Source organism: Caballeronia sp. SEWSISQ10-4 2 (assembly GCF_030464885.1).
Lineage (GTDB): Bacteria > Pseudomonadota > Gammaproteobacteria > Burkholderiales > Burkholderiaceae > Caballeronia.
In genome coordinates this window covers 56705-114108 of sequence record NZ_JALPRJ010000008.1, presented here as the reverse complement: position 1 = coordinate 114108, position 57404 = coordinate 56705, and the positions used below count along the sequence as shown (strand labels likewise).

Below are 57404 nucleotides of genomic sequence, written 5' to 3'. Positions count from 1 at the left end.
TGAACGCGGCTACCACTTCAGGCCGCGTTTCGATGTACGGCCCACCGATCAGATCGATGCAATAAGGCACGGCGGCAAAAATTCCCGGCACCCTGGGCTTGCCGTCAGCATCGCGTAATCCTTCCAGCGTTTCCCGGATCGATTTCGGCTGACCGGGCAAATTCACGATCAGCGCAGCATGATCTGCCGTCTCGCGAATCACCGCCACTTGCCGCGACAGAATCGCCGTCGGCACGAAGTTCAGGCTGATCTGGCGCATCTGCTCGCCGAAACCGGGCATCGGCTTCGTGGCGACGGCAAGCGTGGCTTCAGGCGTCACGTCGCGACGCGACGGGCCCGTGCCGCCCGTGCTCAGGATCAGGTCACAGCCGGTTTCATCGACGAGTTCGATCAGCGTGGCCGAGATGGTCGCGGCGTCGTCCTGGATCAGCCGGGTTTCCGCGCGCCAGGGCGAACTCAGCGCGCCCGTGAGCCATTCCTGCAGCGAGGGAATACCTTTGTCCTCGTATACGCCCTGTGAGGCCCGGTCGCTGATCGATACCAACCCGATCACCAATTCGTCCGGATGATTACGCTTTGTAGCCATCGTCGTTATCTCGTTCCGGGAATTCGACGCCATCGTCTTCTGCTTCGCCTTCGTTCAGGCTCTCGTCTTGCTCGTCTTCCACGCCCGCCGCGGTCTTGATCCACTGGAATAGCTCGCGGAAATAGCGCGGCGGTTTGGCCTGCTCTCGTTCCTTGCGGGCGTTGCGGATCAGCGTGCGGCCTTCCTGCGGGTCCACACCGGGGTGCTGGCGGATGAAGTCGGTGAGGGCGGCGTCGTCGGCGAGCAGCTTTTCGCGGGTGCGTTCGATCCAGTGCAGCTTGGCCGTTTCAGCCCGGTTTACACCGCGATATGAATCCAGCGCGGTACGCAGCGCTGCCGTTTCCTCGTCGGTCAGCGAGCGCATGACGCGCCCGACATACTGCAGTTGCCGGCGCTTGCCTTCGTGGTCGGTGATCCGGCGGGCGTCGCGTACGGCGTCGTCGAGCTTTTCGGGCATCGGCATGCGTTTGAGCGCGTCTTTCGGCAGCTCGATCAGCGTTACGCCCAGCACTTGGAGCGCGAGCATGTCGCGTTTGAGCTGGGATTTGCTGGGGCGGTCGTAGCCGTGCTCGCTGCCGTCCTGTTCGGAGGCCTCGGCCGGGTTGATGGGTTGCGTGCGGGTTTTACGGTTCATCCCGGTATTGTAGCGGAGGGGCTTTCGTTCGCACTCGGGGTTTTGGGTTTGGGGCGGCTGGCGCGGGGGGCTGGGTCGATGCCGGGTTGCTGCTTTCAGCCTTAAGTGGTCTGCGTGAGTGAGCTGATTTTTTTATCACTATTAGCCACGCACAGTGGCTAATAGTGATAAAGAGAACAGCCAGAATAGACCGGCCACGGACGCACAAACCACCAACTCGGCATCGACCCAGCGCCACGATTGCAAGAACCTCAAACCAAACCCCGAGTGCGAACGAACTTGCTATGATCGTGCGATGTACGAAACGGTCATAAAGCTGCATCCCTGCGCACGGCAGGCGCTAACGCGCTCCGTCAGCACGACCGACAACGTGAACACGCTCGACACGTCGAGCACCCACAGGCAGACATAAAATGGCAGCAGATATGGACGTGAGGCAACGCTTTTTTCCGCACACCCAGGACGAGCTGAAGGAAATCGCGTCCGATATCCTGCGGCACGCGAAGGAGCTCGGTGCGACCGACGCGGCCACCGAGATCTCCGAAGGCGACGGCCTATCGGTGAGCGTGCGGCGCGGTGAAGTCGAGACCATCGAACACAATCGCGACAAGATGGTGGGCGTGACGGTGTTTATCGGCAATAAGCGCGGTAATGCGAGCACCTCGGACTTCACGCGCGCGGCGCTAAAAGATACGGTCGCCGCCGCCTACAACATCGCGCGTTTCACAGCCGAAGACAGCGCTGCCGGCCTGGCCGAAGCGGAGCTGCTGGAAATGGCGCCGCAGGATCTCGATCTCTATCACCCGTGGGACATCGACGCCGAAGAAGCGGCCGATCTCGCCCGCCGCGCGGAAGATGCCGCCTTCGCCGTCGATAAACGCATTCAGAACTCGGAAGGCGCGAGCGTCTCGGCGCAGCACTCGCAGTTCGTGCTGGCCACGTCGCGCGGGTTCATGGGCGGTTATCCGTTCTCGCGCCATTACGTGGCGTGTGCGCCCATCGCGGGTTCGGGGCGCGACATGCAGCGCGACGACTGGTACACATCGAAGCGCAACGCCGCCGATCTCGCCGAGCCGGAAGCGATCGGCCGGTACGCAGCGCATCGCGCGCTGGCACGCATGGGCGCGCGCGGGCTCGATACCCGCAAATGCCGCGTGATGTTCGAAGCGCCGCTGGCGGCCGGCATCCTGGGTGCGTTCGTGCAGGCGGTGAGCGGCGGCGCACTATATAGAAAGACGACGTTTCTCGTCGATAGCCTCGGCAAGCCGGTGTTCGCGCCGCACATCCAGGTGCTGGAGGACCCGCATGTGAAGGGCGGCATGGGCAGCGCGCCATTCGACGAGGAAGGCGTGCGTACGCAACGCCGCAACGTGGTGGAAGACGGCGTGGTGCAAGGCTATTTCCTGTCGACGTATTCGGCTCGCAAGCTCGGTATGAAAACGACGGGCAACGCAGGCGGTTCGCACAACCTGTCGCTGCGCAGTTCGCTGACGAAACCGGGCGATAACTTCGAGGAAATGCTCAAGAAGCTGGGCACGGGGTTGCTGCTGACCGAGCTGATGGGGCAGGGCGTGAACTACGTCACCGGCGACTATTCGCGGGGCGCATCGGGATTCTGGGTAGAGAACGGCAAGATCCAGTATCCGGTTGAAGAGATCACCGTTGCCAGCACCTTGCAGGAGATGTTCCGGCACATCGAGGCCATCGGCGCAGATACGGTCGTGCGCGGCAACAAGGAAATTGGCTCTGTGCTGATCGAGAAGATGACGATCGCGGGCCAGTAAAAGAATCCGCGAAAGAGGAAAAGAAAGCCCGGGACGGTTAGCGCCGTCCCGGGCTTTTTTCCTTACTGGCAAAGCGTGAAGCGTGTTCGACTATGCCGCACGCCGCTCATAGACCACGAACGAATAGTCGAAATCATTCGGCGCCCCCGCGCGATGCGTTTCCCGCGAAACCTCTTTCCAGACGGCTGCATCGGGTGCATCGATGGAGATATCGCCTTCGAAATCGGCATCGATCTCGGTGAGGATCAGCTTTCGCGCCAGCGGCCATCCTTCGCGGAACAACTCAGCGCCGCCGATCAGGAATATTTCGCTCGCGCCGTCGCGCGCGGCGAGTTCCAACGCGTCGGCGAGCCCGGTCACCGTATCGCAGCCATCGAAGCGGCGCTGGGCGTCGCGCGTGAGCACGATGTTGCGCCGTCCCGGCAACACCCGTCCGATGGACTCGTGCGTCTTGCGTCCCATCACGATGGGCGCGCCCATCGTCGTGCGTTTGAAGAACGCGAGGTCCTCGGGCAGGCGCCAGGGCAATTGGTTGTTGCGCCCGATCACGCCGTTGCGCGCGCGGGCGACGATCAGGGTCAGCGTCGTCATGGTGTGGATATCCGGATCCGGCATTAAGATAAATCAAGCCGCAGATTCTACCCGACGCCCGACGCCACCCCTCTTCTTACGCCACGTCTGCTCCGCTCGCCGCCGTCGCGCCCCGCAACCCGTGCGCGACCATCAGCCGATACAGCGTGACCCGCGAAATTCCCAACTCCGCAGCCGCTTCGCTAAGCCTGTGCCGATGCCGCAGCAAAGTCAGCTCGATTGCGCGCTTCTCGGCGGCGTCGCGGGCCGCGGCCAATGTGGTCGACTCGATGCCGGTGCAGTGGCCGAGCCCGAGGTCATCGGCGGTGATGAGCTTGTTCTCCGCCATCACGATCGCGCGCCGCACGCGGTTGATCATCTCGCGCACGTTGCCGGTCCAGGCGTAGCTGTACATCGCCTCTATCGCCGACGGTGCGAAGCCGCGGATCTTGCGCCTGCCGTCGCTCTTGAACTTGTGCAGCACGTGCAGCGCGAGAATCTCGATGTCCTTGCCGCGCGCGCGCAGCGGCGGTTCGTCCACGCGCAGCACGCATAGCCGATGAAACAAATCGGTGCGAAAACGGCCGCTGGCCATGGCTGCATCGAGATCGATGTGGGTCGCGGAAATGATGCGCACGTCGACGGCGACCGGGTCATGTCCACCCAGCCGGTCGATCTTGCGCTCCTGCAGGAAACGCAGCAGATGCACCTGGCTGTCGATCGGAAGATCACCGATTTCATCGAGGAACAGGGTGCCGCCGTCGGCCTCTTCCACCCGGCCGATCTTGCGCTGGTGTGCGCCCGTGAACGCACCGCGCTCGTAGCCGAACAATTCCGACTGAATCAGGTCATTGCCGATCGCGCCGCAATTGATCGCGACGAACGGCCCCTTGCGACGCGGCGAGCGTTCGTGGATGGCCACGGCGGTCAACTCCTTGCCCGTGCCGGATTCTCCGGTGATGAACACGTTCGCGTCGGTGTTCGCGACTTTGCGGATGGTGCGAAAGAGTTGCTGCATGGCTTCGCAGGTGCCGACCATCTGCTCGTCGCCGAATACGGTCGGCGTGTCGGCCAGGTCGATGTCGCCGAGGCTCACCATGCCGTACGCGTGGTCGACGAGATAACCGATGGTCGCATGCGCGACCGGGCCTTTCACGAAGTCGAAGCAGTAATGCCGGATCATGTGGCAGACGACAGGGTCGGCGAGACACGTGTCGTCGGTGAGGGCGATCCAGCCAGCTTGCTGATGGCGCAGCGCGGGTTCCAGCGCGGCCAGTTCGCGCGCTGAGAATCCCACCATATCGACGATACCGGCTACGGGTGTATCGGTTTTCAGCACACTGGCTTGCGTGGCGAGCGTACCCGCCGATACCTTCCAGCCGCGGTCCTTCAGATATGAGACCAGTGTCTGGTTCGGCGCCTGAGCGATATACAGCAGGTTACGAACGGCCGGCGCCGCGTGGAGTGCCGCAGTAATCGGAAGACTGGGAACACCCGAAAGACCGGAAGTGCCGGTGCTTAACTCGGCCATCGAGGCCATCGACGGTATTGCGGGTATTGCGGGCATTGAAGCAAGCGTGTTTTTGCCGGACACGGTTGCGGAGACAGGGGCGGATTCGTGCACGAGCGATCTCCTCTTTTTCTAACGGGCGCGAGACGGTGTCGTGACGGGCACGGCGGTGCGATGCGCTGTCGATCATGTGGCCGTCGAGCGGGACAAGATTTGTCCGAAGTGGACCCCAGGTTTTACGCAGCGACGCACGTTGGCAGCGTGCGCACGGGAAAACGCGTAAAGCCCGCGGGTTCATTCCTCGCGGTATTGCGCGGCTTGCCGGCGGTGACCGGCTTCGCTCCTCGCTGCGCAATACGATTAGTGTCCTACCGTCCGGCGTGTTGTTCAAATCCTGATACGTGCGTGTTGCGTGACTGCATCGAGTGTCCGGCTGTCGCTCCTCAGACGATCTGCCTCGCACTATTTTGCAAATTTCCAGCTACTGCGTTCGCTGCGTACCCACGTTCGCAACATCACCCGGTGTGGCGCGCGTGGCCGTGTCAGGAACGGGCGCAGGCACCGGTGGCGCGATCTCGTCCCAAAGCGTGACGCTGTTCGTATGCGTGGTGCACGGTGACGCTTCCTTGGTCGCCGTGACTTTTTCAAGGGTGGTGTCGGCGTGCATCGTCAGTGGCGCCGACGCAATGGGCTGGATCGACGCAGGCTCGCCCTGTTCCATTACAGGATTAACAATAATGCGCCCGTTCGATGCGGCTTCGCCAGCATCGGAGCCTCCAATAGTTTTTCCCATAACGATGGCTGGCGGTTTTGGCCGGGCCGCAAATGTTTCATATTCGGACACGAGTGGCTGGACGGCGGGTTGGATCAGACGATCCTCGTCCGCGATATTCTGTGCGCAAACGTTAGCGGCTGAGCTGCTCAGTACAAACCACATGGTACTAATGGCGGCAAACTTATGTCTTGTCGCATTATTTTCCCATTCGATGACGCAGCCGGTGCTTTCCATGGCGGTCTCCCTGATTCGTCCTCATTGAGCGAAACATATGCCATCACGCGGATACCGTTGATGTTATTGGGCGAGCGGCAAGCTGGCTGAAAAGCCGAATGAGAAAAAAGACGAAAACGTTTCACAGTTGAAACGAGAGACGGTTAACGGCTATTTTTATCGGAAATTGCGTAAATGCTATTGTCTTGTTTAAACTATTTGCAAACTGCTTATTAAAAAGCTGTGACGCCATTGAAACGTACAGTGGCAGCGCTTCAGGACGGGGAAGGAAGACATTGTTGCGGATATTTGTTTTCGAAGTATTCGCTTTATAGTAGTCTCTCAAAAACAGCATCAGAAACAAAACAGGTTCGCATAGAACCGCGCGACAGCACTCGTCGCTTCCGGGGTTTCACCGTTTGCAGTTTTCCGAATGACCGTTCGCTTGGGGATGCGAGTCTTCGACGTCTGCAGCGTGGTTGAGGGCAATTACCGGCGCGACCTTTTCAACGACCGTTGACGAAAGGATCAGAACAATGGAAGTCGCTCGGCGGCAACTAATCTACGTGACTCGTGACCCGAGCGCGCCTTTGTGTGCTCGGTTTGAGGAGAGGGGCTGGCACATAGAGGTGGTATCGAACGCGAAGGACGCACGTCGCTGGCTTCGCAGTGACCTGGCAACCGGCGGCTTGCTGGATCTGTCGAGCAGTTTTGAAGCACATGAACTTGTAGCGCTCGAAGCGTCGCTCACGCTGACCAATGTCGGCTGGGTGGCTGCAACCGTGACGGGCCAGCTTGAAGACGCAGCTGTGCGTCGGCTGATTCGCGACTACTGCTTCGACTACGTCACCTTGCCCACATCGAATGATCGCGTGGTCGACGCCGTCGGCCATGCCTATGGAATGGTGGCGCTTCACGAGAACGCATCGAACGATGCACGCGACGGCCGCGCCGAAGGCGAGATGGTCGGTTCGTGCGACGCCATGCTTGCGTTGTTCCGCTCTATTCGCAAGGTCGCCATGACCGACGCACCGGTGTTCATCTCGGGCGAGTCCGGTACCGGCAAGGAACTTACCGCAGTCGCCATTCACGAACGCTCGGCACGGCGCGATCAGCCGTTCGTCGCCATCAATTGCGGTGCGATTCCCGCTCACCTGTTGCAATCGGAACTGTTCGGGTATGAGCGCGGTGCGTTTACCGGTGCGAATCAACGCAAGATCGGCCGCGTGGAAGCGGCTAACGGCGGTACGCTGTTCCTCGATGAAATCGGCGACTTGCCGCTCGAAAGCCAGGCAAGCCTGTTGCGGTTCCTGCAGGAGCGCAAGGTCGAGCGGCTCGGCGGGCATGGCTCCACGCCGGTGGACGTGCGCATCATTTCCGCCACGCACGTGGACATGCAGACGGCTATGATCGAAGGGCGGTTTCGTGCCGACCTGTATCACCGGTTGTGCGTGCTGCAAATCGACGAACCGCCGCTGCGGGCGCGTGGTAAGGACATCGAGTTGCTCGCGAAGCACATGCTCGACCGCTTCAAAAAGGACGCGAGCCGGCGTCTGCGCGGTTTTGCGCCCGATGCGATCGCCGCAATTCACAACTATGGCTGGCCGGGCAATGTACGCGAGTTGATCAACCGCGTGCGTCGCGCCATCGTGATGTCGGAAGGGCGGCAGATCAGCGCGCGCGACCTCGAACTCGGCGAGTACGTGGAAGTGGCGCCAGTGTCGCTGGCGCAGGCGCGAGAGGCCGCGGAACGGCAGGCTATCGAACTCGCTTTGCTGCGCCATCGTGGGCGTCTGGGCGACGCCGCGCAGGAACTCGGCATTTCGCGGGTGACGCTGTACCGGTTGCTGAGCGCGCATGGCATGCGGCACATTGAAGTCGATGCACCGACGGAGCACGTGACGCGCGGCTAAGGCCGAACCAGCCGCGTAAGCGCGTGAATAAGCGTGCTTACGCGCCGCATAAGCGGCGTGCATCTACGCAGCCGCGCTGCATGTTGTTCGCTTAATTTCTCCCTACCCGGCGTTCGCCCGAACGGCCGCGGATCGCATGCACGGTCTCCCCTCATAACCACCTTGCACTCCGGCGCTTGGTAAAATCGTGGTTTGGTTTTATCAGGTTGCGCGAAAGACCTCGGCCTTCAGGCCGGAGATGGAGAGCGCGCCAGATGATTGCCTGAGTGGCTTAGGAATACTTATACTGTATGTATGAACAGTGTTCCCGCTAAACCAACCCGAACCCTGCGCTTGCGCCTGAAGGCTGTAAATGCGGCGTCTGGCGCGTGCGTATCCGCCGCTGCGGGCCGGGCCAAATGGCCGGCCAATCTTCTGCCAAAATAGCGATACGCCACTTCTTTACGAACGACCTTTCCCATGATCCAGTATCAAGAACTGCTCAAAGACATTCTCGAACGCGGCGCTCGCAAAATGGACCGGACCGGCACGGGGACGATCAGCACGTTCGGCCGTCAATTGCGATTCGATCTGGCCGCGGGTTTTCCGATCGTGACGACCAAACGCATCCACATGAAGAGCGTGGTGTACGAACTGCTGTGGTTCCTGAACGGCGATACGAACATCAAGTATCTGAACGAGAACGGCGTGACCATCTGGGACGAATGGGCCGATGAAAACGGCAACCTCGGTCCGGTGTACGGGCATCAATGGCGCTTCTGGCCAAAGAGCGACGGTACGGTGGTCGATCAGGTGAGCGCGCTCGTGCATCAGATCAAGACGCGCCCGAATTCACGGCGGCTGATGCTGACCGCATTGAACCTGGCGGATTTCCCCGACGAATCCATGTCGCCGGTCGATAACGCCCGTGCCGGCAAAATGGCGCTTGCGCCGTGCCATTGCCTCGCACAGTTCTATGTGAACGACGGCAAGCTGAGTTGCCTGCTGTATTGCCGCAGCCAGGACGTGTTTCTCGGCACGCCGTTCAACATCGCGAGTTACGCGTTGTTGACGCACATGCTGGCGCAGCAATGCGATCTGGATGTGGGTGAACTTGTCTGGACCGGTGGCGACTGCCACATCTATCTGAACCATCTGGAGCAGGTGGACCTGCAATTGAGCCGCGCGCCTCATCCTTTGCCGGTGCTCAAGCTGGCAAGAAAACCCGAGTCCATCTTCGATTACCAGTACGACGACTTCGTGATCGAAGGGTATCAATACCATCCGGGCATCAAGGCGCCCATCGCGGTTTAAAAGGGCTTTGCATGTCCCGGCTCCGATTGTCCGGAGCCGGGAGATGTACCCTTTAAAACATCAAGGCGTAACGATGTTGAACATCGGGTAGCGGGATCTGCTCCGTTATTTCGGTCGCGGATTCGCGCAAGAAATATTTCCACGACCGTCAGGCATCAGCGAGAACGGCAGCGAAGTGCTGCTCACCGGCCGGCGTGACCCGCAGGACGCGCCGTTTGGACGTTGTCTCAAGCCAGCGATGTTCCGTGCAGGCATCGAGGAACGCCGCGCCCAGCGCACCGCCAAGATGCGGGCGGCGTTCGCTCCAGTCGATGCACGTGCACGCGAAGCGCCGCCGCCGCGCTTTTTGTGCCGCGAGATCGATGCCGAGCCGGGCGAATTCATTCAATCCTTGCGGCGTTGCATCCAGTGCCGTGGGGCCGGGCCGCTGCGATCCGGACGGCGCGCCCGCTGCAACCTCCAGCCATTTTGACTTCAACATCCGGTCGAACAGCCGCACAGCGAGTTCGCCGGCCAGATGGTCGTAGCAGGTCCGGGCGTAACGCATATCGAGCGGTACGGCCGAGGCCCGCCGCGGCGCCTGCCGGTGCGCTTCCGCCGGCTCGCGCAACGGCGCACTGGCCTGCGCCAGATTTGCGAGCGCTTCGATTGCCATCGCGATGTCCGGTGTTGCGATGCGGTAATAGCGATGCCGCCCGCTGATCTCGAGCGCGAGCAAACCGCTTTCGACAAGCCGGGAGAAATGGCCGCTCGCCGCCGATGGCGAGATTCCGGCAATCATCGTCAGTTCGCCGGCGGGCCGGGCGCATCCGTCCATGAGCGACCAGAGCATCGCGGCGCGGCCCGGGTCGGCGAGCAGTGAGCCGATTCGCGACAAACCGGGAAACGGACGGGCGTCGTCGTGGTTGAGCGTCATGAAAGCCTCCTTGAGTAAGCTCCACTTTAGCCGCTTGTTGCACGCGATGTTTCATCGGAGCGTGAAGTATCGATGCAGCGCCGATCCCTTGATGCGAGCGCAGGAAGCCGCGCGCTAGAATGGTGATTCTCCTGAAGGGGCGGTCGTATCAAGGATGCATATGTTGAAAATCATGGTGTTCACGCTGCTTGTGGTGGTGTGCGCGGGCTGCGCGGGCACATCAGGGTCATCGTCGTCTGCCGGCGGGTCGAGCAGCATCACCATGTATGGCGTGATCGACCAGGGCGTGTCCGTGCGCAAGTAAGCCAAGCGAAGCTGCGGGCAGCTTTTTGTGCCTCGTTTTTGTGCCTCGTATAATTCGGCAACTCCAATTGCCGGGTTCGCCCCATTTCGCCATGACCACTTCAGCCGCGCCGAACGCAGCGCCTGCTCTCCCGTCCACCGCCGGCGCCCTCAAGCCCGATCGGTCCGAAACCACCTTTCGCTTTCTCGCCGAGCCGACTTCGGTCAACTTCGGCGGCAAGGTCCACGGCGGGGCGTTGATGAAGTGGATCGACGAAACCGCGTATGCGTGCGCGGCCGTGTGGTCCGGCCGGTACTGCGTGACGGTGAGCGTGGGCAATATCCGGTTTCGGCGGCCGATCATGGTGGGTTATCTGGTGGAATTGCGCGCGCGCGTGGTAGCGACGGGGCGCACGAGCATGCATTTGCATATATCGGTGCATGCGGGGGACCCGAAGAGCGGAGAGCTGCAGCAGACAACGGATTGCCTGATGGTGTTTGTCGCTGTCGATGAACAGGGCAAGCCCGTGCCGGTGCCGTCGTTTGTGCCTGTGACCGACGAGCAGAAACGGCTCGCGAAATACGTGATGGACGTGAAGGACGCGCTTGACGCTATTGTGGAATTGAAACCGGAAGAAGTGGCGGCAGGGACGGTGTAAGGAAGGGACCGCCGGTGCAATGCGCCGGAGGAGCCTGTTGCACCGGTGAGTCGCAAAAATCAGTACGAGTCAGTACGATTTAGCGGTCGCCCGCAGGGCGGCTGACGTTGTTTCTGCCGCGTGCCATAAAAGATCCTCTTGCACTCTGGGGAGGAAGCCCCGGGCCTTCAGAGGCCGGGGAGCCGTCACAAATTCAAATACTGCGAACTGGGTTTCGGCCAGGGTCTGACCTCGCTGATTCTTGCGGCAACGCATCCGCAAGGTAAGCAGCCGCAGCGGTTGAGGACGCACGAATGACATCAACCGCTGCGTTCAATACGCCTGCCTTACTTCTTCCCGACCATCTCTTCGGGCTTCACCCATTCATCGAATTGCGCGTCGGTCACGTAACCGAGCGCGAGCGCGGCTGCTTTGAGCGTCGTGCCTTCCTTGTGCGCCTTCTTAGCAATCTTCGCGGCCTTGTCATAACCGATGTGCGGATTCAGCGCCGTCACGAGCATCAGCGATTCATTCAGCAAACTGTCGATGCGCGACGCGTTCGGCTCGATCCCGACCGCGCAGTTATCGTTGAAACTTTGCGTGCCATCGGCGAGTAGACGAACCGATTGCAGCACGTTGTGCGCGATCATCGGGCGGAACACGTTAAGCTCGAAATTGCCGCTCGCCCCGCCGATATTCACCGCAACGTCATTGCCAAACACCTGGCAGCACAGCATGGTGACGGCTTCGGATTGGGTCGGATTGACCTTGCCCGGCATGATCGAACTGCCCGGTTCGTTCTCGGGAATCGACAACTCTCCCAACCCGCAACGCGGCCCGCTCGCGAGCCAGCGGATGTCGTTGGCGATCTTCATCAAGCTCGCCGCGATGGTTTTCAACGCGCCGTGCGCGAACACGAGCGCGTCAGCGGCGGCCATCACTTCGAACTTGTTCGGCGCGGTTTCGAAGGGCAAGCCGGTGAGCTTGCCGATCACGCCGGCGACCTTCACCGCAAACTCGGGATGCGCATTCAGACCGGTGCCGACCGCCGTGCCGCCCAGTGCCAGCTGATAGAGATGCGGCAAGGTCGACTCGACGTGCCGGATGCCCTGGTCCAGTTGCGCGACATAACCCGAGAACTCTTGTCCGAGCGTGAGCGGCGTCGCGTCCTGCAAATGCGTGCGGCCGATTTTCACGATCGAATCGAACGCCTTTGATTTTTGATGAAGCGTCTCGCGCAAGGTCTTCAAAGAAGGCACGAGATGCTTGACGATCGCGACTGCGGCGGCAATATGCATGGCGGTCGGGAACACGTCGTTCGACGATTGCCCGCGATTCACGTCGTCGTTCGGATGCACCTTGCGCGCTTCGCCGCGCTCGCCGCCCATCAGCTCGCTTGCCCGGTTCGCGATCACCTCGTTGAGGTTCATGTTGGTCTGCGTGCCGGAACCCGTTTGCCACACGGCGAGCGGGAATTCATCGGGATGAATGCCTGCCAGGATCTCGTCGGCGGCGGCGATGATCCCCTGCGCTTTATCGGCATCGAGCACTTTGAGTTCGGTGTTTACTTCAGCCGATGCCCGCTTCACGATCGCGAGCGCATTGATCAGTTCCGGCGACTGCTTCTCGCTTGAAATCTTGAAGTTCTGCAAGGAGCGCTGCGTTTGCGCGCCCCAGAGTTTTGAATTCGGCACGGCGATTTCGCCGAAAGTGTCCTTCTCGAGTCTTACGTCGTCCGTCATGGCTTCATGCTCCTTCGCGTTGCTTCAGGTTCGGGTTTGAATTCGATTTGCCTGCACATTCAGAATCTAAAAACTCAAAGCTGTGAGTCGACGGGCAGCAGCGTGAATAAACCCGTCAGCACGTTGCGATACAGACCCGCTTGCGGATCGAAATTATAGGTATGCACCACGCCCTCGTCCTCGGTGGTCCAGATGAGCGGGGACATCGGCGAGCCGGTGTTCTTCAGGCCCGCAAGCACTGCAGGCGAAGCAAGTTCCACACGGTACGCTTTCGCCGGTGCGACGCCGGCATCGAACAGTTGCGCCGCTTCGTTCGCGATTTGCTTGCTGTAGATCACGAGCGCGAGTTCAGTATTGAGCGATGCCGAGCGCGGGTCCAGATTCATCGATCCAATCACGAGGATACTGCGATCGATCACATAAGCCTTGGCATGCAGGCTTGCGCGCGATTGCGAGCCGAACAGCCCGGCGCGTGCGCGGCCATCGCCCTGGGCCTGCACGGGCTTGAACTCGTATAACTCTACGCCGGCCGTAAGCATCGGTACGCGATACGGCGCATAACCCGCCTGCACCGCGACGGCGTCGGTGGCCGCCAGCGAATTGGTCAGCACTTTCACTTTCACGCCGCGCCCGGTCAATGCGCCAAGCGCCTTCACGCCTGCATCGTGCGGCACGAAATACGGCGAGATGATGAGGACATCGCTGCGCGCCTGGTTCGCCAGTTCGATCAGGCGCTGCATGGGCGGGCTTTTGTAATCCTTGTCGGGATGTTCGATCTTCACCGGCGAATCGGCTTCGAAATCCGTGCGCGCCCAAGTCAGGCCAAGTCCGTCCTGCGCGATTTGCTGGGCAATCGGCGTGGCGTTGAGCGGCTTGGCGTTCAGTGGATCGGCTTGGGTCTTCCAATGCTGGCGCAGATCGGCGCGGGTCTTGTCGAGATCGGCGGGATCGAATTCTTGGCGGTTCAGCGCGTGCAACGGATACGCAATCGAGCTGTTCCAGTAGTCGTCGAAACTTGCCGATATCTCTTGCGTCACCGGGCCGGCCACGAATGCATCAAGATCGCGGAACTGAAGGGTTGCGCTCGCGCTGAAGTATTCATCGCCGAGATTACGGCCGCCCACGATCGCGATCTGGTTGTCCGCGATCATCGCCTTGTTGTGCATCCGGCGGGTGAAATGATCGACGTTCGTGAACAGGTTGCGTGTGCGTTCGCCGAAACTCCGCGACGCGCTGCCGAACGGATTGAACACGCGGATATCGATGTTGTCATGCGAATTCAGCACGGCCATGATCTGGTCGATGTCCTTGAAGTTCAGGTCGTCGACGAGCATGCGCACCTTCACTCCGCGATCCGCCGCGTAAAGCGCGGCGCCGAGCAGCAGCTTGCCCGTGTTGTCCTCGTTCGCGATGTAGTACTGCATGTCGAGCGTCTTCGTCGCCGCGCGGGCGAGCGCAATGCGCGCCTGCAACGCCTCGGTGCCGGTGGGAAGCAGCCGCACGCCGGACTCGCCGGGATGCGCGGCTTCCTTCGGCGCGAGGGCGGTGCGTAGCGGCGTAGCGGCGGTAGCGGCGGTAGCGGGTAGCGCGTGCGTGGCGGGGCGGTCGAACGCGGTCGCGGGAGGGCGCGCAGCGCAGGCGCTGAGCGCCAGCGCCGTGAGCGCGGCCACAGCGAACGCGAGGCCACGCGAAAGCGGTGGTGTGCGTTGGATGCGCGCTGCAATGATTGACTGGTTTGAAACTTGCGCGGCTTGGGTTATCGATAACTGCCTGCTGCTTTCCGACACGTCCATTCCTCTTGTTTGCCCGAGCGATTTTTCTAACTTGCCAGCGGTTGTTGCGCTCGTTGTTGCTGCGTGCGGCACCGGATCTCGCGGGAGTGCGCCGAGGATCATGCCCGGTCATTTTATGGGAAATCGGGTACGGACACGGCGGACGGGTCGATTGGCGAAAAAGCGGATTGGGCGTGGGTTCTGCAAGGCGTGCATCGGTGCTGGCGTGCTTTGTCGCGGCCAGCGTCGATCTGTCCAACGCGCGATTCGCCATCGCAAGGAAACGTGCACACGAAAAAAAGCCCGCTTCGACGAAGCGGGCCCAATACCCCTGTTACTGGATGAGTCTCAAGGAGACGGCTTAATCATATCTTCACGCCGCTGCGGTTCCAACCAACGATGTCTGCTTATCTTATGCCGTGGCAGGCGCTTCAGGCCGTGTTCCGCGACGCCTGCCCGGATTTCCCTTGCTCAAGCATGCCATGCCTGACCAAACGCCGGCTCATGCGATCGAAGCGAATGGTCATCAACACGGCGACGCTCGCCAGTCCCGCAGCCAGCCCCCACCACAAACCCTTCGTGCCGCCGCCGAAGTGAAACGCCAGCATGTAGCCCGTCGGAAAGCCGATGCCCCAGTAACCGAGGGCTGCCGCGAGCATGGGCACACGCGTGTCCTTGAGCCCGCGCAGCACGCCAGATGCGACCGTCTGCATGCCATCGACGATCTGGAACACGGCCGCCACGCCGAGCAGCGACGCGGCCAGCGCGACAGTCTGCGCGTTCTTCGGGTCGTCGAGACGAAGATACAGCCCGACGATCGCGTGCGGCGCCAGCACCAGTACGCACCCCGACAACGCCATGAACGCCACGCCCAGAGCGATCGCTACGAACCCGGCATGGCGTGCGGCCAGCGGCTGCCCCGCGCCGATCCAGTAGCCGACGCGCACGTTCGCCGCCTGGCCGATGGCCAGCGGCACCATGAACGCCACCGACGCCACGTTCAGCGCGATCTGGTGCGCCGCGAGCGGCGCTTCGCCGAGCGTGCCGATAGTCATGCCGGTGGCGAGAAACAGCGTGGATTCGACACCATATGTGATCGCGACCGGCCAGCCGATCCCGAACAATTCGCCCATCAGCGGCAGGCGCGGCCGCGACGCGACGACAAAATGCCGGTACCGCGGCCGCAAATGCAGGAACGCGATCAGCACGAGCGCCGTCGCCCAGACGGTAATCGTGGTGGCGACCGCCGAGCCGAGAAAACCGAGTTCGGGCAAGCCGTAGGCGCCGTGAATCAGGCCGTAGTTGAGAAACGCGTTCACGAACACACCGCCGATCGATACCCACAGCAGCCGCTTCGCCGCACCGATAGCCGGCAGGAACGCGCGCATCATGCCGATCCCGATCAAGCTGCCCGGCGCGCCCCAACGCAACACCTCGCAATACTCGCCGACGTTTCTGGCCAGCATGGCGGGCTCGTGGAACGCGAGCAGGATCGGCTCCGCGAAGCTCAGCAGCGCAAACGCGGGGATCGCGAGCAGCAGGGCCAGTACCAGCCCGGTCCAGTAGATGTTCGGCACGAGGTGATCGGCATTCGCGCCGCGCGCATGCGAGACCGATACGCTCACCGACGTCAGCACGCCCTGCAGCAGCACCACGACGACAAAAAACAGGTTTGCGCCCAGGCCGCCGGCTGCGAGGGAATCGGGGCCGAGTGAGCCGAGCAGGATGGTATCGGTGACGCCCATCGCCATTTGCGACAGCTGCGAGATGGCGAGCGGCGCGGCGAGCCTAGCGGTATCGACGGCGTGACGGGAAAGGGTGGGCGGCGCGTTTGCGCGATTTGATCTTGTTGGCATGACGGGTTATCTGAATGCTTGCTGCACGGCAAAACAGTGCAAAAACGGCAACGGGCGATGCAGCAAACCGTTACCGGTCCTGCATCGCCCGTTCGTTCCGGCCGCGCTTCAGCCTATTGGACTAAAACACGCCAGCTTGAAAGCTGACTCTGAAAAATTAGCTTGAAACGTCAACCAGCTGAAAGCGGCGAAAGGGAACGAAAGCTATCTAGCTTATTGCCTGATCGCGATTATGTCGATCACGAAGCGGTATTTCGCGTGGTTCCGGTTTCGCCCATGCGGATCATTTCGGCTTTTGAACCTTGATCATCGTGTCGTCGATGAGAACCGTCTGGCCCGCGCGGATCTTGCACGTTTTGCGTAGCTCGATTTTGCCGTCGACCTTCACCTCGCCCTCAGCGACGCGTGCTTTCGCCGAGCCGCCGCTGTCGGCGAGGCCCATCAGCTTGAGCAGGTTGTGCAGTTCGACGTAATCGCCCGTGAGCGTGAATTCGAGTCGCGGCATGTGAGCGGTCTTCGCAAGGTTGGGGGCGGAAAGGGCGCCCATGATAAACCAGCCGGGCACGCCACGTGCGTCTACAGCCAGACGCCCGGATGCCGGCTCGTTCGGCAGTTTGCAATTTGTCAGGAAGTGAAACCGTCGGTAACAATGACAGGTTTTGGCGAACTCGAACGTCCGGAGCCGGGTCAGTAATAGTGATCGGCGCGTTTATGCCTGTTTGTGCCGGTCATTAGAAGTGTAGACGGGTATTTGCGGCGCGCTGTGCTCAGAGCGGTGTTCAGGACACAACACACATCGCTTGGCGCCGCGGTCGTTTGCGATGGATTGCATTCGACCACCCGGAATAAAAACTGCCAGAGAGGAACTGAACATGTCGCAAGCCAAGAAAATGCTGTTGAGTACTGCTTTTGTCGCGATGGGTTTGTCCGCGTCCGCGTTTGCGCAGACCGCACAACCCGCCGCCGATGCCAGCGGCCAGATTTCCGCACAAGCCGCACAAGCCGCACCGGCAGCGCAGGCTGCGCCGGCACCGCAGAATCTCGTCGCACCGGCGTCGACCGATCCGCTGGTCCAGAAGCGCAATGCCAGCGCGCAGGCGAGCGCTGAATACAAGGCGTCGAAGAAGGCCTCGAAGCAGGAGTTGAAGGCGACGACCAAGGAAGCGAAGGCGCAATACAAGGAGCAAGTGCGCAACGCCAAGATCAACAAGAAGGCTGACAACCAGACCGCCAACGACGATCTGAAGGCCGCCGAGCCAATTACGCCGAAGGACACGGGCCTGCAGCACTAAGCCCTACAAACGCGAAGGAAGCGGACTGATTTGCGGTTGACTCCGCTGCGGTGAAACGACGAAGGCCCGGCGCGCGCAAGCGCGCCGGGCCTTCGTCTTTATGGGGCCAAAAGCCTGCTGCATCAGGCGCTTGCATGGTGGAGTTGTATGGATATACAGTGTGCGTCACCCGTTTTTAAAGCCCATGCGACGTGCTTACGCTTAACTCCGTCACCGACGACGCCGACAAGGATCTCGCGCCCCAGCCCGGGCGTGAAGAAATCGCGTCGTACCTGACCAAACTGAATGACGCGCAGCGCGAAGCGGTCGAGTACGGCACGCACGCATCGAACGTTGGTGAGCCTGCCGGCGCGCTGCTCGTGATCGCGGGGGCGGGATCGGGCAAGACCAATACGCTTGCGCACCGCGTTGCGCATTTACTGGTGAAGGGCGCGGACCCGCACAGAATCCTGTTGCTGACATTTTCGCGTCGAGCGGCCAGCGAGATGACCCGCCGCGTCACGCGCATCGCTGTGAACGCGCTCGGCAACCGCAGCGTGATTGCGCAGGGCCTGACGTGGTCGGGCACGTTCCACAGCGTGGGCGCGCGCTTGTTGCGCGATTATGCGGATCTCATGGGTTTATCGCCGTCGTTCACCATCAACGACCGCGAGGATTCCGCCGATCTCATGAACCTCGTGCGGCACGAACTCGGGTTATCGGCGAAAGAGAAGCGCTTTCCGGCCAAGTCCACGTGTTTCGCCATCTACTCGCGCGTGGTCAACACCGGCGTATCGTTAGCCACCGTGCTCGACCAGGCGTTTCCGTGGTGCCGCGAATGGGAGGACGACCTGCGCCGGCTGTTCGCCGCGTACGTCAACGCAAAGCAGCAACAAAGCGTGCTCGACTATGACGACTTGCTGCTCTACTGGTCGCATCTCGCCGCCGAGCCGTCGATCGCCGCGGATTTATCGAGCCGTTTCGACCACGTGCTTGTCGATGAATACCAGGACACGAACAAGTTGCAAGCGTCCATCCTGCTTTCGATGAAACCCGACGGCCGCGGCCTGACGGTAGTCGGCGACGACGCCCAGTCCATCTATTCGTTTCGCGGCGCGACGGTGCGCAATATCCTCGACTTCCCGAACCACTTCAATCCGCCCGCGAAATGCGTGACGCTCGAGCGCAATTACCGTTCGACGCAGCCGATTCTCGCGGCATCGAATGCGGTAATCGGCTTGGCGGCCGAGCGTTATACGAAGAACTTGTGGACCGACAAGGCATCGGCGCAAAGACCGCGCATTGTCTCGGTCGCCGACGAAGCCGATCAAGCGCGCTACATCGTCGAGCAGGTGCTGGAGGCGCGTGAAGGCGGCATGACGCTCAAGCAGCAAGCGGTGCTGTTTCGCGCCGCGCATCATAGCGCCGCGCTCGAAATCGAACTCACGCGGCGCAACATCCCGTTCGTGAAGTTCGGCGGGCTGAAATTCCTCGATTCTGTTCACGTCAAGGACGTGCTGGCGGTATTGCGCTGGGGCGAAAATCCGCGCGATCGTGTGGCCGGGTTTCGCGTCATGCAGTTGCTGCCGGGGGTTGGGCCGGCAATCGCCGGACGTGTGCTCGATCAGGTGGCCGAGCGCAGCGATACGCCCGCCGCGTTAGCTGCCTTTGCCGCGCCGTTGCGCGCGAGCGAAGACTGGCCGGCGCTCGTCGCCATGATGTCGAAGGTGTGCTCGCGCGAAAGCGGCTGGCCCGCTGAATTCGAGATGATCCGGCGCTGGTACGAACCGCATCTAGAGCGCAATCACGAAGACGCGTCGATCCGGCATGGCGACGTGCTGCAGATGGAAAGCATTGCGTCCACGTATCCCACGCGCGAGCGTTTTCTCACCGAACTGACGCTCGATCCACCCGATGCCACCAGCGACGAATCGGGTGTGCCGTTGATCGATGAGGATTATCTGATTCTCTCCACCATCCATTCAGCCAAGGGTCAGGAGTGGAAGAACGTGTTCGTGCTGAATGGCGTGGATGGCTGCATTCCGTCGGATATGGGCACGGGCAGCGACGAGGAAATCGATGAAGAACGGCGGCTTTTGTATGTCGCCATGACGCGTGCAAAAGAGGATTTGCACATTGTCACGCCGCAGCGTTTCTATGTGCACAACCAGACGCACATGGGCGACCGGCATGTCTGGGCGGCGCGCACGCGTTTCATTCCGGCGCATCTGATGCCGCAGTTCGAAGCGTGCGCGTGGCCGCCGGTGCCTGAGCCCAGCGCGCCGACGGCAGCAGGGCTGGCCGCGGCGGCGAAGGCGAAAGTCGATATCGCCGCGCGGCTCAAGAAGATGTGGGAGTGAAGGGCGCCTGGGGTTGCCCGGTGACGGATCGCATCAACGGAATCGCTCAACGCTCCACACGCGACGGCTTCGGCATTTTGCGCTCCGGCATGAAGATGGCGCGCAGCCAGTTGCCGAAGCGGGTGAAACCGTCATACGGCTCTTCAATAAATATCTCCGGCTTGAGCATGCGTAGTTGCTCGAGCACTTGCTGCGCTTCCTGCTTCGCAATCGAGCCGTGAAACATGCCAAGGCGCAACAGGCAGCGCAGTTCACCGAGCTTCTCGCGCGACGTCGATCCCACGCTGTGTTCGGTCGCGATCTTCGTTTCGTACACGCGTTGACGCAGTGAGTCGGCAAGACGCCATGCGGGCGTCTGCATTTTCATCTCAAGTTCCTGGATGTCTGACGCTGCCGCCTTGATCTGGGAGGCGAGCGCATCGATCAGCGCCGGATCGCCGTTGGATTCGGCCACGATAACCGTTGCCCACGCACGCGATGCCTTCACGAGATCGTCCGGTTTCCAGTCCGAGCGCACTGCAAAGCCGAAACCATGTTCCGCGGCCTGACGCATCATCATTTCGACGACGTCCGGAAACTCCTTGTCGAGCGCACGTTTTGCCCACGCGTACTGACCGTTTTGCAGCATCCGCTGGACGGCTTGTTCGGTGAGCGGCGTGGGGTTGTCGAGAAGTTTTGCGCGCAGAAAATCCTCGAACGACGGCGTGACGAATTGCGGGTCGAACTTGAGCGATAGACGAAGGAACGTATCGAAGTCGCGGCGCAGCGCCGCTATCGTTTCGTCTTTGAATGAAAGGGTGATCTGACCCATGATGTTTCCCGGTTCCCGATCCCGCGTACCAGTTTGAGCTGGCGCGGGAAGACAGTCGGCATCGCCACGAAGGCGACGGCCGTTCGTCTGTATATCGGCGTGGGGAGGAGAAACTTTAGGCCAGGTTTCTACTTCACGGGAATCGTCGTACCCGCGGGCATCGGCACGGCTGTCACGCTATTTTTTGCGCTGCCGGTCGTAATTCTGTCGCTATACGTCAGATAAACCAGCGTATTGCGCTTGGCATCGACAATACGCACCACGTGCAACGTCTTGAAGATAAACGACATCCGTTCCGAGAACACATCGGATTTTTGCTTGAGCGGCGCGTCGATCTTGATGGGCGCGACCTGGCGGCAAGCTATCGATGCCTCCGACGGATCTTCGGCAATCCCGAGCGTCCCTTTAACACCGCCAGTGCGCGCACGCGAGACATAACATGTGACGCCCGTGACCCCGGGGTCGTCGTACGCTTCGACCGATACGCGATCCGAACCGGTAAAGCGGAAATTCGTGTTGACGCTCCCGATTTCCTCGGCGTGGAGACCGGGAACGGCAAGCAGCAGCGTCGAAAGCGACGCGAAGATGAGGAGGGCGCGTTTCATCGGAATCCTTTGGGGAATGAGGAATTAAAAAAGGCGTCGTATTGTAACGACGCCTTCGTTTAGTTCAGGTGAAACCGCGTTCCGCAAGCCTCCGGATCCGGTGAACGATCAATGAAAGATCAGGTACAAAATCACCAGCACGATCACCGGCACGCCGAGCAGCCAACCAAGTAGATAGGGCATTTGTCGTCTCCATTCGATATCTGATTCGATGAATCCAGTATCGATGAGAGCCCAATGCGCCGATAGCCGCGCCCGTCCTATTCGAATGTAGGCGGACTCCTATCGGACGCTCATGGCGTACTGCGTGACTTGCCGGTAGCGCTCGTTCGGCCGCAAGACGACTGCTTCGGCGCTATCCATGTTGATCTGGTTCGGGAATCCACCTGCCTCAAGACAGAGCGCGCCGTGTTTCGCGTAGGTCACGCCTTGCTTGCCCGGCTCGCCTTCCAGGTGGTTGCTGGTATAGAACACGAGCCCTCGTTCAGTCGTAGCGACGGTCAGTTCGCGGCCGCTGGGCGGGTGATAAACGCTCGCCGCGCGCCGTATTTCCGGCAGTTCGGTGACCGGACCCACCGTGCGCAACACATAACAATGATCGATGCCGCCATTCGCCAGCGTGACCTGCTCGTTGTCGCGAGTCTCGATACGCGGTCCGATAGCCGCCGGCTTGCGGAAATCGAACGGGGTATTGGCGACGTCTTCGAGCGTGGTCGGGATCGTGGTTTTATCGATGGCGAAAAACTGGTCCGCCGCGATGTCGATCTCGTGATCGCCGATGCCCGATGGCACGCCCGACAAGTTGAAATATGCGTGATTCGTGAGATTGAGCGGCGTCGGCGCGTCGGTGAAGGCGTCATACGCAATCGTCAATTCGCCCGCGGCGCTGAACGTGTAGGTGACCTGCACGGTGAGCGCGCCGGGGAAACCGCTATCGCCGGCGGGCGATTCGAGCCTGAGCACGAGCGCGTCTTCCGTGTGCCGCGCTTGCCAGAGCTTGAAACTGAAGCCGTGCGAACCGCCGTGCAGCGAGTTCGGCGGCTGATTGGCTTCGAGCGGGTACGCCACGCCATCGAGCGAAAAGCGCGCGCCCGCGATGCGGTTCGCCCAGCGCCCGACGATCGAGCCCATGTAGGCCGTGCCGGTAGCGTACGCGGCGGGGGTGTCGTGACCGAGGAGGATATCGGCGAGGCGGCCATCGCGATCCGGCGCGAACCACGAGACGAGCGCCGCGCCCAGATTCGTCACCGATACCCGCAAGCCGTTGTCATGGCTGAGCGTATGAAGTTCAACGGGCGTGCCGTCTGGAAGGGCGCCCCAATGGGCGCTGGAAATGTTCACTGCGTAGTCTCCGGGTTCTGGTTTTTCGTGGCATGGCGGCTGCTGGCTTCCGGCAAAGGCCACCGCTCGCGATACAGCGTGCGCACATAGTCCAGATGAGCGCCTGCGGCATCACGGGCACGTTGCGGATCGCGGGCGATGATGGCGTCGAAGATGGCCTGGTGTTGCGCCAGCAGATTCGCCTCCACGCCGTCGTCGTAGTCGACCAGCCGATGCGACGTCAGCATGGATTCACGCACGAGTTCGTGCAGACCGTGCATCACGTGGGCGAGCGCAAGATTATGCGTGGCATCGGCGATAGCAAGATGAAACGCCGCATCGTGCTCCGCAATGCGCGTGCGTTTTGGCGCGATGGCCGCCGTTTTCAGCGTCTGAAATGCTTCAGCGATGCGCGTCAGGTCGGCATCGGTAGCGCGTTCGGCGGCATAGGCCGTGGCCAGCGATTCCAGCCCGTGGCGCAGTTCGAGCACATCGGCGCTGGCGGTCGGATGCTGGCTCAGCAACGCGGCGAGCGGCGCGGACACGAGCGGCGCGGTTACATCGGACACTTCGAAACCGCCGCGCGCCGCCGCCCGGATAAATCCATCCGATTCCAGCCGGATCAACGCTTCACGCAGCGACGGCCGCGACACGTTGAGCTGCTCCGCGAGGTCGCGCTCGGCGGGCAGGCGCTGGCCGGGCAGCAACGCGCCGCTCGTGATCAGCGCCCGGATCTGGTCGGACACGACATCGGCGATGCGCACGCGGGCGTAGGAGTGGACGGGCTGAAAAGGCATGAGTGCGCTGAAAGGTGGGTAAAAGCGGCCGGATATTTCTCCTAGTTTGACATGAAAGATCACAAACTTTAAAGTCTTGGTCAGACCAAGCTGACCAAGAATGGCGAAATCCTTCGTTTTTCAGGCTCCCCACATTCTTTTATCCGATGAAAGTCGCCCTGTTCGTTCCCTGTTTTATCGATGCGTTTTATCCCGAAGTCGGCATCGCGACACTTGAACTGCTCGAACGTCTGGGCGTGGAAGTCGATTACCCGCAGGAGCAGACTTGCTGCGGCCAGCCGATGGCAAACAGCGGCGCGCAAAAGGAAGCGGCCGGCGCCGAGCGTGTGTTCGCGCGCAATTTCGCCGATTACGACTATGTAGTCGGGCCGTCGGCGAGTTGCATCCATCATGTGCGCGAGCATTTAACCGCCATCGAGCAAACGGCGTCCGTGCGCAAAGTCCGGGCGAGCGCGTACGAACTCGTCGAATTTCTCCACGATGTACTGAAAGTGCGCGAATTCCCGTGGGCCGAATTTCCGCATAGGGTCGGATTGCACAATAGCTGCAGCGCGATCCGGCACTTGCGTGAGGTGTCGGCATCGGAGATTGGCGGGGCGTCGTTTTCCAAACCGCGTGCGTTGCTCGAAGGCGTTAAAGGCATTGAATTCGTCACGCCCACGCGGCCCGACGAATGCTGCGGTTTCGGCGGCACGTTTTCGGTGACGGAAGAGGCGGTGTCGGTGAGGATGGGTCAGGACAAAGTCCGCGATCATCTGGGCGCGGGCGCGCAATATATCGTCTCCGGCGATATGTCGTGCCTCATGCATCAGCAAGGCTGTGCCGAACGCCTGAAACTCGATGCACGCTTCATCCACATCGCCCAGGTTCTGAACGGAGCGCGCGCATGAGCGACGTCGTGAAGGGGAAAAGCAAACGGCTCGATCACGCGAAGGCGGCGAGTGCGTTTATCGCGAAGACGGATCACGTCGCTTTCCACGACAAACGCTTGTGGGATCTGCGCAGCAAACGCGACGCTCAGGCGCACGGCATGCCCGAATGGGAGACGCTGCGTGAGCTGGCATCGGGGATCAAGGAACACACGCTCTCGCATCTCGCCGATTACCTCGATCAGTTCATCACGCGAGCCGAGTCGCACGGCGTGGTGGTGCATTACGCGTCCACGGCCGAGGAACACAACGAGATCGTCTACAAGCTGATGTCCGAGCGCGGCTTGACTACGCTCGTCAAAAGCAAATCCATGCTCACCGATGAATGCAAGATGCGCGAGTACATCGAGCCGCGCGGCATCACGGTGATGGAAACCGATCTGGGTGAGCGCATCCAGCAACTGGATAACCAGGACCCGAGTCACATGGTCGTGCCGGCCGTGCACAAACTTCGCGCGGATGTTGCCGAGTTGTTCGGCCGTACGATCGGCACCGATCCGAAAAATAGCGACATTCACTATCTCGCCGAAAGCCAGCGCATGAATACGCGGCCGTATTTTGTGCGCGAGAAAACCGCGGGCATGACGGGCTGCAATTTCGCGGTGGCGGAGACGGGCACGGTCGTGGTGTGCACGAATGAGGGCAACGCGGATCTGTCGGCGAATGTGCCGTCGTTGCACATTGCATCGATCGGGATTGAAAAGTTGATTCCCAGGATCTCCGATCTTGGCGTGTTTATACGCATGCTCTCGCGCAGCGCGCTTGGTTCACCGATCACGCAATACACCTCGCATTTTCGCGCGCCCCGGCCGGGCTCCGAGATGCACTACATCCTCGTCGATCACGGCCGTTCCGAGCGCCTCGCGATGGAGGACTTCTGGTACTCGCTGAAGTGCATCCGCTGCGGCGCGTGCATGAATACGTGCCCGGTGTATCGGCGAAGCGGCGGCTTGTCGTACGGCTTCACGTATTCGGGGCCGATCGGCGCAATCATCAATCCTACGTACGATATGAAACGCTTCAGCAGCCTGCCGTTTGCATCGACGCTCAACGGTAGTTGCACGAACGTCTGCCCCACGAAGGTCAACATTCACGAGCAGATTTATAAGTGGCGCGAGGTGATTGCGGCGAATCACGAAGTGCCGTTCGTGAAGCAGGAAGTGCTGAAGATGGCGGGGCGCTTGCTTGCAAGTCCGACCTTGTATCGCGGCACGGTTGCATCGCTGGGTGGTGCGTTGAAGCGGTTGCCGAACTTCGTGCTCTACAACCCGCTGAACATCTGGGGCCGTCAGCGTGATCTGCCTGAAACGCCTGCCGAGACTTTCCACGAGTGGTACAAGAAAAATCGCAAGGCGGCCAACAAATGACGACGACGCGTGATGCTTTTATCGCCAAAATTCGCGTGGCGCAACCGGCAGGAAGGCCCCGTCCCGAGGTGCCGCTCTTTGACACCCCGCCGGGCGATCGTCTCGAGCGTTTTCGCACCGCCCTGGCGGCGATGGGCGGAACGGTGGTCGAAGGTGAGTCGCTCGAGTCGGTGCGTGCGCTGCTCATCGAGCGCTTCGGCGCTGACGCGATAGTCGCGTCGGCAGTGCCGGGTATCGAGGGCAATCGTGCGCTTACGGCGGATATGCCGCCGGCACTGCTTCAAGACGTCGATGCAGGCGTCGTGCGTGCACGTTTCGGCGTGGCGGAAACCGGCTCGGTGTGGTTCAGCGAGGACGAATACATCGTCAACTCGATCGGCTATCTGGTGCAGCATCTCGTCGTGCTGCTCGATCCGGCGCAGATTGTGGATGGGCTGCAGGATGTGTATCGGCGCGATGACTTCAACGCCGCGCGATATGCGGTGCTGGTGACGGGGCCATCGGCGACGGCGGATATCGAGGGCGTGCTGATTCGTGGCGCGCAGGGCGTAAGGTCGCTGACGGTGGTGCTGCTCGCGGGTTGAGTGCCGCCACGCGCGGCGAGATCGTCAGGCGCAAAAAAGCCGTTCCAACTTACACCGGAACGGCTTTTAACTTCGCTTGGTGGTTACTGCGCTCCGAGCTTCTTGATCAGCACATCGAGTTGCGCCATTTCATCTTCGGTCAGATCCGTCAGTGGCGCGCGCACCGGACCGGCGCTGCGGCCGATCAGCTTCGCCCCCGCCTTCACGATACTCACCGCATAACCCGCCTTACGGTTACGAATTGCCAGATACGGCATGAAGAACTCATCGAGCAGACGGCCCGTGGTTGCGTGGTCCTGCGATGCCACCGCACGATAAAACTCCATCGCGGTCTTCGGAATAAAGTTGAATACCGCCGATGAATACACCGGCACGCCCAGCGCCTTATACGCTTCGGCATAAACCTCAGCCGTCGGCAAACCGCCAAGGTACGAGAACCGGTCGCCCAGCCGGCGACGGATCGTCACCATGTTTTCAATCTCGCCCACACCGTCCTTGAAGCCGATCAGGTTCGCGCAGGAGTCGGCGAGCCGCTCGAGCATGTCGGCATTGAGCTTGGAATTGGCGCGGTTATACACGATCACGCCGATATTGTTCACCGCCTTGCACACCTGTTCGACGTGCGCCGCAATCCCTTCCTGGCTGGCTTCGGTCAGGTAATGCGGCATCAGCAGAATGCCGTTCGCGCCAAGCCGTTCGGCCTCCTGCGCATAAGCAATCGCAACTCGCGTCGCACCGCCCGCACCGGCGAGAATCGGCACCTTGCCCTTGCAGGTTTCCGTCGCCGTGCGGATGACGTTCGAATATTCGCTATGCGTCAACGAGAAGAACTCGCCCGTGCCGCCAGCCGCGAACAATGCGGTCGCGCCATAGGGCGCGAGCCACTCCAGACGTTCGGCGTAGGTATCGGCGCGGAAGTCGCCCTGCTCGTCGAAGTCGGTCAGCGGAAAGGACAGCAGCCCTTCGGAAACGATTTGCTTGAGTTCTTGAGGTGTCGTCATGTTCGGTCGTGAATTGGTTTTTGAATGAGCCGTTGCATCAGTCGTTGAATCAGTCGTTGAGGAAATCAGCGCACGAGGCACGGGCGCTTGTTGTCGAAGGTCCAGTTCGGAATCAGGTACTGCATCGCGACGGCGTCGTCGCGCGCACCGAGTCCGTGTTGCTGGTACAGCGCGTGGGCTTTCTCGAGTTCGTCCATATCGATATCCACGCCCAGTCCCGGCCGCGCCGGCACCTTTACCTTGCCTCCCACAATCTGCAGCGGCTCGCGCGTCAGACGCTGGCCGTCCTGCCAGATCCAGTGGGTATCGATAGCGGTAATCTTGCCGGGCGCCGCCGCCGCGACGTGCGTGAACATGGCGAGCGAAATATCGAAGTGATTGTTCGAGTGCGAACCCCACGTCAGGCCCCACTCGTTGCACATCTGCGCCACGCGCACCGAGCCCTGCATGGTCCAGAAATGCGGATCGGCGAGGGGAATATCCACCGATTGCAACTGGATCGCGTGGCCCATCTGACGCCAGTCGGTCGCGATCATGTTGGTCGCGGTCGGCAAGCCCGTCGCGCGACGGAATTCAGCCATGACTTCCCGGCCGGAATAACCGTTTTCAGCGCCGCACGGGTCTTCGGCGTAGGCGAGTACGTGGTGCTGGTCGCGACACAGGCGCACGGCTTCGGAGAGCGACCACGCGCCGTTCGGGTCGAGCGTCACGCGGGCTTTGGGGAAACGTTCGGCTAGTGCGGTGACCGCTTCGATTTCTGCGTCACCCGAGAGCACGCCGCCTTTGAGTTTGAAGTCGTTAAAGCCGTAGCGCGCGTGCGCTGCTTCCGCCAAGCGCACGACGGCTTCGGGCGTCATCGCTTCTTCGTGGCGCAGGCGGGTCCAGTCGTCGGTTGCGTCCGTGCCGCAAGAATAGGACAGGTCGGTTTTGTTTTTATCGCCGATATAAAACAGGTAGCCCAGCATTTCCACTTCATCACGCTGCTGGCCCTCACCGAGCAGCGCCGCGACCGGCACGCCCAGATGCTGGCCGAGCAGATCGAGCAACGCAGCTTCGAGCGCGGTCACGGCGTGGATGGTCGTGCGCAGGTCGAAAGTCTGCGTGCCGCGCCCGCCTGCATCGCGATCGGCGAATTGCTTGCGCGTGGTGTTGAGCACAGCGTGCAAGTTGCCGATCGACTGGCCGACGACAAGTGGACGCGCATCGTCGATGGTCTTGCGGATGCTCTCGCCGCCTGGCACTTCGCCTACGCCGGTGTGACCCGCGCTGTCACGCAGGATCACGATGTTGCGCGTGAAGAATGGCCCGTGCGCACCACTCAGGTTCAGCAACATGCTGTCGCGGCCGGCAACCGGGATCACGCGCAGTTCGGTAACGATGGGCGTGGCGTTTGAAGCGCTTGAGTTCGTGGACATGGACGTGGTCAGTGTGAGTTGATTGGGTCGGTGCGCGTGCTGTGAGGCGGTCTTGCTTACCCGGCGCGGGATGGGCTCGGCTCGGCGCCGTGCTCGGGTCGACCGGTCAGCCGGTCTTTCGCGAAGAACGCGACGACGGCCGCTATCACCGACGCGATCCCCAGCCCATAAAGACCGCCCGAGATCGAACCCGTGTGCTGCTGTAGATAACCGAACGCCGCAGGCGCAAAAAAGCCGCCCAGGTTGCCGACGGAGTTGATCAGCGCGATCACGCCGGCCGCGACGCGTACATCGAGATATCCCTGCGGCAGCGGCCAGAATAGCGAGGCCGCTGCTTTAAAGCCGATCGCCGAAAAACAGATAGCGACGAACGAAAAGACCGGATTAGCCGAGGTCGATGCAAACAGTCCGCAGGCCGCAATGATCAGCGCGAGCGCGAGCCATGCTTGCTGGAAGCGCCATTTCGCCGACAACACCGCGAAGCAGTACATCGCGAACATGGCGATCAGCCACGGCACGGCGTTATAGAGGCCGACCTGGAAATCGCTCAGGCCGCCCATCTTTCGGATGATCGTCGGCAACCAGAACGTGGCGGCGTAGATGGTCAGCTGGATCGCGAAATACAGCAGGCAAAACAGCACGATCTGCGGGTCTTTCAGCAGTTTGGTGATCGGCAGATGCGCGTTGCCGGCGGCTTCGCGCTCGGCTTGTTCGGTGGCAATGGCGGCGCCAAGCGCTTGTTGTTCCTGTGCCGTGAGCCATTTGGCATCGCGGGGATGCGACTTGAGCATGAACCAGCTCACGCCGCACAGCGCGATCGAAAACAGGCCTTCGATCAAGAACATCCATTGCCAGCCATGCAGGCCGAAGCCGCGTATCGAGAGCAGGGCGCCCGACACCGGACCCGACAGCACCGACGCCATTGCCGATCCGCCCAGGAAGATCGCGACCGCCTTGCCGCGCTCCTTTTGCGGCAGCCATTGCGTGAAGTAATACACCACGCCCGGGAAAAATCCGGCTTCAGCCACACCCAGCAGGAACCGCATGACGTAGAACGACGTGTCGTTCCAGGTGAACGCCATCGCGCCCGCGACCAGGCCCCAGGTGAACATGATCCGTGTGAGCCACGCCCGCGCGCCGAAGCGCGCCATCAGCACGTTCGACGGCACTTCGAACAGCGCGTAACCGACGAAGAACAAGCCGCTTCCCAGCCCATAAGCCGCCGCGCCGATACCCAGATCCGTCTGCATATGCGTATTGACGAAGCCGATGTTCACCCGGTCGATGTAGTTCGCGATGAACATGATCAGGAACAGCGGCAGCACGTGGCGCTTCACTTTCGACGCGGCTGATGCGAGCGCGTCAGGCGTCGATGGGGCGAAATCGGGTGTCAAAAGTCCTCTCCGAATGGCGGCCCGGTCGGTCCCCGCGCTGTCGATGCGACGGCTGGCGACCACCGTCGCTTGGTGGAATAACTGCAAGCAAGTACACAGCTTCTGGTGTGTGATATGTTGTCTGATGACATTCTACGATCGGTTCGAGGATCGCCAGAATGGGTGTTAACCCCGAATAACGTTAGAGATCGTAATGGATACATCCACAACTGGTCATGTTTTGCACAAAAAAATAATACTTATGAAAGTACGATGTCAGACAATAAAAATCAAAATCAGGGAAAGATGGGAGGAACTGGGGCTTGCCAATGTGGCCGCGGATGCCCGGTGCACGATGTCCGGGCATTTGGCGTCCCCGCGGGGGCACGCCAGCGCGGCTAGTGGACAAGCGAGCGGCTGCCACGGAACGGCCGCGAAGGCGAGGGCGCTTTCAGCCGTTCGCTTCGCTCGACTGATTCGCGCGGCGCAAGCGTTCCCGGCTATTCGATAAATGCATGCGCATGGCGGCGCGTGCACTTTCGGCGTCGTGTCGCGTGATCGCTTCGAGAATGCTTTCGTGTTCCTGGTTGACGAGCGAGACATACGCTTTCGGGTCGGCCTTTGCGATGCCCGCCGAATCGATGCGGTTGCGCGGAATCAGCGCTGTGCCCATCTGGGTCAGGATATCGACGAAATAGCGGTTTCCGGTCGCCCGTGCGAGCGCGATGTGGAACTGGAGATCGGCCGCGACGCTGTCGCTGCCGTTGCGGCTGGTCGCTTCGATCGCGTCGAGCGCTGCCCGCATGCGCACGAGGTCTTCGGGCTGCGCGCGTTGCGCGGCGAGCCCGGCGCATTCCGTCTCGAGACTGATGCGCAGTTCGAGCACCGACAACACGTCGCGCAGCGTGGTGGCGGGCACCATGTCGATACCCAGTTTTTCGCGGCGCGGCTCCAGCACGAAGCTGCCAATGCCATGACGTGTTTCGATGACCTCGTTGGCCTGCAGCCGCGAGATGCCTTCGCGTACGACGGTGCGGCTCACGCCAAGCGTCAGCATGAGCTTCGCTTCGGTCGGCAACTTGTCGCCCGGCTTCAGCGCGGCGGATTCGATCTGTTCGATCACGTAGTCGAACACGCTCTCCGCGAGATTACGGGCGCGTCGGGGTGTCACGACGGATGTGAGGGATTCGCCCATCAGAAACGCTCCTTGGGTCAGCCGTTTGGCGATGTCATGGAGTCGAGATTATACCGTTGTCTGACGACTATCAATTTTAAAGATTCGCCGGATGCTCGCGGACGGCGGATATGTTTGCGAAGGGGAGGTGAAGAGGCTGCTGCGTTGACCTGCGAAACCATATTCAATTGTCCTGATTGATCGATGGCTACGGTGCAGTCAGGCGCATCTGCGATCGCAGACTCCTGGTTCCAGATTCTGCGTTCAATCGCGGCCCACAATGCAAAAAGCCCAATCTTTCGATTGGGCTTTTCGAGCTGAAATCTTTTTGGCTCCTCGACCTGGGCTCGAACCAGGGACCTACGGATTAACAGTCCGGCGCTCTACCAACTGAGCTATCGAGGAACATCTGCAGCAGAGAAATGAAATTATATGGAGGGGAATCTAGCCTGTCAACACCCTGCGGTCATCCCGATTCAAAAAGTCACAAACGGGCGAGCGCTTGCAAAGGATGCGACGACGCGCGCTTCATCCAGCTCAGCGCGCCAGCAGTTCAAGCTTGTCTTTAACGTCTTTGAACTCGTCGGCCTCAGGCAGCGGCGCCTTCGTCTTGGTGATGCTCGGCCAGCCGCGCGAGAGTTCGGCGTTCAATTCGATGAAGTGCTGTTGATCGCCGGGTACATCTTCTTCGGCATAGATTGCGTTGACCGGGCATTCGGCCACGCAAACGGCGCAATCGATGCACTCGTCGGGATCGATCGAGAGGAAATTGGGACCTTCGCGGAAGCAATCCACCGGGCACACGTCCACGCAATCGGTATAGCGGCACTTGATGCAGCTTTCGGTGACAACGTGAGTCATTCAGGCTCCTGCATGCGGAATTCGTGGGGCGGCGGCGAGGGCGGCGACATGGACCTCAGGTTCTACCAGAGAACCAGGAGCCTCTATCCGGGGCTGAACAGCCCGGCTGTGCACAATCTGCGCGCCAAAACCGATATTGTAGCGTACCGGTATATTCGAGCGCGACCCTCATCCAGAAGGCCTTATATCCTTTAGTGATTTGTTTATGGGCTGTTGCGCGACCCCTGTGCGGCTTGCAACGCACGGGTGGGAGCGGCGCTGCGGGCGGACACTTCGGGTAACATGCGCTGGAGGCCGCCGGGGGCGAAGTGTCCAGTGCGTCGGGGCGTGCCGGGTCCGTTTTCGGTTTTACCCGTGGTATCGCCCGCGGTTCTACGCCGCGGTTCTGCCCGCTTTCCTAGCCGTTCGTCTGGAACCATGATTATCCATTCGCTGCTCGATACTGATCTCTACAAGTTCACAATGATGCAGGTCGTGCTGCATCACTTCCCGGCGGCACACGCAGAATACAAATTCCGGTGCCGCACGCCGGAGGTCGATCTCGTGCCGTACATAGATGAAATACGCGACGAAATACGCCAGCTCTGCCACCTGCGATTCAAGGAAGACGAGCTTGAATATCTTCGCCGGATGCGCTTCATCAAGAGTGATTTCATTGACTTCCTCGCGCTCTTTCATCTCAACGAGAAGTCCATCACGATCAAGCCGTCGGCGAAGCAGAACGGTGAGATCGACATTGATGTTGTCGGGCCCTGGCTGCATACCATCCTGTTCGAAATCCCGGTCCTCGCGATCGTCAACGAGGTCTATTTCCGTAACACGCAGCGCGACCCGACCTTCGATACCGGCCGCGACCGCCTGCGCGACAAGATCCAGTTGCTCGGCGGCCGTCCTGAAGTCTCCGATTGCAAGATCGCCGATTACGGCACCCGCCGGCGTTTCTCCAAGCAGTGGCACGAGGAGGTCATCCTCAAGCTGAAGGAAGGCCTGGGCGATCAGTTCACGGGCACGAGCAACGTCTACTACGCGATGAAGCACGGGTTGCGTCCGCTCGGCACCATGGCGCACGAATACCTCCAGGCCTGCCAGGCGCTCGGTCCGCGCCTGCGCGATTCACAGATCTTCGGCTTCGAGATGTGGGCGAAGGAGTATCGCGGCGACCTGGGTATTGCGCTCTCTGACGTCTACGGCATGAAGGCGTTCCTGAACGACTTCGACATGTACTTCTGCAAGCTCTTCGACGGTGCCCGTCACGACTCGGGCGACCCGTTCGACTGGGGCGAGCGCCTGATCCGTCATTACGAGCAGAACCGCTGTGATCCGCGCACCAAGGTGCTCGTGTTCTCCGACGCACTCGATATCCCGAAGGTCCTGCGTCTCTACGAACGTTTTCGCGGCCGCTGCCAGCTCGCTTTCGGCGTGGGCACCAACCTCACCAACGACCTTGGCTATCAACCGCTGCAGATCGTGATGAAGATGGTTCGCTGCAACGGTCAGCCCGTGGCCAAACTCTCCGATTCCCCCGGCAAGAACATGTGCGAGGACCAGGCTTATCTTGCCTATCTTCGCCAGGTGTTCGACATCGCCAAGCCCGTGGAAGAACAATAACCCAGGCAGGGTTTTTTTCAGGGGCGATGCTGCTCCGCGTTAGCCGTTCGGTCTAGGGTATTGGAGCGGGAGCGCTCGTTATAATCAAGTCCTTGATCGACGCGCAGGCCAACGAGGACAGCATCATGCATACATCGGCACCACGCCGAAACTCAACAGGTCAACGCTTACGGCTGCTCGCTTCGGCTACGGCGGCAACCGGCTGTGATCGCGCATGAACATGTCCATGACGATCCGACGGTTATGGCAAGCTCCGTTGCTTGCCGCGTTACCTTTGAGCGCGTCTGGGGCAACGCTCGATGGCGCCACGCTCTCTCCTCTATGGGCGCTTCCGTTCGCCGGCATTCTGTTGTCCATCGCGATTATTCCGCTGATCGCGCCGCACGCCTGGCACAGTCATTTCGGCAAGATATCGGCGGGCTGGGCGCTTGTGTTCCTCGTGCCTTTTGCGCTGGGCTTTGGTACGCCGGCCGCGTTCGCGACCTTCGTGCACGCCATGCTGGAAGAGTACGTGCCGTTCATCATCTTGCTCACGGCGTTGTTCACCGTCGCGGGCGGCATCTGCCTGCATGGCGACCTGCATGGGTCTCCACGCCTGAATACGGGACTGCTCGCGCTCGGTACGGTGCTCGCCAGCATCATGGGAACGACGGGGGCGGCAATGCTGTTGATTCGCCCGCTGCTGCGCGCCAACGAACATTGCAAGCACGTCGTGCACAGGGTCGTGTTTTTCATTTTTCTCGTGGCCAATGCCGGCGGCGCGCTTTCGCCGCTCGGGGACCCGCCGCTGTTCCTCGGCTTCCTGAACGGCGTGAGTTTCTTCTGGACCACCGTGCACCTCGCCGTGCCCACGCTCTTCATCTGCGTCGTTCTGCTGGCGCTTTTCTACGCGCTCGATCGCTATTACTACGCGAAGGAGGAAGAGGTGGTGCAGCGGGGTGAGGTGAAAACGCCGTTGAGCGTCGAGGGCAAGATCAATTTCGTTTTGCTCGCCGCGGTTATCGCGCTGGTGCTGATGAGCGGCTTGTGGAAACCGGGCATCGAGTTCGATGTATTCGGTACGCACGTCGCGTTGCAGAACGTCGTGCGCGATGTGTTGCTCGTCGTGGTGACGCTTTTGTCGCTGCTGCTGACACCGAAAAGCGCGCGCGCCGGGAATGCATTCAACTGGGCGCCCATCGAGGAAGTCGCGAAGTTATTCGCCGCTATCTTCATCACCATCGCGCCGGTGATCGTGATCCTGCGTGCAGGCGCGGACGGTGCGTTCGCCGGCATCGTGCATCTGGTGACCGATTCAAGCGGCAAGCCGATCGACATTGCGTATTTCTGGGCGACCGGCTTGTTGTCGTCGTTCCTCGACAATGCGCCGACCTATCTCGTGTTCTTCAACCTCGCGGGCGGTGATGCCCCGACGCTGATGACGGCCGGCGCCTCCACGCTCGCGGCCATCTCGGCTGGCGCCGTGTTCATGGGCGCGAACAGCTATATCGGCAATGCGCCCAACTTCATGGTCAAGGCGATTGCTGAATCGCGCGGCGTCGTGATGCCGGGATTCTTTGCCTATCTCGGCTGGTCGACGGTCGTCTTGTTGCCCTTGTTCCTGATTACTGGATGGTTGTTCTTTTAGGAGAATTCGATGAAGAAAGTGCTGGTTGCCCGCCCCATTTTCCCGGACGTGATCGAACGCCTCCGGCAATATTTTGAAGTCGATGCCAACCCGGGTGCTCCGCTGTCCGCCGACGAATTCGCGCGCCGCATGGCCGATCGCGACGGCGCGTTGCTAGCGGGCGATCCCGTCACGGCGAAGGTCCTGGAAGGCGCGCCGAATCTGAAGGTGGTGTCGAACATGGCTGTCGGCTACAACAACTTCGACATGCAGGCGTTGAACGCGCACGGTGTGCTGGGCACCAACACGCCGGACGTGTTGAATGAGAGCACGGCGGACTTCGGCTGGGCGCTGATGATGGCGGCGGCGCGGCGAATCGCGGAATCGGAACACTTCCTGCGCGCGGGCAAGTGGGGCACGTGGTCCTACGACGCGTTTCTCGGCTCGGATGTATTCGGCTCAACTCTTGGCGTGCTCGGCATGGGCCGCATTGGCCAGGCGCTCGCCCGGCGCGCGCGCGGCTTCAACATGCGCGTGATCTATCACAATCGTTCGCGTGTCGCGCCGGAGATCGAGGCGGAACTGAACGCCGAGTATGTATCGAAGGCGGATTTGTTGAGGCGCGCCGACCATGTCGTGCTCGTGCTGCCGTACACCGCCGAGAATCACCACACCATCGGCGCGGCCGAACTGGCGAGCATGAAGCCTACGGCTACGCTGACCAATATCGCGCGCGGCGGCATTGTCGACGACGCCGCGCTGATCCAGGCCTTGCGCAACAAGACCATCGCGGCGGCGGGCCTCGACGTGTTCGAAGGCGAGCCGAATTTCAATCGCGATTTCCTCACGGTGTCCAACGTGGTGTTGACGCCGCATATTGCGAGTGCGACCGAATCCACGCGCCGTGCCATGGCCAATCTCGCCGCCGACAACCTGATCGCCGCGCTGGGCGAAGGCCCGCGCGCCGGTAATCCGCCGAACCCGATCAATCCGGAAGTCCTGAAGAAATGACCATGTTGTTGCTGTTGAGCGCGGGTGTCGCCGTCCTCGCGATCGCGCTGGTGATCGCGTTGATCCTGCTGTTGCGGCCAAAGCGTGAAACAGATATCGAGGAACAGTTCGAGGCGTTGACCGATCGGATCATCGACATGGGCGAAGCTCACGCGCGTGCCCAGGAGCGGCTCGAACGCAATGTGCGGAGCGAAATAACAGAGACGTCCCGCGCCTCGCGTACAGAAGCGGGTACCGCGTTCGCTGAATTCCAGCGGACGCTCGCGACGCAACTCACGAGCATGGCGAGCCTCCAGAACACGCAGCTCGAAGGGTTCTCCCGGCAACTGGTGACGTTGACGGAAACCAACGTGCAGCAAGGCCAGCACGCACGCGACGAACAAAGTCAGGCGCTCAGGCGCTTCGGCGAAACGCTCACGCTGCAGCTTGCGCAGATGTCGGAATCGAATGACCGGCGTTTGAGCGAAGTGCGCGCGACGCTTGAAGCGCGGCTGAAGGACATCGAGGCGAATAACGCGGCGAAGCTCGAAGAAATGCGCCGCACCGTCGACGAAAAACTGCACGCGACGCTCGAGCAGCGGCTGGGTGAATCGTTCAAGCTGGTGTCGGACCGGCTGGAGCAGGTGCATCGCGGATTGGGGGAAATGCAGACGCTGGCAGCGGGTGTCGGCGACTTGAAGAAGGTGCTGACCAACGTCAAGACGCGCGGGACCTGGGGCGAAGTGCAACTCGAATCGCTGCTTGAACAGGTGCTGACGCCGGACCAGTATGCGAAGAACGTCGCAACCATTCCGCAGAGCAACGACCGTGTGGAGTTCGCGATCAAGCTCCCCGGCCGTCATGATGCGCCCGGCCAAAGTGGCGCGAATGCGGTTGCGAGGCCGGTGTGGCTGCCTATCGATGCCAAGTTTCCACGCGAGGATTACGAGCGTCTGATCGACGCGCAGGATCGCGCCGATCCGGCAGCAGTAGAGGAGGCGTCACGCGCGCTCGAAGGCCGCATTCGTGCGGAGGCGAAGACGATCGCGCAGAAGTACGTCGCGCCGCCGCATACCACGGACTTCGCGTTACTGTTCCTGCCGACCGAAGGTTTGTACGCGGAAATCCTGCGCCGTCCGGGGCTGACGGATTTTCTGCAGCGGGAATACCGCGTGAGTGTGACGGGTCCGACTACGCTGACGGCTTTGCTCAACAGCCTGCAAATGGGCTTCAGGACGCTTGCAATCGAGCAGCGTTCCAGCGAAGTCTGGCAAGTGCTGGGCGCGGTGAAAACGGAGTTCAGGAAGTTCGGAGAAGTACTGTCGAAGACGCGCTCGCAGCTTGAGGCGGTGACGCGTTCTATCGAGTCGGCGGAGACGCGTACGCGGCAGATGAGCAAGAAACTGCGCGACGTGGAAGCGTTGCCCGGCGAGCAGGCAGCCAACCTGCTCGGAGATGAACGCGAAGAACGTGAAGATCGCGAAGAACCTGAAGCCTAATCTGCAGCGGGTGAAGAAGCCAGCGTAGCCAGCGCGTCGCCGGTGATGCGCACGATGCGCCAGTCGGGCAAGACAGTCGCGCCCATCTTCTCGTAGAAGCCGATGGCGTTCTGATTCCAGTCGAGCACGGTCCATTCGAAGCGGCCGCACTGGCGCTCAACCGCGAGCGCCGCGAGCGCACGCAGCATCTTCGTGCCGAGCCCGCTGCCGCGAATGGCCGGCTTCACGTACAGGTCTTCAAGATACAGTCCGCGCTTGCCGAGGAAGGTCGAGTAGTTCTGGAAGAACAGGGCGTAGCCCACGACTTGTCCCTTCTCTTCGGCGACCATTGCTTCGGCACAGGGCCGCGCGCCGAACAGCGCGTCATGCACGCCGGCTTCAGTCGCAATGAACATGTGCATCAGCTTTTCAAACTCGGCCAACTCGACCATGAGCGCGAAGATCGCGCCGACATCGGCCGGGGTAGCGGTGCGAATCGAGGCGCTCATCAGGCTTCTTCCGGCGCGTCGGACAAAACGATCTCGATGCCGCCGAACCGCGACGCCACCCAGTTGTACGCGTGGCACGCAATCCACAGCAAGATGAAGCCGAGGATGGCATTGAGCAGCAGCGCGCTTGTCACGGTGCTCAGCTCGACCGAGCCGTATCGGAAGAACGCGACCAGCACGCCAAGTAGCACGATCGGTACGCTGAAGGTCAGGTACACGAGAATCAGCGCTTTGGCCGTTTGTCCCGGCGCGATGAACGAAATCTGTTTTTTCATGAAGGAAAAGCCCCGTCAGTCATAGTGCAATGCGTTCGAACCATCGGCGTTGGCCGCTTAAGTGATTACGGCGTTGCAGCTCAGGTTCTTGAAGCAGGTTGTCGAAGAGCCTTTTGAAACTAGATCAGGCCGTCGAATGGCAGGATATCCACGCTGTCTCCCGCATCGATATTCCCTGCATCGTGCTTCAGGACAATGAAGCAATTGGCTTCGCTCATTGAACTCAGCACGCCCGAGCCTTGCGGCCCGGTTGTCACCACATGCCAATGCCCGGTGACATCGCGGCGTGCGATACCGCGCTGAAACTCCGTGCGCCCGGCGCGCTTGTTGATCGGCTGCGAACTCGTGGCCGATATCAACGGCAGCGAATGCGGCGTCGCGCCCGACATGGCAAGCAGCGCCTCGCGCACGATGAAATAAAAGGTTGCCATCACGGCAACGGGATTTCCGGGCAAACCAAAGAACAATGCCGATTCGCCTTCGCCCGGACGCTTGCCCGACCACAAGCGGCCGAACGCGAGCGGACGGCCGGGGCGCATTGCGATCTTCCAGAACGCCACGTCGCCGAGCGCGTTCATCAGGTCTCGCGTGAAGTCGGCGTCGCCTACCGATACGCCGCCTGAACTGATCACTACGTCGGCGTCCTGCGTAGCTTGCCGCAATGCGCGTTCAAGCGATGCGCGGTCGTCGCGGACAATGCCGAGATCCACGGGCTCCACGTTCATCCGGCGCAGCATTGCGAAGAGGGTATAGCGGTTGCTGTCGTAGATGCAACCCGGCGCGAGCGCTTCGCCGACTGAGCGTAATTCGTCGCCGGTTGAAAAAAACGCGACACGCAAGCGCCGTTGTACAGCGACTTCGCCAATCCCGAGCGATGCCAGCAAGCCCAGATCCGACGCCCGCACAATGCGACCCTTGTGCAACGCCGGCTGGCCTTGCGCGAGGTCTTCTCCCGCGAGCCGCCGATTCGCACCGCGCTCGATACCCGATGCGGCGAACGTGACGGCGTCGCCTGCGCGCTGCACGAGTTCTTGCGGCACGACGGTGTCGCACCCGGGTGGAATGAGCGCGCCGGTCATGATACGTACACATTGCGTGGCGAGCGGACGGCCTTCGAATGGTTGTCCGGCGAGCGCGGTACCGGCGACTGTCAGCCGAAGCGATTCATTACCGCCAGAAACATCCAGCAACGCTGCGCCGTCGAACGCATAACCATCCATTGCGGAGTTGTCGTGGGAAGGGACGTTGATTGGCGAGACAACGTGTTCGGCCAGCACACGATCGAGCGCGTCGAACAGACGTATGCGTTCCACCTCGACGCGACCACGCGGCAACGCCCACTGACGCACGATTTCCTGCGCGGCGCCGACGGGCAGCGCGTTCGGATCGTACTCGGCGACGCAGCTCGAAAAGTGCTTGGTTGTGTTCATCGATGGGTGGAAACGGAGCGGAGTCGCGAAACAAAGCCCGCGGGCGGACGGGTGAAAAAGGCAGACATGTCGCGGATGCCGGCACAGCCGTCGCAAGACGCAGCGCCCTGGCCAAGCCGAAGGCTCGAAGCAAACCGAAGCACGAGACGAAGAAACGAACCGATGCTCAGCGGCGCTCGAGATCAGCTAGCTGATGCAAATCGTTGACATTGTAAAACGCACGCTCGTCGGCGAAGGTCACTTCTACCGCCTTGTGGCGCGCGTACCACGCGCGAACCTTACGCTCGCCTACACGGATGAACGCGTCGAGATCATCGGCCAGCGACGCGCGCAGCAACGCGAAAACCGGATGCAGATGACGTTCGCCGGCGGCATCGATTACCGCTGCCATCGCGATATCCGCTTGCCCGGCGCTCAAGCCTTCAGATAGCCGTTCGGCCAGATGAGGATCGATGAAAGGTGCATCGCAGGGCGCAAACAGCACGAATTCGGTCTGCGCTGCATGCAACGCAGCGCATATCCCGGCAAGCGGGCCGGGAAAATCCGGAAACGTATCGGTAATGACCTTTGCCCGGAAGGGCATGCCAAGCTGCGCGTAGATTTCCAGGCTGCGATTTGCGCTGATCAGCATCGCGTCGCATTGGGGCTTGAGCCGTCGCAGCGCATGGAGCGCGAGCGGTTCGAGGTTGAGCGGCTGCAGGCCTTTATCGATGCCACCCATTCTCGATCCGCGTCCGCCTGCCAACACCACGCCGGTGATGTCGTGTTTCGAGATAGACCTGCCAGGCGCATCGGCCACGTCAGCCGCCGATATATGACATTTCAACGCGCGGGGCGTCCGGGTCGGCAGCGAGCAACGCGTTGCTGCCGCGAAGTTGCGAGTAGCGGTCGGTGCGCGCTTCCCAGATCCTGGCGATAGCCGTGGCGACGGTGGCATCGCTTACACCGCTGCGGATCAGCGCACGCAAGTCGTGTCCGGACGTGGCAAACAGGCACAAATACAGTTTGCCTTCGGTCGAGAGGCGCGCGCGCGTGCAGGAGCTGCAGAACGCGCGCGTGACGCTTGAAATGACGCCGATCTCGCCGCCGCCGTCCTCATAACCCCAGCGTTGCGCGGTTTCGGCGTCGTTGTGAGCTTCGAGCGGCCGCAGCGGAAAATGCTCGGCGATGCGCGCGACCACTTCCGCCGACGGCAACACTTCGCTCATGTTCCAGCCGTTCGATGCCCCTACGTCCATATATTCGATGAAGCGCAGCACAGTACCGCTGCCTTTGAAATGACGCGCCATCGGCACGATTTCGGCGTCGTTCGTGCCGCGCTTGACAACCATGTTGACTTTCAACGGTGCGAGACCGGCGGCGTGCGCGGCCTCGATCCCTTCGAGCACATCGGCGACGGCGAAATCGGCGTCGTTCATGCGGCGAAACAATGCATCGTCGAGTGCGTCGAGACTCACCGTCACCCGCGACAATCCCGCGTCTTTCAGCGAGCGCGCCTTGCGGGCGAGGACAGAGCCGTTAGTGGTGAGCGTGATATCGAGCGGCCGGCCTTCCGGCGTGCGCAGCAGCGCCAGCCGTTCGATCAGGAATTCGATGTTCTTGCGCAGCAGCGGTTCGCCGCCCGTAAGCCGGATTTTTTCCACGCCGTGCGCGACGAACAAGCTTGCCAGCCGCTCGATTTCCTCGAACGACAGCAGGGCGCTGTGCGGCAGGAATTCGTAGTTTTTATCGAAAACTTCGCGCGGCATGCAGTAGACGCAGCGGAAATTGCAACGATCGGTCACCGATATGCGCAGATCGCGCAAGTTGCGTGACAGCCTGTCAGTGAGCAATCCAGTCGGCGTCGCGGCGGCGCCGGAGAAATCCGGAATCGCGCTGACGTTGGTGACGGGAATGATGCGTCGGGACATGATCGTTTTATTTCTCGCGAGCGGCGGCGGTAAAGCGGTCGCTATGGACTTCGAACAACTCATTTTAGCGGAAGGGCGGTTTTAGGGCGGTTTGCCGTCTTCTTTTCACGGGCATTTTGTGTCGGCCCAATGAAAAAAAGCGCCACGGACCGAAGTCACATGGCGCTTTTTCAAACGTCAGACGTGTTAGTGCGCGTCTTTACCCGTTTCTACTTGCTGCATCGGCGCGGCGTCGAGCGGCGGCAGGCGCTTGCGTTCGCGCACGACGCGCTTCGGCGCTTCCACCTGGGCCGCGGCTTCGCGTGCTGCGCGGAGCTTGTCGGCGTCGGTGTTCACCCAGACGAGGCCTGCCGTATCCAGCATCGGCTTGAGCACTTCCTCCTTCAGGGCGACCGGAGCCGGAGCAGCTTGAGCAACCGGAGCGGGCGCTACGGCCGCTACGGGAGCCACGGTTTCCACCGGCTCGAACGTCTTTACCGGCTCGGATTCGACCGGTGCGGTCGTGTCTGCGACAACCGGCGCAGACGATGCGATGGACGAAACCGTCTCCGATGCCGGCGTCGCAGCAACAGGCGCTGTTTCCACCGGTTCAGCAACCTGAGCTTCCGGCGCTGCGTGAGCCACGACGGTTGCGACGACGGGCGCGGGTTCCGCTGCCTTCGGGGTATCGGCGAAAGGACTTTCGGCCTTTTCCTCCGCTACCTTCGGCGTCGGTCCGAACGGGTTTTCGATCGGCCGTGGTGACGCCGGCTTTTCGAAGACGATCGGCGCCGGCGCTTCGGCAACTGCTGCGCTGGTTTCGTGGACTGCATGAACTTCATGCGCCCCATGCTGCACGACAAAACCTTCCGCTTCGGCGCGTTTCGCTTCCACCGGCACAGCTTCCACCGGCGCAGCCGTCTCAACCGGCGCAACCGGCGCAACTTGTGCAACTTGTGCAACACGAACCGGCTCAGGCAACTCGGTCACGCTGATCGCGGCGGCCGAAACCGGCTCGACCGTGGCCACGTGCGCCGGTGCTTGCTCGGGTGCGTGAGCAGCCGGTTCCGTCTCGACGGGTTTAGCAGCAGGAGCGAAATCGCGGCCTTCATCGGCATCCGTATCGAACACGCCGGGCTGAGCGCGTTCGGCGTCGGCGTCGGCGTTGCCTTCGCTTTCCGCAACATCGGCGGCTTGATTGGCCGTCACGCCTTCTTCCTCGCGATCACGGCGTCCACCACGACGACCACGACGGCGACGACGACGCTCTTCACCTTCACGTGCTGCGCTGGCCTGATCGGCCTGCAACGTTTCGGCAGTGCCGTTTTGCTGCGATTCCTGATCCGATTGCGCGTTTTCCACCAACTCCGACACGACCGTTTCGCCTTGTGTCAACGCTTCGACGGCGGCTTCCGGCTGTGGCTTGCGGCGTTCGCCTCGTTCGGCGCGATCCCCACGCTCGCGACGTTCGCCGCGATCGGCAGCTTCAGCACGTTCCGGTGCGCGTTCACGGGTCTCGCGCGGTTCACGCGGTTCCCTTGGCTCACGCACTTCACGCTGCTCGCGGGGTTCGCGGCCTTCACGAGCCTCACGCGGTTCGCGACCTTCGCGTGCTTCACGCGGCTCACGGCCTTCACGGCCACCACGCGGTTCGCGCGGCTCGCGTGCTTCCTTCGGTTCCCGTTCTTCACGACGCGGGTTTTGACGGCCACCCGCCGTACCCGGCGCGCTCGCTGTGGTAGATCCCGCAGCCGCTGCGCTATCGCGCGAAGCAGCACCACCACGACGATTGCGGTTCCGCTCACCACCCTGACCCGAACGCTCCGGACGTTCGCCACGCGCCGGGCGAGCCGGCGTGGGCGCTGCGACCGGTGCGGGCGCCGGCTTGACTTCTGGCTGGACGCCGAACAGATTCTTCAACCAGCCGATAAACCCGCCCGCGCCAGCTGACGCAGCCACCACCGGCGCAGGCGCTGCGACCGGAGTCGCGACCCTCACCGGTGCGCTAGGCGCAGGCGATGCCGGCGTGATGCCCTTGACCATCGCTTCCTGCTTGGGCTTGATTTCTTCGGTGCGCTTGCTGTAACCCGTTTCGGATTCCAGCTCGTGCGCCGCTTCTTCGGCCATCTTCCACGAAGCGCGCGGTTCGTCCAGACGGGTATCGTCGTGACGCAGGCGTTCCAGCTTGTAATGCGGCGTTTCGAGATGCTTGTTCGGGATCAACACGACGTTGACCTTGAAGCGCGACTCGATCTTGTTGATTTCCGAACGCTTTTCGTTCAGCAGGAAGGCGGTGACTTCCACCGGCACCTGGCAATGAATTGCCGCGGTGTTCTCCTTCATTGCTTCTTCCTGAATGATCCGCAGCACTTGCAGCGCGGACGATTCGGTATCGCGAATGTGACCCGTGCCGTTACAGCGCGGGCACGTCACGTGGCTGCCTTCGGACAGCGCCGGGCGCAGCCGCTGACGCGACAGTTCCATCAAACCGAAGCGCGAAATCTTGCCCATTTGTACGCGAGCGCGGTCGTGCTTGAGCGCGTCTTTGAGACGCTGCTCGACTTCGCGCTGGCTCTTGGCCGACTCCATATCGATAAAGTCGATCACGATCAAGCCGCCCAGATCGCGCAGGCGCAACTGGCGCGCGACTTCATCGGCGGCTTCGAGGTTCGTGCGGGTCGCCGTTTCTTCGATATCCGCGCCCTTGGTCGAGCGCGCCGAGTTCACGTCGATTGCCACCAGCGCTTCCGTGTGGTCGATCACGATCGCGCCGCCCGAGGGCAACGGCACCGTGCGCGAATACGCGGTTTCAATCTGGTGTTCGATCTGGAAACGGGAGAAGAGGGGAACGTCGTCGTGATAGCGCTTAACTTTGCTCAAGTTATCCGGCATCACGATGTCCATGAAGGCGCTGGCCTGGTCATGGATCTCGGTGGTATCGATGAGAATTTCGCCGATATCCGGCTGGAAATAATCGCGGATCGCGCGGATCACCAAGCTGGATTCGAGATAAATCAGCATCGGCTTGCCGGCCACACCGCTTTGCGACGCCGCTTCCACCGCGCGCCACAATTGCATCAGGTAATTCAAATCCCACTGCAGTTCTTCAGCCGAGCGGCCAATCCCTGCCGTGCGCGCGATGATGCTCATGCCTTCCGGCAAATCGAGCTGCGCCATCGTTTCGCGCAATTCCTGACGCTCGTCGCCTTCAATCCGGCGCGACACACCACCGCCACGCGGGTTGTTCGGCATCAGGACGAGGTAACGCCCGGCCAGAGAAATAAACGTGGTGAGGGCTGCGCCCTTGTTGCCGCGCTCTTCCTTTTCGACCTGAACGATCAGTTCCTGACCTTCGCGCAGCGCGTCCTGGATGCGCGCGGAGCGCATGTCGACGCCGTCCTTGAAATACTGGCGGGCGACTTCCTTGAATGGCAGAAAACCGTGGCGGTCTTCGCCGTAGTTCACAAAACAGGCTTCGAGCGACGGCTCGATGCGGGTCACAACTCCCTTGTAGATATTGCCTTTGCGCTGTTCGCGCCCGGCGGTTTCGATGTCGATGTCGATGAGTTTTTGCCCATCGACGATAGCGACGCGCAATTCTTCTTGCTGCGTCGCGTTAAACAGCATGCGTTTCATTGGACGGCTCCAGAGCGGCTCTACCGGCCCCCATCGAGCGAATTCCCGCGGTTGTCAGTCGCGTGAAGCAGGAGGGCGGGCGCGCCGCGCTTTGTTGTTTGTTGTCACAAAGCACGCTGGGCGCAGGAGATCTGGCTCGGAGAATTGCCTGAATCGGGTTTTGCCACCGGCGTGCGACGAAGTACGTCGCGACGGGTAGAAAGCCCTGGGCACATGCGAACAGGTTTGACACGCCGTGAATCGACGGCTGGCGGCTTAAGCGGCACAGCGCTGCGGCTCGACGTCCTTCAAAAGAACCGAGGAGCCAGAAGCGCAGCCAGCAGCAGCCGAATGCCTCCTGACGCAGCCTCGGACAAACGGACGGTTTCAGCGCGGGTAGCGCACAAGCAAAACCGCCCTGTCTCTCTCAAAGCTGCAGCAGACTGCCGTTGTGGTTTCCCAGGTGCTCAAAGCGCCTGATAACCGCGTTGGGTGTCTCGCCTTATTACAGCGTCCGCCACGCTTCGCCCGTTTCAGCGCAGCTTGCAGCGGACCCTTGTTTTCTTCGCAACGGCCAAGCGGCGATGCTCCGTTCACCCTAACCTGATACCCGCCCAATATCTTCTCGATATCTGCCTGATACCCGGGGTCGAATCCGGAGAAGCCGAATAAAAATTCGGCCCTCATCGTCTCTCGCCGATAAAATTCTTGATCGCCAAAAATCCGTTACCGTGTCGACGATCGACTCGACCGAACGCGCCTGTGGGCACCGTCCCTGCCGTGCGATATCGTCGTGCGTGCAACTCGTTACTCCGTTTTCCGGGTGAGCAACTGGCCCTGGGCGCAAGTAAAATAACGGTTTACTGCTTGCACCTGTACAGTCTGACAACATCCGGCCAGCTTAGTGGCTTTTTCCAGACTGTCCGCAAATTATATTCAGAATGAATGAGTTAGGCAAAACATCCCATAAAAAGGTCGCGAGCGAACAGGTCTCAATGATCGAGATCGACGAGAATGCGGCGGGTCAGCGCATCGACAATTTTTTACTTCGCGTCTGTAAAGGCGTACCGAAAAGTCACATTTACCGGATTTTGCGCAGCGGGGAAGTGCGCGTGAACAAGGGCCGTATCGATGCAGCGTATCGGCTGGAAATGGGCGATCTCGTCCGTGTTCCGCCTATTCGTACTGCACAGTTGGACGAAACGCCGGTTTCATCGAATGCGCCCGCGGCTGAATTCCCCATACTATTTGAAGACGATCATCTGATCGTTATCGATAAACCTGCCGGCGTCGCCGTTCATGGTGGCAGCGGTGTGGCGTTCGGTGTTATCGAACAATTGCGCAACGCGCGTCCGCAGGCTAAATTCCTCGAATTGGTGCATCGGCTGGATCGCGAGACGTCCGGCGTCCTGATGCTCGCGAAAAAACGCTCCGCGCTGATCAATGTGCATGAGCAGATGCGCGATAACCGTATCGATAAACGCTATCAGGCGGTCGGTCACGGCGACTGGCTGGCGGGTTGGGGGCGTCGGCGGATCGTGAAGGAACCGCTGCACAAGTATCTGACGCCCGAAGGCGAGCGCCGCGTGCGCGTGCAGGACGACGGCCTCGCGTCGCATACCGTGTTCAACCTGATCGAGCGCTTTAGCGACTACGCCTGGGTCGAGGCGGAGCTGAAAACTGGCCGCACGCATCAGATTCGCGTGCATATGGCGCATATCGGCCTGCCGATCGCCGGGGACACTAAATACGGCGACTTCGCGCTAAACAAGAATCTGGCGCGCACCGACGCCAATCCGTCGCTCAAACGGATGTTTCTGCACGCTTTCCGGCTGAAACTCGTGCATCCGGCCACCGGCGAGACGCTTCAGGTCGAAGCGCCGCTGCCCGCCGAATGCCGGCGCTTCGTCGAACAACTCAAACAAAATTCCAGAGAGACCCAATAAATGGCCCGTCAGCAATTCGATCTGATTGTCTTCGACTGGGACGGCACCTTGATGGATTCCACGGCGCACATTACGCGCAGCATTCAGGCGGCGTGCCGCGACCTGAGCCTGCCCGTTCCCGCCGACGAAGCGGCAAGTTATGTGATCGGCCTGGGGCTGCGCGATGCTTTACAGATTGCCGCGCCCACGCTCGATCCCGTCGATTACCCGAAGCTTGCCGAGCGGTATCGATTCCATTATCTGATCAAGGGCGAGCAAACTGAGCTCTTCGATGGCGTGCGTCCCATGCTGCAAAATCTCCGTGACGAGGGTTATCTGCTCGCGGTCGCAACGGGCAAAAGCCGCGTGGGCCTGAACCGTGCGCTGGACCAGTCGCGCCTGACGAGCCTCTTCGATGGCACCCGCTGCGCCGACGAAACCTTCTCGAAGCCGCATCCGGCCATGCTGCACGAACTCACGCGCGAACTTGGGCAGGACGTGAGCCGCACGGTCATGATCGGCGATACGACGCACGATCTGCAGATGGCCAAGAATGCGGGCGCGGCGTCTATTGGCGTGACCTATGGCGCGCATCCGGCGAAGTCGCTGCATGCGCTGGAGCCGCTGTTCGTGGCCGAAAACGTGACCTCGCTCGGCGATTGGCTGCGGGAGCATGCATGACAGGAATGCCGCTTGAGCCGGTGCGGATTTGCGCATCGGAGGAACTGGTCGATGGCGGCGACGGCGTTCGCCATCAAGCCGTCGACAAAGGCGGCGAAGCCACCGTGTTTTTCGTCCGCTACGACGGCAAGCCTTTCGGCTACCTGAACCGCTGCGCACACGTGCCCATGGAGCTGGACTGGTCCGAAGGCAAGTTCTTCGAGAGCTCCGGCTTATACTTGATGTGCGCAACCCACGGCGCGATTTACGAGCCGGATACGGGAAAATGCGTCGGCGGGCCGTGTCGCGGCGCGCGTTTGCGGCGAGTGGCGGCGGAAGATCGCGATACGCCCGAAGGCCGCGCCGTCTTCTGGCTTCCCGACGACGATCTACGTCCGGCTTGACGCGCTTTAGCGGTCAGAACAAATCCGCTTTTCATTCTTAATCAGTCAACCAGGCGACGCATGTCCGATCAAAATCCCACCAATTCCGCGGATAAGGCGCGCCCCGCGCCCACCGGCGATAACTGGGAGCGCGCCGCGCTCGAGCGCATCGCGCTGGCGGCAATCACCGAACAACGTTCCGCGCGCCGCTGGCGTATCTTTTTCCGCTTCGTGTTCCTCGCCATCCTGGCGATAGCGGCCTGGAGCGCGTTCGATTTCACCAGCGACAAAGTTGCGAAAACCGCACGCCATACGGCGCTTGTGCAACTGGAAGGCGAGATTGCCGCCAATAGCGACGCCAGCGCGGACAACGTGAACGCAGCGCTCGACAGCGCTTTTGAAGACGACGGCACGGCTGCAGTGATCCTTCGCTGCAATAGCCCGGGCGGCAGTCCGGTGCAGGCCGGCATCATCAATCGCGAGATCACGCGCTTGCGGGCGAAATATCCGTCGAAACCGCTGTACGTGGTCGTCAACGACATGTGCGCGTCAGGCGGTTATTACGCCGCCGCAGCCGCAGACAAGATTTACGTCGATAAAGCGAGCATCGTCGGATCGATTGGCGTGCTGATGGACGGTTTCGGCTTTACGGGCTTGATGGAGAAGCTCGGTGTTGAGCGCCGGCTGCACACGTCGGGCGCAAATAAAGGCGCGTTCGACCCGTTCTCGCCCGAAACGCCGATCATGGACGCCCATGCGCAGGAAATGCTCGACCAGATTCACCAGCAATTCATCGATGCCGTCAAACAAGGCCGCGGCAAGCGGCTGAAAGAGACGCCCGAGGTGTTCTCCGGCATGTTCTGGACGGGGCAGAAGAGCGTGGAGCTGGGTCTCGCCGATGGTTTTGGCGACGCCGATTACGTCGCGCGCGAGATCGTCAAGCAGCCGGATATCGTCGATTACACGCAAAAGGAGAGCATTGGCGAGCGTGTGGCGCGCAAGTTTGGCGCAGCGGTCGGTAATGCATCGATGCACGCGTTAGTGATGGGCGGGAAGATGCAGTTGAAGTGAGTGCCGCAGCATTCTTCTGCTGAAAAACCGCTCGCCTTGAGTTTTCAGGCGAGCGGTTTTTTTTGCGTGTACGGGCTGGCTGAGAGCCTCAGGCCCCTAACAGTAGAAAAATCGCTGGCCGCTTATGCAACTCCGGTGCTGCCTTCTTTTTCCAGTCAGCCACCGTTCGCGTGACGATCGTCTCGGCCGGCAACGTCAGATCAACCGCGACGCACACCAGCGTCGACGGCGCGCAAGTCGCAAGCAGCGTATCGAGCAACGCGCGATTCCTGTACGGCGTCTCGATAAAAATCTGCGTCTGATTCGCCTTGCGCGACAAGACTTCCAGTTCGCGCAGGCGTTTGCCCCGTTCGGCGGCATCGACGGGAAGATAGCCGTTGAACGCAAAGCTCTGACCGTTCATGCCCGATGCCATCAACGCCAGCAGAATCGAACTGGGGCCGACGAACGGCACGACTTTCACGCCGCGCTCGTGCGCGCGCCGAACGAGCAGGGCGCCCGGATCGGCGACCGCCGGACAGCCGGCTTCGGAGACGAGGCCGGCGTCGGTGCCGGCCAGTATCGGTGCGAGCAGTTTTTCGACTTCGCCTGGCGGCGTGTTGACGTTGAGTTCGCGGATCTCGATTTCCTGAATCGGCCGCTCGGTTCCTACCTTCTTCAGGAAAGCGCGCGTGGTTTTCGCGTTTTCGCCGATGTAGTACTGCAGCGCCGCGGCACGGGCGCGCACGGGTTCGGGCAGGACGTCGGCGAGCGCGGCGCTATCGCCGTCGCCAAGCGTATTCGGGATCAGATACAGGACGCCGTTCATACTGCCTCCACCAACGGAAAGCCGGCCGCGCGCAACATCCGCGACAACGCGATCAGCGGCAAGCCGACCAGCGCAGTGGGATCGTCGGAGTGGATTGCATCGACGAGCGTGATGCCCAAGCCCTCCGATTTCGCGCTGCCCGCCACGTCGTAAGGCGTTTCGGCGAGCAAATAGGCTTGGATTTCCGCATCCGACAGGTCGCGAAACTGCACGCGCGTGACGATATCGGCGGACTGAATATGATCCGTGCGGCTATCGAACAGACAGAGCGCGCTGTGGAATTCGACGCTTTTACCGCGCATCGACTGAAGCTGGGCGCGGGCGTTGTCGTGCGTGCCGGGCTTGCCGATCTGGCGGCCGTCGCAGGTCGCGACCTGGTCCGACCCGATTACCAGCGCGCCAGGCGCACGTGCCGCAGCCGCACGCGCCTTGGCGATCGACAGCCGCACGGCCGTGGCTTCCGGCGCTTCGCCGTCGAGCGGCGTTTCGTCGATATCGGGCGAAATCACATCGAAGGGAAAACGCAACCGCTCGAGCAATTCCCGCCGGTAACGCGAACTCGATGCAAGGATGAGGCGCGGCTTATTTGAGGCGTCGGGCATGAAAAGGATGGGCTATGAACAAAAGGATTAAAGACTGAAACCGGACTGAAGCGGCGGCGCCGCAAACCGGAGCATAAGTGTTTGACTCGAAAAGACAAAGCCGCTATGATTTTGGGCTTTTCATCGGTATGCGAAGATCTTTTTCCGCATAGTCCGATGGCAGCGGTGGCTGGAAGTGTACCGAGATGTACCTCCGGAAGAGGGCCAGATGGGATTTGATCCAGGCGGTCCCACCGGAAATCGGGATAAACCACACCAGCCGGACGGGTCCGGTGCGGTGCATACTGCAGCTTCACCCCGGTCGTCCTCCGTGGACTTGCTATCCAGCGGTCACGGCAACGACCACTGCAGGAGCGCACATGACACAGAATCCTGGCAAACCTGCATGTCCCGCCGACTTGCGCGCACTCGACCTGTTCGAATTCGCCCAAAGCCGTCGGCAGGCAGCAGGCGGTGTACGCGTCTCGCAATTGCCGCGCATGTTGAACGAAGTGCCGGCAGATGCTCCTGACCGCGATACGGTATTTTCATGGCAGGCCGAAGGTTCCATGCAGCCCGAGCTGCAGGACGACGGCACTGAAGCGCCGCAGCCTTATTTGCGGCTCGCGGTTCACGGATCGGTCTGGGTCGAGTGTCAGCGCTGTGTTTCGCCGTATTCGCAGCACCTGGATGTCGATGCAACGTACCGCATTGTCACCACGGAAGAAGAAGCAGACGAGTTTCCGCTAGACAACGATGAAGTCGAGGTGATCGTTGGCTCACGCCAGTTCGATCTCGTCGACTTGATCGAAGATGAATTGTTGTTGTCCTTGCCGCTCGTGCCGAAGCACGATGTATGTCCTGAAGTGCACGAGAGCCTGGTAACGGGTCTCGACGGCGCCGAGGGCGAGCTGGACGATGGTGGTCTGAATGGCGATGCAGGCACGCAGCAGGATGGCGGCACAGGCAGACCCAATCCGTTCGCCGCGCTCGGTAAGCTCAAGCAAGGCGGTTCCGACGACAACACGCATTAAGTGCGTGCATTAAGTGCGTGAATTAACAACACGCATTAAAGAGTATTGATGTCCGGCGTCACGCCGGGTGTCTGATCATCAGGCGGCGCGCTGCGCCCGGAGAGACTCGCTGGCCATCAGGTCAGGGTCGCCGGTGCATCGAGCTGTGTTAGAATTCGCAAAATTTTTCTGGAGTCATCATGGCAGTTCAGCAAAACAAGAAATCGCCGTCCAAGCGCGGCATGCATCGTTCGCACGATTTCCTCACCGCAGCGCCGCTGGCCGTTGAGCCGAGCACGGGTGAAGTGCATCTGCGTCACCACGTGAGCCCGAACGGGTACTATCGTGGCAAGAAAGTCATCAAGACGAAGAACGACTAAGCGTACGACGCTTGTTGCGTCTAGCGTCACCGTCTTGACCCATGGTCTGACTCATCGTCGGAATCACGGTCTGAGCCACGGTTGTTCGCGCTTGACATGTTCCCGGTACGACAAGAAGGCGGCATTTCACTGCCGCTTTTTTGTGCCTGAAATTCGTCGCACTCCATGACCGTAAAGATCACTATCGACTGCATGGGAGGCGACCACGGCCCCGCCGTGACCGTTCCCGCCGCGGTCAGTTTCGTGCGTTCGCATCCCGATGCGCATTTGCTGCTCGTCGGCATCGAACCGGCCATCCGCGCGCAGCTCAAGAAGTGCAAAGCCACCGGCGAAACCCGGCTGACGGTTGTCCCTGCCACTGAAGTGGTCGAAATGGACGATCCGGTAGAGGTTGCGCTGCGCCGGAAAAAAGATTCGTCGATGCGGGTGGCGCTCAATCTCGTCAAAGACGGCCAGGCCCAGACCTGCATCTCGGCGGGCAACACCGGTGCATTGATGGCCGTGTCCCGCTACGTGCTCAAGACATTGCCGGGCATCGAACGGCCGGCTATCGCGTTCGCCATGCCAAGCCAGAAGGGCTTCACCACCGTGCTCGACCTGGGCGCGAACGTGGACTGCGAGCCGCAGCACTTGCTGCAATTCGCCGAAATGGGCCACGCGCTTGTCGCCGCTATCGGGGACAAGGAGCGGCCGACCATCGGTCTGCTCAACATCGGCGAAGAAGTCATCAAGGGCAACGACATCATCAAACGCGCCGGCGAACTGCTGCGCGCGAGCACGCTCAATTTCTACGGCAACGTGGAAGGCAACGACATCTATAAAGGCACGACCGACGTGGTCGTGTGCGACGGTTTTGTCGGCAACGTGGCGCTGAAAACCTCGGAAGGCCTCGCGCAGATGCTGAGCGACATGATCCGCGAAGAATTCAGCCGGTCGCTCGCGACCAAGCTGATGGCGCTCGTCGCGATGCCCGTTCTCAAACGCTTCAAACGGCGGGTCGACCCGGCCCAGTACAACGGCGCCGCGCTGCTCGGCTTGCGGGGGCTGGTCATCAAGAGCCACGGATCGGCCGAAGCCTACGGGTTTGAGTGGGCTATCAAACGCGGGTATGATGCGGTCAAAAATGGTGTGCTTGAACGCCTCGTGCGCGCCATGGAAGAAAACGCTGCTCCCGTGCAACAAGCGGCGCTCGGTGCTTCCGCTGACACTGCTGGCACCGTGGTCCCGAACCCGGCCGACCCCGTCGCCCCAGGCGATAATACGGTCGTTGCCCGCCCGCTCGTGCAGCCGGGCGAACCGGGTGCCGCGCTATCCTCGAAGGCATAATGGCTCAATCGAATCTCTACTCCCGCGTGATCGGAACGGGCAGTTACCTGCCGCCGGATCGTGTCACGAACCAGGATCTGGCCGAGCGTCTGGCAAAACAAGGTGTAGAAACGAGCGATGAGTGGATCGTCGCCCGCACCGGTATCCACGCACGTCATTTCGCCGCTCCTGATCAGACGACCAGCGAACTCGCGCTGCAGGCGTCGCGTCATGCAATCGAGGCAGCGGGTATCGATCCGCAGTCGATCGATCTGATCATTGTCGCCACCTCCACGCCCGATTTTGTTTTCCCCAGCACGGCTTGCCTACTGCAGAACAAGCTTGGCATCAAGAACAGCGGCGCGGCATTCGATATCCAGGCTGTCTGCTCGGGCTTCGCTTATGCCGTTGCAATGGCCGACAGCCTGATCCGCGGCGGCGCAAATCGCACGGCGCTGGTGGTTGGCGCTGAAACCTTCTCGCGCATTCTCGATTTCAACGACCGCACCACTTGCGTGCTGTTCGGCGACGGCGCGGGCGCTGTGATCCTGCAAGCCTCCGACGAACCCGGCGTACTCTCAAGCGCGCTTCACGCCGACGGCAGCCACGCGAACATCCTGTGCACGCCGGGCAATGTGAACAAGGGCGTGATTGAAGGCAGCGCGTTCCTGCACATGGACGGCCAGGCCGTGTTCAAGCTGGCGGTGAAGGTGCTCGAGAAAGTGGCCGTCGAGGCGCTTGAAAAGGCGCAGCTGAGCGCGAGCGACATCGACTGGCTGATTCCGCATCAGGCCAATATCCGCATCATGGAAAGCACCGCGCGCAAGTTGCACGTGCCGCTGGAGCGCATGGTCGTGACCGTTGGCGAGCACGGCAATACGTCGGCGGCATCGATTCCGCTCGCATTCGACGTCGCCGTGCGCGACGGCCGCATCAAGCGCGGCCAGCATGTGCTGATCGAAGGGGTTGGCGGCGGCTTCACGTGGGGCGCATCGGTCATCCGCTACTAAACCGATACGAGCTCCACGTCATTACGCCACACATCAGTCATTCGACAATCCAATTCGAGCAAGGACGTCATGAAATTTGCGTTCGTTTTTCCGGGACAAGGTTCCCAGTCGGTCGGCATGCTCAACGCATTTGCGGACCACGCCGTGGTGCGCGAAACCGTGCAGCAGGCATCCGATGCACTCGGCCAGGATCTGGGCAAATTGATCGCCGAAGGCCCGGTTGAAGAGCTGGGTCTTACCACCAACACGCAGCCCGTCATGCTTGCGGCCGCGTACGCGATTTATCGTGTGTGGGAAAAGGAAACCGGGTTGAAGCCGGCGATCCTCGCGGGTCATAGCCTCGGTGAATACACCGCGTTGGTTGCTGCTGGGGCGCTCGCGTTTTCGGCAGCCGTGCCGCTCGTGCGGTTTCGTGCGCAAGCCATGCAGAGCGCCGTGCCCGTGGGCGAGGGTGGGATGGCGGCAATTCTTGGTCTCGACGACGACGCCGTGCGCGCCGTCTGCGCCGAAGCATCGGTGGCAGGGATTGTGGAAGCGGTGAACTTCAACGCGCCGTCCCAAGTGGTGATCGCGGGTTCCAAAGCAGGCGTAGAAAAAGCCTGCGAAATCGCCAAGGCCAAGGGCGCGAAACGCGCGTTGCCGCTGCCGGTGTCGGCCCCGTTCCATTCGTCGCTGCTCAAGCCGGCGTCGGACCAGTTGCGTGAGTATCTGGCAAGTGTCGATATCGGCGTGCCGAAGATTCCACTGATCAATAACATTGATGTAGCAAGCGTCGCCGAACCGGCCGCCATCAAGGACGCGCTCGTGCGTCAGGCTGCAGGTCCCGTGCGCTGGGTCGAAACCGTACAAAAGATGGCGCACGAACACGTCACGCACGTGATCGAATGCGGTCCGGGCAAGGTGCTCAACGGGCTGACGAAGCGCATCGACGGCACGCTGATCGGCGCGTCGATCTTCGATCCGGCTTCGCTTGAAGAAACCCGCAAACTGCTCGTCGGCTGAACTCGTTAGCCAGATACGTCAAAGACATAAGCCAAGGACAAGGAACGGACCAAGATGATTCTGGACAAGCACATTGTGGTCGTGACGGGCGCGTCGCGCGGTATCGGCCGGTCGATTGCGGTCGAACTCGCCCGTCAGGGCGCGACCGTGATCGGCACGGCAACCAGCGAAAGCGGTGCCGAGGGCATTACCGCGGCGCTGAAAGAGGTCGGCGGACAGGGGCGCGGCGCGGTGCTCAACGTGACTGACGCGGCCGCGAGCGAAGCGTTTATCGACGGCGTGGTCAAGGAATTCGGCGGGCTCAACGTGCTGGTGAACAACGCCGGGATCACGAAAGATCAGTTGGCCATGCGCATGAAGGACGACGAATTCGACGCTGTCATCGATACAAACCTGCGCGCCGTTTTCCGCCTCTCGCGCGCGGTGCTGCGCCCGATGATGAAGGCGCGCGGCGGACGGATCATCAATATCACCTCGGTGGTGGCGTCGTCGGGCAATCCCGGCCAAGCCAACTACGCGGCCGCGAAGGCCGGCGTGGCGGGCATGACGCGGGCGCTGGCCCGTGAAATCGGCAGCCGCGGGATTACGGTGAACTGCATTGCGCCGGGTTTTATCGATACCGACATGACCAAGGTGCTACCCGAAGCGCAGCGCGCGGCGCTCACAGCACAGATACCACTCGGCCGACTGGGCAGCCCTGAAGATATCGCTCATGCTGTGGCTTTCCTTGCTTCCCCGCTCGCTGGCTACATAACGGGTACGACGCTTCATGTGAACGGCGGCATGTACATGTGACAGGCATTTGGTTAATATCCGCGCCTTGGCGGGTGCGCAAAATGTTAATTTAAGCAGGGTGCGCGAGACGCGGAATGCGCTGTCAGAAGTGGTAATCAGGAAAGAGCGTGACGGGCATCAAAGGCATGTCACGCGCGAAAGAAAGGTGAATCCGTGCGTGGGTATTTACAGGTACAAACCTGATAAAATGCGCGCACTTGTGTTTTTGAACTACATTTCCCTCGGAGGGCTGCATGGACAATATCGAACAGCGCGTGAAGAAGATCGTCGCCGAACAACTGGGCGTCGCCGAAGCCGAAATCAAGAACGAAGCTTCGTTCGTCAACGATCTGGGCGCTGACTCGCTCGACACCGTCGAACTCGTGATGGCTCTCGAAGACGAATTCGGCATGGAAATTCCTGACGAAGAAGCCGAGAAGATCACGACGGTTCAGCAGGCGATCGACTACGCTCGCGCCAACGTCAAGGCTTAAAGCCCGCGCGCCAAGCTGCATCTACAGTATTCGGGGTTGACGCTCTGTCGCGATTCGAACCGATTTAACAGCCACAGGGCTCACAGGGCAATTTCCTGTGGATCTTGTGGCTTTTGCTTTTTGTCATTTATGGATAAGGGGTTACCGTGAGCCGTCGTCGTGTTGTTGTTACAGGCCTTGGGCTGATTTCGCCTGTCGGCAATACCGTTGCCGACGGCTGGGCCAATCTGGTCGCCGGCAAGTCGG

Annotated in this window: 53 protein-coding genes and 1 tRNA gene (2 of these 54 running past the window's edge); 26 read left to right on the top strand and 28 right to left on the bottom strand. The window is 61.1% G+C overall.

Annotation, left to right across the window (positions count from 1 at the left end; all coding sequences use genetic code 11):
• Together mog and yjgA are read right to left on the bottom strand one after the other, a co-directional pair.
• Window positions 1–586, bottom strand: the 5' portion of a protein-coding gene (gene mog, locus M0D69_RS07710; RefSeq protein WP_301781460.1) for a molybdopterin adenylyltransferase. 35 nt of this gene lie to the left of the window's left edge; only the first 586 of its 621 coding nucleotides appear in the window; the start codon lies at window positions 584–586; its stop codon lies beyond the left edge, outside the window.
• A complete protein-coding gene (gene yjgA, locus M0D69_RS07705; protein ID WP_301781459.1) occupies window positions 570–1220 on the bottom strand; it encodes a ribosome biogenesis factor YjgA in 651 nt (216 codons plus the stop codon). Before yjgA ends, mog begins: the two co-directional genes overlap by 17 nt.
• 413 nt (window positions 1221–1633) lie before the next feature.
• On the opposite strand from yjgA, the gene pmbA reads away from it, so the two are divergent.
• Window positions 1634–3004, top strand: a complete 1371-nt coding sequence (pmbA, locus tag M0D69_RS07700; RefSeq protein ID WP_301781458.1) for a metalloprotease PmbA — start codon at window positions 1634–1636, stop codon at window positions 3002–3004.
• A gap of 90 nt (window positions 3005–3094) precedes the next feature.
• On the opposite strand, the gene M0D69_RS07695 is transcribed toward pmbA, so the two are convergent.
• The 3 genes from M0D69_RS07695 to M0D69_RS07685 all read right to left on the bottom strand — a co-directional run bounded on the left by M0D69_RS07695 (window position 3095) and on the right by M0D69_RS07685 (window position 6093).
• Window positions 3095–3595, bottom strand: a complete 501-nt coding sequence (locus M0D69_RS07695) for a dihydrofolate reductase (RefSeq protein WP_301781457.1) — start codon at window positions 3593–3595, stop codon at window positions 3095–3097.
• A 76-nt stretch (window positions 3596–3671) separates the two neighbouring features.
• Entirely contained in the window at window positions 3672–5198 is a 1527-nt protein-coding gene (locus M0D69_RS07690; RefSeq protein ID WP_301781456.1) for a sigma-54 dependent transcriptional regulator, read from the bottom strand.
• Between the two features lie 367 nt (window positions 5199–5565).
• A complete protein-coding gene (locus M0D69_RS07685; RefSeq protein ID WP_301781455.1) occupies window positions 5566–6093 on the bottom strand; it encodes a hypothetical protein in 528 nt (175 codons plus the stop codon).
• A 515-nt stretch (window positions 6094–6608) separates the two neighbouring features.
• Between M0D69_RS07685 and M0D69_RS07680 the strand changes: the two genes are divergently transcribed.
• Both M0D69_RS07680 and M0D69_RS07675 read left to right on the top strand, forming a co-directional pair.
• Entirely contained in the window at window positions 6609–7985 is a 1377-nt protein-coding gene (locus M0D69_RS07680) for a sigma-54 dependent transcriptional regulator (RefSeq protein WP_301781454.1), read from the top strand.
• Between the two features lie 459 nt (window positions 7986–8444).
• A complete protein-coding gene (locus M0D69_RS07675) occupies window positions 8445–9278 on the top strand; it encodes a thymidylate synthase (RefSeq protein ID WP_301781453.1) in 834 nt (277 codons plus the stop codon).
• A 148-nt stretch (window positions 9279–9426) separates the two neighbouring features.
• Here the strand turns inward: M0D69_RS07675 and M0D69_RS07670 are convergent, their stop codons facing one another.
• Complete coding sequence (locus tag M0D69_RS07670; protein WP_301781452.1) at window positions 9427–10194, bottom strand: helix-turn-helix transcriptional regulator; 768 nt, start codon at window positions 10192–10194, stop codon at window positions 9427–9429.
• Window positions 10195–10354: 160 nt separating this feature from the next.
• Between M0D69_RS07670 and M0D69_RS07665 the strand changes: the two genes are divergently transcribed.
• The gene (locus M0D69_RS07665) at window positions 10355–10498 is read left to right on the top strand and encodes a hypothetical protein (RefSeq protein WP_301781509.1); all 144 of its coding nucleotides are present in this window, start codon (window positions 10355–10357) and stop codon (window positions 10496–10498) included.
• A 91-nt stretch (window positions 10499–10589) separates the two neighbouring features.
• Window positions 10590–11135 carry an acyl-CoA thioesterase gene (locus tag M0D69_RS07660; RefSeq protein WP_301781451.1) on the top strand — a complete coding sequence of 182 codons (546 nt, stop codon included), beginning with the start codon at window positions 10590–10592 and terminating at the stop codon, window positions 11133–11135.
• 326 nt (window positions 11136–11461) lie between these two features.
• On the opposite strand, the gene fumC is transcribed toward M0D69_RS07660, so the two are convergent.
• The 4 genes from fumC to M0D69_RS07640 form a co-directional block, all read right to left on the bottom strand.
• Window positions 11462–12856, bottom strand: coding sequence for a class II fumarate hydratase (gene fumC / locus M0D69_RS07655; protein ID WP_301781450.1), 1395 nt, complete (start codon window positions 12854–12856; stop codon window positions 11462–11464).
• A gap of 74 nt (window positions 12857–12930) precedes the next feature.
• On the bottom strand, window positions 12931–14649 hold the full coding sequence (locus M0D69_RS07650; RefSeq protein ID WP_301781449.1) for a phospholipase D family protein: 1719 nt from the start codon (window positions 14647–14649) through the stop codon (window positions 12931–12933).
• A gap of 410 nt (window positions 14650–15059) precedes the next feature.
• Entirely contained in the window at window positions 15060–16484 is a 1425-nt protein-coding gene (locus tag M0D69_RS07645; RefSeq protein ID WP_301781448.1) for an MATE family efflux transporter, read from the bottom strand.
• Between the two features lie 283 nt (window positions 16485–16767).
• Window positions 16768–16989 (bottom strand): RNA-binding S4 domain-containing protein, encoded by a 222-nt coding sequence (locus tag M0D69_RS07640; protein ID WP_301781447.1) that lies wholly within the window; start codon window positions 16987–16989, stop codon window positions 16768–16770.
• Between the two features lie 367 nt (window positions 16990–17356).
• Here M0D69_RS07640 and M0D69_RS07635 point away from each other — a divergent pair, with 367 nt between their 5' ends.
• Complete coding sequence (locus tag M0D69_RS07635) at window positions 17357–17776, top strand: hypothetical protein (RefSeq protein WP_301781446.1); 420 nt, start codon at window positions 17357–17359, stop codon at window positions 17774–17776.
• A 260-nt stretch (window positions 17777–18036) separates the two neighbouring features.
• Window positions 18037–20115, top strand: coding sequence for an ATP-dependent helicase (locus M0D69_RS07630; RefSeq protein ID WP_301781505.1), 2079 nt, complete (start codon window positions 18037–18039; stop codon window positions 20113–20115).
• Window positions 20116–20161: 46 nt separating this feature from the next.
• Here the strand turns inward: M0D69_RS07630 and M0D69_RS07625 are convergent, their stop codons facing one another.
• The 4 genes from M0D69_RS07625 to M0D69_RS07610 all read right to left on the bottom strand — a co-directional run bounded on the left by M0D69_RS07625 (window position 20162) and on the right by M0D69_RS07610 (window position 23648).
• The gene (locus M0D69_RS07625; protein ID WP_301781445.1) at window positions 20162–20926 is read right to left on the bottom strand and encodes a DUF4088 family protein; all 765 of its coding nucleotides are present in this window, start codon (window positions 20924–20926) and stop codon (window positions 20162–20164) included.
• Between the two features lie 128 nt (window positions 20927–21054).
• Window positions 21055–21531 carry a CreA family protein gene (locus M0D69_RS07620; RefSeq protein WP_301781444.1) on the bottom strand — a complete coding sequence of 159 codons (477 nt, stop codon included), beginning with the start codon at window positions 21529–21531 and terminating at the stop codon, window positions 21055–21057.
• A 282-nt stretch (window positions 21532–21813) separates the two neighbouring features.
• Window positions 21814–22872 carry an aldose epimerase family protein gene (locus tag M0D69_RS07615; RefSeq protein ID WP_301781443.1) on the bottom strand — a complete coding sequence of 353 codons (1059 nt, stop codon included), beginning with the start codon at window positions 22870–22872 and terminating at the stop codon, window positions 21814–21816.
• A complete protein-coding gene (locus tag M0D69_RS07610) occupies window positions 22869–23648 on the bottom strand; it encodes a FadR/GntR family transcriptional regulator (protein WP_301781442.1) in 780 nt (259 codons plus the stop codon). Before M0D69_RS07610 ends, M0D69_RS07615 begins: the two co-directional genes overlap by 4 nt.
• A 146-nt stretch (window positions 23649–23794) precedes the next feature.
• Between M0D69_RS07610 and M0D69_RS07605 the strand changes: the two genes are divergently transcribed.
• Genes M0D69_RS07605 through M0D69_RS07595 form a run of 3 tightly spaced genes read left to right on the top strand, consistent with a single transcriptional unit; the run spans window position 23795 to window position 26528 of the window.
• Window positions 23795–24538 carry a (Fe-S)-binding protein gene (locus M0D69_RS07605; protein ID WP_301781441.1) on the top strand — a complete coding sequence of 248 codons (744 nt, stop codon included), beginning with the start codon at window positions 23795–23797 and terminating at the stop codon, window positions 24536–24538.
• Complete coding sequence (locus M0D69_RS07600; RefSeq protein WP_301781440.1) at window positions 24535–25944, top strand: lactate utilization protein B; 1410 nt, start codon at window positions 24535–24537, stop codon at window positions 25942–25944. The genes M0D69_RS07605 and M0D69_RS07600 overlap by 4 nt, the downstream gene beginning before the upstream one ends.
• Window positions 25941–26528, top strand: a complete 588-nt coding sequence (locus tag M0D69_RS07595) for an LUD domain-containing protein (RefSeq protein WP_301781439.1) — start codon at window positions 25941–25943, stop codon at window positions 26526–26528. The genes M0D69_RS07600 and M0D69_RS07595 overlap by 4 nt, the downstream gene beginning before the upstream one ends.
• A gap of 83 nt (window positions 26529–26611) precedes the next feature.
• Here the strand turns inward: M0D69_RS07595 and kdgD are convergent, their stop codons facing one another.
• The 6 genes from kdgD to fdxA all read right to left on the bottom strand — a co-directional run bounded on the left by kdgD (window position 26612) and on the right by fdxA (window position 32352).
• Entirely contained in the window at window positions 26612–27529 is a 918-nt protein-coding gene (gene kdgD / locus M0D69_RS07590; RefSeq protein ID WP_301781438.1) for a 5-dehydro-4-deoxyglucarate dehydratase, read from the bottom strand.
• Window positions 27530–27594: 65 nt separating this feature from the next.
• Window positions 27595–28944: a glucarate dehydratase gene (gene gudD / locus M0D69_RS07585; protein WP_301781437.1), complete on the bottom strand. Its 1350-nt coding sequence runs from the start codon at window positions 28942–28944 to the stop codon at window positions 27595–27597.
• Window positions 28945–29000: 56 nt separating this feature from the next.
• Complete coding sequence (locus tag M0D69_RS07580) at window positions 29001–30248, bottom strand: MFS transporter (protein WP_301781504.1); 1248 nt, start codon at window positions 30246–30248, stop codon at window positions 29001–29003.
• Between the two features lie 520 nt (window positions 30249–30768).
• On the bottom strand, window positions 30769–31512 hold the full coding sequence (locus tag M0D69_RS07575; protein WP_301781436.1) for a FadR/GntR family transcriptional regulator: 744 nt from the start codon (window positions 31510–31512) through the stop codon (window positions 30769–30771).
• 308 nt (window positions 31513–31820) lie between these two features.
• Window positions 31821–31896: transfer RNA gene (locus M0D69_RS07570), tRNA-Asn, on the bottom strand.
• Between the two features lie 132 nt (window positions 31897–32028).
• Window positions 32029–32352 carry a ferredoxin FdxA gene (gene fdxA, locus M0D69_RS07565; RefSeq protein WP_089159225.1) on the bottom strand — a complete coding sequence of 108 codons (324 nt, stop codon included), beginning with the start codon at window positions 32350–32352 and terminating at the stop codon, window positions 32029–32031.
• Window positions 32353–32769: 417 nt separating this feature from the next.
• Between fdxA and pncB the strand changes: the two genes are divergently transcribed.
• From pncB to M0D69_RS07545, 4 genes are all read left to right on the top strand, one after another.
• Window positions 32770–33960, top strand: a complete 1191-nt coding sequence (gene pncB / locus M0D69_RS07560) for a nicotinate phosphoribosyltransferase (protein WP_301781435.1) — start codon at window positions 32770–32772, stop codon at window positions 33958–33960.
• A gap of 220 nt (window positions 33961–34180) precedes the next feature.
• Window positions 34181–35587 (top strand): sodium:proton antiporter, encoded by a 1407-nt coding sequence (locus M0D69_RS07555; protein ID WP_301781434.1) that lies wholly within the window; start codon window positions 34181–34183, stop codon window positions 35585–35587.
• A gap of 9 nt (window positions 35588–35596) precedes the next feature.
• Window positions 35597–36577, top strand: a complete 981-nt coding sequence (locus M0D69_RS07550; RefSeq protein WP_301781433.1) for a D-glycerate dehydrogenase — start codon at window positions 35597–35599, stop codon at window positions 36575–36577.
• A gap of 2 nt (window positions 36578–36579) precedes the next feature.
• Window positions 36580–38055, top strand: coding sequence for a DNA recombination protein RmuC (locus M0D69_RS07545; RefSeq protein WP_301781432.1), 1476 nt, complete (start codon window positions 36580–36582; stop codon window positions 38053–38055).
• On the opposite strand, the gene M0D69_RS07540 is transcribed toward M0D69_RS07545, so the two are convergent.
• The 6 genes from M0D69_RS07540 to M0D69_RS07515 all read right to left on the bottom strand — a co-directional run bounded on the left by M0D69_RS07540 (window position 38052) and on the right by M0D69_RS07515 (window position 45773).
• The gene (locus M0D69_RS07540; protein WP_301781431.1) at window positions 38052–38543 is read right to left on the bottom strand and encodes a GNAT family N-acetyltransferase; all 492 of its coding nucleotides are present in this window, start codon (window positions 38541–38543) and stop codon (window positions 38052–38054) included. The two genes, M0D69_RS07545 and M0D69_RS07540, sit on opposite strands and share 4 nt — an antisense overlap.
• Window positions 38543–38818, bottom strand: a complete 276-nt coding sequence (locus M0D69_RS07535; protein WP_031363462.1) for a hypothetical protein — start codon at window positions 38816–38818, stop codon at window positions 38543–38545. Before M0D69_RS07535 ends, M0D69_RS07540 begins: the two co-directional genes overlap by 1 nt.
• Window positions 38819–38937: 119 nt before the next feature.
• Entirely contained in the window at window positions 38938–40248 is a 1311-nt protein-coding gene (glp, locus tag M0D69_RS07530; protein WP_301781430.1) for a gephyrin-like molybdotransferase Glp, read from the bottom strand.
• Between the two features lie 166 nt (window positions 40249–40414).
• On the bottom strand, window positions 40415–41047 hold the full coding sequence (gene mobA, locus M0D69_RS07525; RefSeq protein WP_301781429.1) for a molybdenum cofactor guanylyltransferase MobA: 633 nt from the start codon (window positions 41045–41047) through the stop codon (window positions 40415–40417).
• A 1-nt stretch (window position 41048) separates the two neighbouring features.
• Entirely contained in the window at window positions 41049–42158 is a 1110-nt protein-coding gene (gene moaA / locus M0D69_RS07520) for a GTP 3',8-cyclase MoaA (RefSeq protein ID WP_301781428.1), read from the bottom strand.
• A 186-nt stretch (window positions 42159–42344) separates the two neighbouring features.
• Entirely contained in the window at window positions 42345–45773 is a 3429-nt protein-coding gene (locus M0D69_RS07515; RefSeq protein ID WP_301781427.1) for an Rne/Rng family ribonuclease, read from the bottom strand.
• Window positions 45774–46693: 920 nt separating this feature from the next.
• Between M0D69_RS07515 and M0D69_RS07510 the strand changes: the two genes are divergently transcribed.
• Genes M0D69_RS07510 through M0D69_RS07495 form a run of 4 tightly spaced genes read left to right on the top strand, consistent with a single transcriptional unit; the run spans window position 46694 to window position 49791 of the window.
• Complete coding sequence (locus M0D69_RS07510) at window positions 46694–47698, top strand: RluA family pseudouridine synthase (RefSeq protein ID WP_301781426.1); 1005 nt, start codon at window positions 46694–46696, stop codon at window positions 47696–47698.
• Window positions 47699–48358, top strand: a complete 660-nt coding sequence (locus M0D69_RS07505) for an HAD-IIIA family hydrolase (protein ID WP_301781425.1) — start codon at window positions 47699–47701, stop codon at window positions 48356–48358.
• A complete protein-coding gene (locus M0D69_RS07500; RefSeq protein ID WP_301781424.1) occupies window positions 48355–48741 on the top strand; it encodes a Rieske 2Fe-2S domain-containing protein in 387 nt (128 codons plus the stop codon). The genes M0D69_RS07505 and M0D69_RS07500 overlap by 4 nt, the downstream gene beginning before the upstream one ends.
• Window positions 48742–48801: 60 nt before the next feature.
• Window positions 48802–49791, top strand: coding sequence for a S49 family peptidase (locus M0D69_RS07495; RefSeq protein WP_301781423.1), 990 nt, complete (start codon window positions 48802–48804; stop codon window positions 49789–49791).
• An 88-nt stretch (window positions 49792–49879) separates the two neighbouring features.
• Here M0D69_RS07495 and M0D69_RS07490 read toward each other — a convergent pair whose 3' ends face one another.
• Window positions 49880–50599, bottom strand: coding sequence for an SAM-dependent methyltransferase (locus M0D69_RS07490; protein WP_301781422.1), 720 nt, complete (start codon window positions 50597–50599; stop codon window positions 49880–49882).
• A complete protein-coding gene (locus M0D69_RS07485; protein WP_301781421.1) occupies window positions 50596–51201 on the bottom strand; it encodes a Maf-like protein in 606 nt (201 codons plus the stop codon). Before M0D69_RS07485 ends, M0D69_RS07490 begins: the two co-directional genes overlap by 4 nt.
• Window positions 51202–51560: 359 nt before the next feature.
• Here M0D69_RS07485 and M0D69_RS07480 point away from each other — a divergent pair, with 359 nt between their 5' ends.
• The 8 genes from M0D69_RS07480 to fabF form a co-directional block, all read left to right on the top strand.
• On the top strand, window positions 51561–52214 hold the full coding sequence (locus M0D69_RS07480; protein ID WP_301781420.1) for a YceD family protein: 654 nt from the start codon (window positions 51561–51563) through the stop codon (window positions 52212–52214).
• Between the two features lie 179 nt (window positions 52215–52393).
• The gene (gene rpmF, locus M0D69_RS07475; RefSeq protein WP_047844776.1) at window positions 52394–52573 is read left to right on the top strand and encodes a 50S ribosomal protein L32; all 180 of its coding nucleotides are present in this window, start codon (window positions 52394–52396) and stop codon (window positions 52571–52573) included.
• Window positions 52574–52738: 165 nt separating this feature from the next.
• On the top strand, window positions 52739–53899 hold the full coding sequence (gene plsX / locus M0D69_RS07470; protein WP_367619692.1) for a phosphate acyltransferase PlsX: 1161 nt from the start codon (window positions 52739–52741) through the stop codon (window positions 53897–53899).
• Complete coding sequence (locus M0D69_RS07465) at window positions 53899–54888, top strand: beta-ketoacyl-ACP synthase III (protein WP_301781419.1); 990 nt, start codon at window positions 53899–53901, stop codon at window positions 54886–54888. Before plsX ends, M0D69_RS07465 begins: the two co-directional genes overlap by 1 nt.
• Window positions 54889–54957: 69 nt before the next feature.
• Window positions 54958–55890, top strand: coding sequence for an ACP S-malonyltransferase (gene fabD / locus M0D69_RS07460; protein WP_301781418.1), 933 nt, complete (start codon window positions 54958–54960; stop codon window positions 55888–55890).
• 54 nt (window positions 55891–55944) lie between these two features.
• On the top strand, window positions 55945–56685 hold the full coding sequence (gene fabG / locus M0D69_RS07455) for a 3-oxoacyl-ACP reductase FabG (RefSeq protein WP_301781417.1): 741 nt from the start codon (window positions 55945–55947) through the stop codon (window positions 56683–56685).
• A 233-nt stretch (window positions 56686–56918) separates the two neighbouring features.
• Complete coding sequence (gene acpP / locus M0D69_RS07450; protein ID WP_004197638.1) at window positions 56919–57158, top strand: acyl carrier protein; 240 nt, start codon at window positions 56919–56921, stop codon at window positions 57156–57158.
• Window positions 57159–57304: 146 nt separating this feature from the next.
• Window positions 57305–57404, top strand: partial view of a beta-ketoacyl-ACP synthase II gene (fabF, locus tag M0D69_RS07445; RefSeq protein WP_301781416.1) — the beginning only. 1139 nt of this gene lie beyond the right edge of the window; 100 of the gene's 1239 nt are visible here — the first part of the coding sequence; the start codon lies at window positions 57305–57307; its stop codon lies off the right edge, out of view.

Coding starts and splice junctions, on each gene's coding strand:
- yjgA (WP_301781459.1), bottom strand. CDS start 1,220: ATGAACCGTAAAACCCGCACGCAACCCATCAACCCGGCCGAGGCCTCC.
- pmbA (WP_301781458.1), top strand. CDS start 1,634: ATGGCAGCAGATATGGACGTGAGGCAACGCTTTTTTCCGCACACCCAG.
- M0D69_RS07695 (WP_301781457.1), bottom strand. CDS start 3,595: ATGACGACGCTGACCCTGATCGTCGCCCGCGCGCGCAACGGCGTGATC.
- M0D69_RS07685 (WP_301781455.1), bottom strand. CDS start 6,093: ATGGAAAGCACCGGCTGCGTCATCGAATGGGAAAATAATGCGACAAGA.
- M0D69_RS07680 (WP_301781454.1), top strand. CDS start 6,609: ATGGAAGTCGCTCGGCGGCAACTAATCTACGTGACTCGTGACCCGAGC.
- M0D69_RS07675 (WP_301781453.1), top strand. CDS start 8,445: ATGATCCAGTATCAAGAACTGCTCAAAGACATTCTCGAACGCGGCGCT.
- M0D69_RS07670 (WP_301781452.1), bottom strand. CDS start 10,194: ATGACGCTCAACCACGACGACGCCCGTCCGTTTCCCGGTTTGTCGCGA.
- M0D69_RS07665 (WP_301781509.1), top strand. CDS start 10,355: ATGTTGAAAATCATGGTGTTCACGCTGCTTGTGGTGGTGTGCGCGGGC.
- M0D69_RS07660 (WP_301781451.1), top strand. CDS start 10,590: ATGACCACTTCAGCCGCGCCGAACGCAGCGCCTGCTCTCCCGTCCACC.
- fumC (WP_301781450.1), bottom strand. CDS start 12,856: ATGACGGACGACGTAAGACTCGAGAAGGACACTTTCGGCGAAATCGCC.
- M0D69_RS07650 (WP_301781449.1), bottom strand. CDS start 14,649: ATGGACGTGTCGGAAAGCAGCAGGCAGTTATCGATAACCCAAGCCGCG.
- M0D69_RS07645 (WP_301781448.1), bottom strand. CDS start 16,484: ATGCCAACAAGATCAAATCGCGCAAACGCGCCGCCCACCCTTTCCCGT.
- M0D69_RS07640 (WP_301781447.1), bottom strand. CDS start 16,989: ATGCCGCGACTCGAATTCACGCTCACGGGCGATTACGTCGAACTGCAC.
- M0D69_RS07635 (WP_301781446.1), top strand. CDS start 17,357: ATGTCGCAAGCCAAGAAAATGCTGTTGAGTACTGCTTTTGTCGCGATG.
- M0D69_RS07625 (WP_301781445.1), bottom strand. CDS start 20,926: ATGGGTCAGATCACCCTTTCATTCAAAGACGAAACGATAGCGGCGCTG.
- M0D69_RS07620 (WP_301781444.1), bottom strand. CDS start 21,531: ATGAAACGCGCCCTCCTCATCTTCGCGTCGCTTTCGACGCTGCTGCTT.
- M0D69_RS07610 (WP_301781442.1), bottom strand. CDS start 23,648: ATGCCTTTTCAGCCCGTCCACTCCTACGCCCGCGTGCGCATCGCCGAT.
- M0D69_RS07605 (WP_301781441.1), top strand. CDS start 23,795: ATGAAAGTCGCCCTGTTCGTTCCCTGTTTTATCGATGCGTTTTATCCC.
- M0D69_RS07600 (WP_301781440.1), top strand. CDS start 24,535: ATGAGCGACGTCGTGAAGGGGAAAAGCAAACGGCTCGATCACGCGAAG.
- M0D69_RS07595 (WP_301781439.1), top strand. CDS start 25,941: ATGACGACGACGCGTGATGCTTTTATCGCCAAAATTCGCGTGGCGCAA.
- kdgD (WP_301781438.1), bottom strand. CDS start 27,529: ATGACGACACCTCAAGAACTCAAGCAAATCGTTTCCGAAGGGCTGCTG.
- gudD (WP_301781437.1), bottom strand. CDS start 28,944: ATGTCCACGAACTCAAGCGCTTCAAACGCCACGCCCATCGTTACCGAA.
- M0D69_RS07580 (WP_301781504.1), bottom strand. CDS start 30,248: ATGTTCATCGCGAACTACATCGACCGGGTGAACATCGGCTTCGTCAAT.
- M0D69_RS07575 (WP_301781436.1), bottom strand. CDS start 31,512: ATGGGCGAATCCCTCACATCCGTCGTGACACCCCGACGCGCCCGTAAT.
- fdxA (WP_089159225.1), bottom strand. CDS start 32,352: ATGACTCACGTTGTCACCGAAAGCTGCATCAAGTGCCGCTATACCGAT.
- pncB (WP_301781435.1), top strand. CDS start 32,770: ATGATTATCCATTCGCTGCTCGATACTGATCTCTACAAGTTCACAATG.
- M0D69_RS07555 (WP_301781434.1), top strand. CDS start 34,181: ATGTCCATGACGATCCGACGGTTATGGCAAGCTCCGTTGCTTGCCGCG.
- M0D69_RS07550 (WP_301781433.1), top strand. CDS start 35,597: ATGAAGAAAGTGCTGGTTGCCCGCCCCATTTTCCCGGACGTGATCGAA.
- M0D69_RS07545 (WP_301781432.1), top strand. CDS start 36,580: ATGTTGTTGCTGTTGAGCGCGGGTGTCGCCGTCCTCGCGATCGCGCTG.
- M0D69_RS07540 (WP_301781431.1), bottom strand. CDS start 38,543: ATGAGCGCCTCGATTCGCACCGCTACCCCGGCCGATGTCGGCGCGATC.
- M0D69_RS07535 (WP_031363462.1), bottom strand. CDS start 38,818: ATGAAAAAACAGATTTCGTTCATCGCGCCGGGACAAACGGCCAAAGCG.
- glp (WP_301781430.1), bottom strand. CDS start 40,248: ATGAACACAACCAAGCACTTTTCGAGCTGCGTCGCCGAGTACGATCCG.
- moaA (WP_301781428.1), bottom strand. CDS start 42,158: ATGTCCCGACGCATCATTCCCGTCACCAACGTCAGCGCGATTCCGGAT.
- M0D69_RS07515 (WP_301781427.1), bottom strand. CDS start 45,773: ATGAAACGCATGCTGTTTAACGCGACGCAGCAAGAAGAATTGCGCGTC.
- M0D69_RS07510 (WP_301781426.1), top strand. CDS start 46,694: ATGAATGAGTTAGGCAAAACATCCCATAAAAAGGTCGCGAGCGAACAG.
- M0D69_RS07505 (WP_301781425.1), top strand. CDS start 47,699: ATGGCCCGTCAGCAATTCGATCTGATTGTCTTCGACTGGGACGGCACC.
- M0D69_RS07500 (WP_301781424.1), top strand. CDS start 48,355: ATGACAGGAATGCCGCTTGAGCCGGTGCGGATTTGCGCATCGGAGGAA.
- M0D69_RS07495 (WP_301781423.1), top strand. CDS start 48,802: ATGTCCGATCAAAATCCCACCAATTCCGCGGATAAGGCGCGCCCCGCG.
- M0D69_RS07490 (WP_301781422.1), bottom strand. CDS start 50,599: ATGAACGGCGTCCTGTATCTGATCCCGAATACGCTTGGCGACGGCGAT.
- M0D69_RS07485 (WP_301781421.1), bottom strand. CDS start 51,201: ATGCCCGACGCCTCAAATAAGCCGCGCCTCATCCTTGCATCGAGTTCG.
- M0D69_RS07480 (WP_301781420.1), top strand. CDS start 51,561: ATGACACAGAATCCTGGCAAACCTGCATGTCCCGCCGACTTGCGCGCA.
- rpmF (WP_047844776.1), top strand. CDS start 52,394: ATGGCAGTTCAGCAAAACAAGAAATCGCCGTCCAAGCGCGGCATGCAT.
- plsX (WP_367619692.1), top strand. CDS start 52,739: ATGACCGTAAAGATCACTATCGACTGCATGGGAGGCGACCACGGCCCC.
- M0D69_RS07465 (WP_301781419.1), top strand. CDS start 53,899: ATGGCTCAATCGAATCTCTACTCCCGCGTGATCGGAACGGGCAGTTAC.
- fabD (WP_301781418.1), top strand. CDS start 54,958: ATGAAATTTGCGTTCGTTTTTCCGGGACAAGGTTCCCAGTCGGTCGGC.
- fabG (WP_301781417.1), top strand. CDS start 55,945: ATGATTCTGGACAAGCACATTGTGGTCGTGACGGGCGCGTCGCGCGGT.
- acpP (WP_004197638.1), top strand. CDS start 56,919: ATGGACAATATCGAACAGCGCGTGAAGAAGATCGTCGCCGAACAACTG.